60 protein-coding genes and 3 tRNA genes (2 of these 63 running past the window's edge) are annotated in these 53,486 nt (G+C 60.6%); 29 read left to right on the top strand and 34 right to left on the bottom strand.

Annotation, left to right across the window (positions count from 1 at the left end; genetic code table 11):
• The 3 genes from AC1D1J_RS08040 to AC1D1J_RS08030 form a co-directional block, all read left to right on the top strand.
• A protein-coding gene (locus AC1D1J_RS08040) for a cytochrome c oxidase assembly protein (protein ID WP_477687355.1) crosses the window boundary here: on the top strand, window positions 1–64 show its 3' end. It extends 548 nt beyond the left edge of the window; the window shows 64 of its 612 coding nt (coding positions 549–612); its start codon lies off the left edge, out of view; it ends in the stop codon at window positions 62–64.
• The gene (locus AC1D1J_RS08035) at window positions 61–270 is read left to right on the top strand and encodes a DUF2970 domain-containing protein (RefSeq protein ID WP_477687356.1); all 210 of its coding nucleotides are present in this window, start codon (window positions 61–63) and stop codon (window positions 268–270) included. The genes AC1D1J_RS08040 and AC1D1J_RS08035 overlap by 4 nt, the downstream gene beginning before the upstream one ends.
• A gap of 77 nt (window positions 271–347) precedes the next feature.
• Window positions 348–1,265: a cytochrome c oxidase subunit 3 gene (locus AC1D1J_RS08030; protein ID WP_477694365.1), complete on the top strand. Its 918-nt coding sequence runs from the start codon at window positions 348–350 to the stop codon at window positions 1,263–1,265.
• A gap of 85 nt (window positions 1,266–1,350) precedes the next feature.
• On the opposite strand, the gene AC1D1J_RS08025 is transcribed toward AC1D1J_RS08030, so the two are convergent.
• Window positions 1,351–1,590, bottom strand: coding sequence for a twin transmembrane helix small protein (locus tag AC1D1J_RS08025; RefSeq protein WP_457282216.1), 240 nt, complete (start codon window positions 1,588–1,590; stop codon window positions 1,351–1,353).
• Between the two features lie 18 nt (window positions 1,591–1,608).
• On the opposite strand from AC1D1J_RS08025, the gene AC1D1J_RS08020 reads away from it, so the two are divergent.
• From AC1D1J_RS08020 to AC1D1J_RS08000, 5 genes are all read left to right on the top strand, one after another.
• Window positions 1,609–2,361, top strand: a complete 753-nt coding sequence (locus AC1D1J_RS08020) for an SURF1 family protein (RefSeq protein WP_477687358.1) — start codon at window positions 1,609–1,611, stop codon at window positions 2,359–2,361.
• A gap of 101 nt (window positions 2,362–2,462) precedes the next feature.
• The gene (locus tag AC1D1J_RS08015) at window positions 2,463–3,095 is read left to right on the top strand and encodes a hypothetical protein (RefSeq protein ID WP_477694493.1); all 633 of its coding nucleotides are present in this window, start codon (window positions 2,463–2,465) and stop codon (window positions 3,093–3,095) included.
• Window positions 3,096–3,238: 143 nt separating this feature from the next.
• Window positions 3,239–4,363 carry a COX15/CtaA family protein gene (locus AC1D1J_RS08010; RefSeq protein ID WP_477694364.1) on the top strand — a complete coding sequence of 375 codons (1,125 nt, stop codon included), beginning with the start codon at window positions 3,239–3,241 and terminating at the stop codon, window positions 4,361–4,363.
• 17 nt (window positions 4,364–4,380) lie between these two features.
• On the top strand, window positions 4,381–5,298 hold the full coding sequence (gene cyoE / locus AC1D1J_RS08005; protein ID WP_477687360.1) for a heme o synthase: 918 nt from the start codon (window positions 4,381–4,383) through the stop codon (window positions 5,296–5,298).
• A 9-nt stretch (window positions 5,299–5,307) separates the two neighbouring features.
• Window positions 5,308–5,946 carry an SCO family protein gene (locus tag AC1D1J_RS08000; protein ID WP_477694363.1) on the top strand — a complete coding sequence of 213 codons (639 nt, stop codon included), beginning with the start codon at window positions 5,308–5,310 and terminating at the stop codon, window positions 5,944–5,946.
• Between the two features lie 90 nt (window positions 5,947–6,036).
• Here AC1D1J_RS08000 and rpoH read toward each other — a convergent pair whose 3' ends face one another.
• From rpoH to AC1D1J_RS07960, 8 genes are all read right to left on the bottom strand, one after another.
• Window positions 6,037–6,966 (bottom strand): RNA polymerase sigma factor RpoH, encoded by a 930-nt coding sequence (rpoH, locus tag AC1D1J_RS07995; RefSeq protein ID WP_477666772.1) that lies wholly within the window; start codon window positions 6,964–6,966, stop codon window positions 6,037–6,039.
• Window positions 6,967–7,422: 456 nt separating this feature from the next.
• On the bottom strand, window positions 7,423–7,716 hold the full coding sequence (locus AC1D1J_RS07990; RefSeq protein ID WP_477694362.1) for a hypothetical protein: 294 nt from the start codon (window positions 7,714–7,716) through the stop codon (window positions 7,423–7,425).
• A gap of 69 nt (window positions 7,717–7,785) precedes the next feature.
• Window positions 7,786–8,262, bottom strand: a complete 477-nt coding sequence (locus AC1D1J_RS07985) for an Mpo1 family 2-hydroxy fatty acid dioxygenase (RefSeq protein ID WP_477687363.1) — start codon at window positions 8,260–8,262, stop codon at window positions 7,786–7,788.
• Between the two features lie 134 nt (window positions 8,263–8,396).
• Window positions 8,397–9,371, bottom strand: coding sequence for a Bug family tripartite tricarboxylate transporter substrate binding protein (locus tag AC1D1J_RS07980; protein WP_477694361.1), 975 nt, complete (start codon window positions 9,369–9,371; stop codon window positions 8,397–8,399).
• Between the two features lie 26 nt (window positions 9,372–9,397).
• Window positions 9,398–10,408 (bottom strand): Ldh family oxidoreductase, encoded by a 1,011-nt coding sequence (locus AC1D1J_RS07975; protein WP_477687365.1) that lies wholly within the window; start codon window positions 10,406–10,408, stop codon window positions 9,398–9,400.
• Window positions 10,409–11,335 (bottom strand): hydroxyacid dehydrogenase, encoded by a 927-nt coding sequence (locus tag AC1D1J_RS07970; RefSeq protein ID WP_477694360.1) that lies wholly within the window; start codon window positions 11,333–11,335, stop codon window positions 10,409–10,411. It lies immediately after the preceding gene.
• A gap of 11 nt (window positions 11,336–11,346) precedes the next feature.
• Complete coding sequence (locus AC1D1J_RS07965; protein ID WP_477666665.1) at window positions 11,347–12,522, bottom strand: UxaA family hydrolase; 1,176 nt, start codon at window positions 12,520–12,522, stop codon at window positions 11,347–11,349.
• Between the two features lie 148 nt (window positions 12,523–12,670).
• Window positions 12,671–12,952, bottom strand: a complete 282-nt coding sequence (locus AC1D1J_RS07960) for a UxaA family hydrolase (RefSeq protein ID WP_007862870.1) — start codon at window positions 12,950–12,952, stop codon at window positions 12,671–12,673.
• 83 nt (window positions 12,953–13,035) lie between these two features.
• On the opposite strand from AC1D1J_RS07960, the gene AC1D1J_RS07955 reads away from it, so the two are divergent.
• The 3 genes from AC1D1J_RS07955 to AC1D1J_RS07945 are packed head-to-tail and all read left to right on the top strand — an operon-like array spanning window position 13,036 to window position 15,710.
• Window positions 13,036–13,863, top strand: a complete 828-nt coding sequence (locus AC1D1J_RS07955; protein ID WP_477687367.1) for a GntR family transcriptional regulator — start codon at window positions 13,036–13,038, stop codon at window positions 13,861–13,863.
• Window positions 13,860–14,690, top strand: coding sequence for an inositol monophosphatase family protein (locus tag AC1D1J_RS07950; protein WP_477694359.1), 831 nt, complete (start codon window positions 13,860–13,862; stop codon window positions 14,688–14,690). The genes AC1D1J_RS07955 and AC1D1J_RS07950 overlap by 4 nt, the downstream gene beginning before the upstream one ends.
• Window positions 14,691–14,696: 6 nt before the next feature.
• The gene (locus AC1D1J_RS07945) at window positions 14,697–15,710 is read left to right on the top strand and encodes a YeiH family protein (protein WP_477694358.1); all 1,014 of its coding nucleotides are present in this window, start codon (window positions 14,697–14,699) and stop codon (window positions 15,708–15,710) included.
• 23 nt (window positions 15,711–15,733) lie between these two features.
• Here the strand turns inward: AC1D1J_RS07945 and ftsY are convergent, their stop codons facing one another.
• The gene (gene ftsY, locus AC1D1J_RS07940; protein ID WP_477687370.1) at window positions 15,734–16,861 is read right to left on the bottom strand and encodes a signal recognition particle-docking protein FtsY; all 1,128 of its coding nucleotides are present in this window, start codon (window positions 16,859–16,861) and stop codon (window positions 15,734–15,736) included.
• 335 nt (window positions 16,862–17,196) lie between these two features.
• Here ftsY and AC1D1J_RS07935 point away from each other — a divergent pair, with 335 nt between their 5' ends.
• The 5 genes from AC1D1J_RS07935 to AC1D1J_RS07915 all read left to right on the top strand — a co-directional run bounded on the left by AC1D1J_RS07935 (window position 17,197) and on the right by AC1D1J_RS07915 (window position 21,629).
• The gene (locus AC1D1J_RS07935; protein ID WP_477694357.1) at window positions 17,197–18,675 is read left to right on the top strand and encodes a M16 family metallopeptidase; all 1,479 of its coding nucleotides are present in this window, start codon (window positions 17,197–17,199) and stop codon (window positions 18,673–18,675) included.
• A 37-nt stretch (window positions 18,676–18,712) separates the two neighbouring features.
• Window positions 18,713–20,113: a M16 family metallopeptidase gene (locus AC1D1J_RS07930; protein WP_477694356.1), complete on the top strand. Its 1,401-nt coding sequence runs from the start codon at window positions 18,713–18,715 to the stop codon at window positions 20,111–20,113.
• Window positions 20,110–20,766: a 16S rRNA (guanine(966)-N(2))-methyltransferase RsmD gene (gene rsmD / locus AC1D1J_RS07925; RefSeq protein ID WP_477694355.1), complete on the top strand. Its 657-nt coding sequence runs from the start codon at window positions 20,110–20,112 to the stop codon at window positions 20,764–20,766. The genes AC1D1J_RS07930 and rsmD overlap by 4 nt, the downstream gene beginning before the upstream one ends.
• Before the next feature lie 82 nt (window positions 20,767–20,848).
• A complete protein-coding gene (coaD, locus tag AC1D1J_RS07920; RefSeq protein ID WP_477687373.1) occupies window positions 20,849–21,358 on the top strand; it encodes a pantetheine-phosphate adenylyltransferase in 510 nt (169 codons plus the stop codon).
• A gap of 1 nt (window position 21,359) precedes the next feature.
• Window positions 21,360–21,629, top strand: a complete 270-nt coding sequence (locus AC1D1J_RS07915; RefSeq protein WP_477649594.1) for a YfhL family 4Fe-4S dicluster ferredoxin — start codon at window positions 21,360–21,362, stop codon at window positions 21,627–21,629.
• A 158-nt stretch (window positions 21,630–21,787) separates the two neighbouring features.
• On the opposite strand, the gene pth is transcribed toward AC1D1J_RS07915, so the two are convergent.
• From pth to AC1D1J_RS07880, 7 genes are all read right to left on the bottom strand, one after another.
• Window positions 21,788–22,402 carry an aminoacyl-tRNA hydrolase gene (gene pth, locus AC1D1J_RS07910; RefSeq protein WP_477690314.1) on the bottom strand — a complete coding sequence of 205 codons (615 nt, stop codon included), beginning with the start codon at window positions 22,400–22,402 and terminating at the stop codon, window positions 21,788–21,790.
• 154 nt (window positions 22,403–22,556) lie between these two features.
• Window positions 22,557–23,252, bottom strand: coding sequence for a 50S ribosomal protein L25/general stress protein Ctc (locus AC1D1J_RS07905; protein ID WP_431098044.1), 696 nt, complete (start codon window positions 23,250–23,252; stop codon window positions 22,557–22,559).
• A gap of 111 nt (window positions 23,253–23,363) precedes the next feature.
• Entirely contained in the window at window positions 23,364–24,338 is a 975-nt protein-coding gene (locus AC1D1J_RS07900; protein WP_477687374.1) for a ribose-phosphate pyrophosphokinase, read from the bottom strand.
• A 226-nt stretch (window positions 24,339–24,564) separates the two neighbouring features.
• Window positions 24,565–24,641: transfer RNA gene (locus AC1D1J_RS07895), tRNA-Gln, on the bottom strand.
• A gap of 87 nt (window positions 24,642–24,728) precedes the next feature.
• Entirely contained in the window at window positions 24,729–25,664 is a 936-nt protein-coding gene (gene ispE, locus AC1D1J_RS07890; protein WP_477694354.1) for a 4-(cytidine 5'-diphospho)-2-C-methyl-D-erythritol kinase, read from the bottom strand.
• A gap of 87 nt (window positions 25,665–25,751) precedes the next feature.
• Window positions 25,752–26,255: an outer membrane lipoprotein LolB gene (locus AC1D1J_RS07885; protein WP_477694492.1), complete on the bottom strand. Its 504-nt coding sequence runs from the start codon at window positions 26,253–26,255 to the stop codon at window positions 25,752–25,754.
• A 32-nt stretch (window positions 26,256–26,287) separates the two neighbouring features.
• The gene (locus tag AC1D1J_RS07880; RefSeq protein ID WP_477687377.1) at window positions 26,288–28,060 is read right to left on the bottom strand and encodes a tetratricopeptide repeat protein; all 1,773 of its coding nucleotides are present in this window, start codon (window positions 28,058–28,060) and stop codon (window positions 26,288–26,290) included.
• Window positions 28,061–28,179: 119 nt separating this feature from the next.
• On the opposite strand from AC1D1J_RS07880, the gene mutM reads away from it, so the two are divergent.
• From mutM to mutY, 3 genes are all read left to right on the top strand, one after another.
• Window positions 28,180–28,995 carry a bifunctional DNA-formamidopyrimidine glycosylase/DNA-(apurinic or apyrimidinic site) lyase gene (gene mutM, locus AC1D1J_RS07875; protein ID WP_477694353.1) on the top strand — a complete coding sequence of 272 codons (816 nt, stop codon included), beginning with the start codon at window positions 28,180–28,182 and terminating at the stop codon, window positions 28,993–28,995.
• A gap of 71 nt (window positions 28,996–29,066) precedes the next feature.
• Window positions 29,067–31,043 (top strand): dynamin family protein, encoded by a 1,977-nt coding sequence (locus AC1D1J_RS07870; protein ID WP_477687379.1) that lies wholly within the window; start codon window positions 29,067–29,069, stop codon window positions 31,041–31,043.
• A 54-nt stretch (window positions 31,044–31,097) separates the two neighbouring features.
• Entirely contained in the window at window positions 31,098–32,177 is a 1,080-nt protein-coding gene (gene mutY / locus AC1D1J_RS07865; protein ID WP_477694352.1) for an A/G-specific adenine glycosylase, read from the top strand.
• A 54-nt stretch (window positions 32,178–32,231) separates the two neighbouring features.
• On the opposite strand, the gene rapZ is transcribed toward mutY, so the two are convergent.
• Genes rapZ through AC1D1J_RS07850 form a run of 3 tightly spaced genes read right to left on the bottom strand, consistent with a single transcriptional unit; the run spans window position 32,232 to window position 35,635 of the window.
• Complete coding sequence (gene rapZ / locus AC1D1J_RS07860; protein ID WP_477687381.1) at window positions 32,232–33,098, bottom strand: RNase adapter RapZ; 867 nt, start codon at window positions 33,096–33,098, stop codon at window positions 32,232–32,234.
• Entirely contained in the window at window positions 33,098–34,741 is a 1,644-nt protein-coding gene (gene recN / locus AC1D1J_RS07855; protein WP_477694351.1) for a DNA repair protein RecN, read from the bottom strand. The genes rapZ and recN overlap by 1 nt, the downstream gene beginning before the upstream one ends.
• 18 nt (window positions 34,742–34,759) lie before the next feature.
• The gene (locus AC1D1J_RS07850) at window positions 34,760–35,635 is read right to left on the bottom strand and encodes an NAD kinase (protein ID WP_477687383.1); all 876 of its coding nucleotides are present in this window, start codon (window positions 35,633–35,635) and stop codon (window positions 34,760–34,762) included.
• Window positions 35,636–35,684: 49 nt separating this feature from the next.
• Between AC1D1J_RS07850 and hrcA the strand changes: the two genes are divergently transcribed.
• From hrcA to greB, 5 genes are all read left to right on the top strand, one after another.
• Window positions 35,685–36,704 (top strand): heat-inducible transcriptional repressor HrcA, encoded by a 1,020-nt coding sequence (gene hrcA / locus AC1D1J_RS07845; protein ID WP_477649605.1) that lies wholly within the window; start codon window positions 35,685–35,687, stop codon window positions 36,702–36,704.
• Between the two features lie 24 nt (window positions 36,705–36,728).
• Window positions 36,729–36,805, top strand: a tRNA-Ile gene (locus AC1D1J_RS07840).
• Between the two features lie 27 nt (window positions 36,806–36,832).
• Window positions 36,833–36,909 (top strand) — tRNA-Arg (locus tag AC1D1J_RS07835).
• Window positions 36,910–37,102: 193 nt separating this feature from the next.
• The gene (locus tag AC1D1J_RS07830) at window positions 37,103–37,357 is read left to right on the top strand and encodes a hypothetical protein (RefSeq protein WP_477688570.1); all 255 of its coding nucleotides are present in this window, start codon (window positions 37,103–37,105) and stop codon (window positions 37,355–37,357) included.
• Window positions 37,358–37,401: 44 nt separating this feature from the next.
• On the top strand, window positions 37,402–37,968 hold the full coding sequence (greB, locus tag AC1D1J_RS07825; protein ID WP_477694350.1) for a transcription elongation factor GreB: 567 nt from the start codon (window positions 37,402–37,404) through the stop codon (window positions 37,966–37,968).
• On the opposite strand, the gene AC1D1J_RS07820 is transcribed toward greB, so the two are convergent.
• From AC1D1J_RS07820 to AC1D1J_RS07805, 4 genes are all read right to left on the bottom strand, one after another.
• Window positions 37,965–40,211 carry a RelA/SpoT family protein gene (locus tag AC1D1J_RS07820; RefSeq protein ID WP_477688572.1) on the bottom strand — a complete coding sequence of 749 codons (2,247 nt, stop codon included), beginning with the start codon at window positions 40,209–40,211 and terminating at the stop codon, window positions 37,965–37,967. The genes greB and AC1D1J_RS07820 overlap by 4 nt on opposite strands.
• 109 nt (window positions 40,212–40,320) lie before the next feature.
• Complete coding sequence (rpoZ, locus tag AC1D1J_RS07815; RefSeq protein ID WP_011482283.1) at window positions 40,321–40,524, bottom strand: DNA-directed RNA polymerase subunit omega; 204 nt, start codon at window positions 40,522–40,524, stop codon at window positions 40,321–40,323.
• Between the two features lie 42 nt (window positions 40,525–40,566).
• On the bottom strand, window positions 40,567–41,187 hold the full coding sequence (gene gmk, locus AC1D1J_RS07810; protein ID WP_477651217.1) for a guanylate kinase: 621 nt from the start codon (window positions 41,185–41,187) through the stop codon (window positions 40,567–40,569).
• Window positions 41,188–41,228: 41 nt separating this feature from the next.
• Window positions 41,229–42,146, bottom strand: coding sequence for a YicC/YloC family endoribonuclease (locus AC1D1J_RS07805; RefSeq protein ID WP_457282181.1), 918 nt, complete (start codon window positions 42,144–42,146; stop codon window positions 41,229–41,231).
• A 70-nt stretch (window positions 42,147–42,216) separates the two neighbouring features.
• Here AC1D1J_RS07805 and AC1D1J_RS07800 point away from each other — a divergent pair, with 70 nt between their 5' ends.
• From AC1D1J_RS07800 to hemW, 5 genes are all read left to right on the top strand, one after another.
• Complete coding sequence (locus AC1D1J_RS07800) at window positions 42,217–43,224, top strand: serine/threonine protein kinase (RefSeq protein ID WP_457282180.1); 1,008 nt, start codon at window positions 42,217–42,219, stop codon at window positions 43,222–43,224.
• Window positions 43,221–44,123, top strand: coding sequence for a PP2C family protein-serine/threonine phosphatase (locus AC1D1J_RS07795; RefSeq protein ID WP_457282179.1), 903 nt, complete (start codon window positions 43,221–43,223; stop codon window positions 44,121–44,123). The genes AC1D1J_RS07800 and AC1D1J_RS07795 overlap by 4 nt, the downstream gene beginning before the upstream one ends.
• 135 nt (window positions 44,124–44,258) lie before the next feature.
• On the top strand, window positions 44,259–44,987 hold the full coding sequence (gene rph / locus AC1D1J_RS07790; protein WP_477694349.1) for a ribonuclease PH: 729 nt from the start codon (window positions 44,259–44,261) through the stop codon (window positions 44,985–44,987).
• 46 nt (window positions 44,988–45,033) lie between these two features.
• The gene (rdgB, locus tag AC1D1J_RS07785; protein WP_477694348.1) at window positions 45,034–45,642 is read left to right on the top strand and encodes an RdgB/HAM1 family non-canonical purine NTP pyrophosphatase; all 609 of its coding nucleotides are present in this window, start codon (window positions 45,034–45,036) and stop codon (window positions 45,640–45,642) included.
• Window positions 45,643–45,656: 14 nt separating this feature from the next.
• Window positions 45,657–46,847 carry a radical SAM family heme chaperone HemW gene (gene hemW / locus AC1D1J_RS07780; RefSeq protein WP_477694347.1) on the top strand — a complete coding sequence of 397 codons (1,191 nt, stop codon included), beginning with the start codon at window positions 45,657–45,659 and terminating at the stop codon, window positions 46,845–46,847.
• Window positions 46,848–46,909: 62 nt separating this feature from the next.
• Here hemW and AC1D1J_RS07775 read toward each other — a convergent pair whose 3' ends face one another.
• The 10 genes from AC1D1J_RS07775 to AC1D1J_RS07730 all read right to left on the bottom strand — a co-directional run.
• Entirely contained in the window at window positions 46,910–47,158 is a 249-nt protein-coding gene (locus AC1D1J_RS07775) for a hypothetical protein (RefSeq protein WP_477694346.1), read from the bottom strand.
• A gap of 39 nt (window positions 47,159–47,197) precedes the next feature.
• Complete coding sequence (locus AC1D1J_RS07770; protein WP_477694345.1) at window positions 47,198–48,280, bottom strand: DUF4034 domain-containing protein; 1,083 nt, start codon at window positions 48,278–48,280, stop codon at window positions 47,198–47,200.
• 12 nt (window positions 48,281–48,292) lie between these two features.
• Window positions 48,293–49,399 carry a DUF4034 domain-containing protein gene (locus AC1D1J_RS07765; protein ID WP_477694344.1) on the bottom strand — a complete coding sequence of 369 codons (1,107 nt, stop codon included), beginning with the start codon at window positions 49,397–49,399 and terminating at the stop codon, window positions 48,293–48,295.
• Between the two features lie 269 nt (window positions 49,400–49,668).
• Window positions 49,669–49,971, bottom strand: coding sequence for an I78 family peptidase inhibitor (locus AC1D1J_RS07760; protein WP_477694491.1), 303 nt, complete (start codon window positions 49,969–49,971; stop codon window positions 49,669–49,671).
• Window positions 49,972–50,079: 108 nt separating this feature from the next.
• The gene (locus AC1D1J_RS07755; RefSeq protein ID WP_477694343.1) at window positions 50,080–50,784 is read right to left on the bottom strand and encodes a DUF8168 domain-containing protein; all 705 of its coding nucleotides are present in this window, start codon (window positions 50,782–50,784) and stop codon (window positions 50,080–50,082) included.
• A gap of 7 nt (window positions 50,785–50,791) precedes the next feature.
• Window positions 50,792–51,346: a nucleotidyl transferase AbiEii/AbiGii toxin family protein gene (locus AC1D1J_RS07750; RefSeq protein WP_477694342.1), complete on the bottom strand. Its 555-nt coding sequence runs from the start codon at window positions 51,344–51,346 to the stop codon at window positions 50,792–50,794.
• 101 nt (window positions 51,347–51,447) lie between these two features.
• Window positions 51,448–51,876: a hypothetical protein gene (locus tag AC1D1J_RS07745; protein WP_477694341.1), complete on the bottom strand. Its 429-nt coding sequence runs from the start codon at window positions 51,874–51,876 to the stop codon at window positions 51,448–51,450.
• Between the two features lie 94 nt (window positions 51,877–51,970).
• Window positions 51,971–52,222 carry a hypothetical protein gene (locus tag AC1D1J_RS07740; RefSeq protein WP_477694340.1) on the bottom strand — a complete coding sequence of 84 codons (252 nt, stop codon included), beginning with the start codon at window positions 52,220–52,222 and terminating at the stop codon, window positions 51,971–51,973.
• 339 nt (window positions 52,223–52,561) lie between these two features.
• Window positions 52,562–53,359 (bottom strand): hypothetical protein, encoded by a 798-nt coding sequence (locus tag AC1D1J_RS07735; protein WP_477694339.1) that lies wholly within the window; start codon window positions 53,357–53,359, stop codon window positions 52,562–52,564.
• A gap of 79 nt (window positions 53,360–53,438) precedes the next feature.
• A protein-coding gene (locus tag AC1D1J_RS07730; RefSeq protein WP_477694338.1) for a hypothetical protein crosses the window boundary here: on the bottom strand, window positions 53,439–53,486 show its 3' portion. It continues 618 nt past the right edge of the window; the window shows 48 of its 666 coding nt (coding positions 619–666); its start codon lies beyond the right edge, outside the window — the gene reads right to left on this strand; it ends in the stop codon at window positions 53,439–53,441.

Below are 53,486 nucleotides of genomic sequence, written 5' to 3'. Positions count from 1 at the left end.
CGCGCCCGTCACGCCCAAGGCGACGACTGCCGCCGCCCCCCCTGAAAGACAGGCAGGCGCATGAGCATGGCCGCAACCCCCGCAAAACCCTCCTTCTGGCGTACGGTCAAGGCCGTGGCCTGGTCTTTTGTGGGACTGCGTGCGCGTGGCGACTACGAAGAAGACGTGAAAAATTTGAATCCCCTCCACATCATTGTGGTCGGGTTGATTGCTGTGGTGGTGTTTGTCGCGGTCCTGGTGCTGCTGGCGAAATGGATGGTCGCGCACTAGCGCGGCATTCGCACAAATGCCTCACGGCGCAAATTAAAAGATTATTGAAAATTCGAGAGAAAAACAGGAGTCGAGCGATGTCATCAGCAACCCACGGGTCAACCCCCCACTACTTTGTTCCCAGCCCATCGAGCCATCCGGTGATGGCGTCTATCGGCCTGTTTTTTGTCATCCTCGGCGCCGGCCAATGGATCAATGGTGCGCACTGGGGCATGTGGTCGTTGGCCTTCGGTATGGTGTGGTGGTTGGTCACGTTGTTCCGCTGGTTCAGCCAGTCCATCGCCGAAAGCGAAGGCGGCATGTACGGCCGCAAGATCGACATGTCCTTCCGTTGGAGCATGAGCTGGTTCATTTTCTCGGAAGTGATGTTCTTCGGCGCGTTCTTCACTGCGTTGTGGTGGGCCCGCTCGCACTCGTTGCCCGCACTGGGTAGTTTGGAAAATGCGCTGCTCTGGCCTGATTTCAGGGCGGCCTGGCCGTCTATCGTGGCTGGTGCCACGACATCGCCTGCCGACATCGTTGAGCCCTTCACGGCCATGAAGCCGCTGATGATTGGTGGCGGTATCTGGGCCAGCATCATGGGCTCCTTGCCCACCGTCAACACGGCGCTGCTGCTGAGCTCTGGCGTCACTATCACCATCGCCCACCATGCCTTGATCGAAGGCAAGCGCGCACGAACCATTGCCTTTATGTGGGCGACGGTGCTGCTCGGCCTGGTCTTCCTGTTCGTACAAGGCTACGAGTATTTCCATGCCTATCATGAGATGAATCTGAAGCTGTCGTCCGGCGTGTACGGCTCGACTTTCTTCCTGCTCACAGGCTTTCACGGTTTTCACGTGTTCGTCGGTATGCTGATGCTGTTCTTCATCACGCTGCGCCTGCAAAAAGGCCATTTCACCCCTGAAAAGCATTTCGGCTTTGAAGGCGCCGCCTGGTACTGGCACTTTGTGGATGTGGTGTGGCTGGGCCTCTACATCCTGGTTTACTGGCTGTAAGGCGGAACCAATCGCGGCCTGGGCCGCTCAACCAAAGGCCGCTTGATGCGGCCTTTGTTATTTATTTCGCCACTCAGAGTGGCGGTTATTTACCAGCAGGGATGCCGGTGGGCTGGATATAACCAAGCTTCCACGCAATCAGAATGCAAACAAACAGCAACACAGAAAACCCGATACGGAACGCCAGTGCGCGCGCCATGTTGCTGTTTTTGCGTTTGCTGCTTTCGGCGCCTTCACTGCCCTTGCCGCCCCTGAGCATGAAAAACAGTGCGGAGGCCAGGCTGGCAAAAATGGCGATAAACGCCAGTGCGATCAGGTAAGTCATGAACAGGATTATCGGCTCATGACACGTGCTTTGCACTCCCCGCGCTTCTGGATTCTCACGGTGGCCGCACTGGCGGTGGCCGGCACGACCTTTTCGCTGGGGCAATGGCAGCTGCGCCGCGCCGCACAAAAAGAAGCGCTGCAGGCCGCCGTCGATTCCAAAGGCCGGCTTCCAGCGCTGGATGTGCATTCGCTGCTTACGAGCCAGAGCCTTGCTGATGACATTCACCGGCCAGCCATCCTCAAGGGCAGCTGGCGCGCCGAGCACACGGTGTATCTCGACAACAGGCCCATGGGCGGCAAGACGGGTTTTTTGGTGGTAACACCACTGGTGCTGGAAGGCAGTCCGCAGGCCATCCTGGTGCAGCGTGGCTGGGTACCGCGCAACTTTGCCGACCGCATACGCCTGCCGGATGTTTCAACGCCGCCGGGCATCGTGACGGTTGAGGGCCGTATGGCCCCGCCGCCTTCCAGGCTCTATGAGTTCCAGGGTACCGAGAGTGGGCGCATACGGCAAAATCTCGACTTGCCTGCTTTCCGGGCGCAAACCGGCCTGCCGCTGCTGGATGTTTCATTGCTGCAGACCGGTGCGCCCAGCGAAGGCCTGCTGCGCGAGTGGGCCGCGCCCAATCTGGGCGTGGACAAGCACTACGGCTATGCCTTCCAGTGGTTCGGTCTTTGCGGCCTGGTGGTTCTTTTGTATGGCTGGTTTCAGCTGGTCCTTCCTTTTCGTACCCACATGCGCGGTAAACGCCGCGATCAATTGCCGTGACAAACGATACGCCTGCTACCCCTCATACCCCTGATACTCCTCCCGTCCACGCTGCCGCAGCCGGACTGCAAGACCAGCCCCTGGGCCTGACCGTGCATGCCATGCCTGTGCTGGATCAGTCCAGTACGCGCGCACCCAGCACCGTGGCAGGCCGCTGGAAAATGCTGGCCGTGCTGCTGGTGTGCGCCGCACCGGTCATCGCGTCTTACGTCACCTACTACCTGATCCGGCCCGAAGGCCGCCGCAATTTCGGCGATCTGATTGACCCGCAGCGTCCGCTGCCGCCGCTGGCCACGCGCTCGCTGGACGGCCGCGCCGGCACGCTGACGGCACTGAAGGACCAGTGGCTGCTCATCAGTGTGGCCGGCGGCGCCTGCGGTGCGCGGTGCGAGCAGAACCTGTATTTCCAGCGACAGCTGCGCGAGTCCCTCGGCAAGGAAAAAGAGCGCCTGGATCGTGTCTGGCTGGTGGTGGATGAAGCGCCGGTGCGTGACGCCTTGCTCCCCGCGCTGGCTTCGTCGGCGGTGCTGCGTGTGGCGCCAGCTGAACTCGCCAAGTGGCTGGAGCCCGCTGCGGGCCAGCGTCTGGAGGATCATCTCTATCTGGTCGACCCCATCGGCAACTGGATGATGCGTTTCCCGGCCGACATGGACGTCGCCGCCGCCGCCAAGGCCAAGCGCGACCTGGAGCGCCTGCTGCGCGCCTCCAGCAGCTGGGACAAAGAGGGCAGGTAGATGAAGCCCCCACGGTCGCTCACTGCGTGTAGCTCCCTGCCCCCCGAGGGGGCCGCTGCGCCTGCGGACCGGCAAAGCCGGTTCCGCGGCCCCTGCTGGCCTGGAGCTTCAGCACGCGTGGCAATGGTTGATTCTTTTTAGTCATGGCAGCACAAAACCTTTACGACCTGAGTCCTGCCCTGCGCCTGATGATCATGGGGCTGGTGGTGGCGATGGGGCCGTTGGCCTGGGTGTGGATGCACAACAAGAATGCGCCGGTAGCGCAGCGTTTGCGGGTGCTGACGTTGGTGACCTTGTTCCTCACGTTTGACCTTGTGATCTTCGGTGCGTTTACCCGGCTCACTGATTCGGGCCTGGGTTGCCCTGACTGGCCTGGTTGCTATGGAAGCGTCAGCCCAGTAGGTGCGCAGATCCACATTGAGGCCGCGCAGACTGCCATGCCGACCGGCCCCGTGACGCATTCCAAGGCGTGGATCGAGATGATCCACCGCTATCTGGCGACCGGCGTTGGTGTGCTTATTCTTACGCTCGCGGTGACAAGCTGGCTGGAGCGCAAGCGCACACCGGTCTCATTCTGGTGGCCTGCTGTCACGCTGATCTGGGTGTGCCTGCAGGGCGCTTTCGGCGCGCTCACCGTGACCATGAAGTTGTTTCCGGCCATCGTCACGTTGCATCTGTTGGGCGGCCTGGTTCTGCTGGCCCTGTTGCGCGCGCAGGCGGTGCGTTATGCGCAAGCGCAGGGCGTCAGCGCCACGGATCTTTCTGCCGGCCTGCGCCTCGCCGTCATCGCGGCCTTCGCCTTGCTCTGGGTGCAGATTGCTCTCGGCGGCTGGGTCAGCACCAACTACGCCGTGCTGGCCTGCACCAACTTTCCGGGTTGCCAAGGGTCGCTCTGGCCGGCCATGGACTTCCGCCAGGGCTTCACGCTGTGGCGCGAACTCGGTGCGGGCCATGACGGCGCCAATATCGGCTTTGAGGCGCTCACCGCCATTCACTATGTGCACCGCCTGGTGGCCTATCTCGTGTTTGCCGTATTTCTGGTCCTCGCCTTTTGCCTGCACCGCGTGCCCGCATTTCGCACATCGGCGCGCTGGCTGGCCGGGCTCATACTGCTGCAGGCCATCACTGGCATCAGCAACGCCGTGCTGGGCTGGCCCTTGCTCGCCGCGGTCATGCATACCGGCGGTGCCGCGGCCCTTGTCATTGTGCTCAGCGGCATGGTCTTTTCCAGCCGCAGCGGCCCCCTGCGCCATATGCGTCAAAATTGAATGCCTAGCGACTTTCCATGAACCCCAGTACTCCCTCCGCCGCACCGGCTCCGGCCTTGCCCCGCGCGCCCTCCCGTTTCGCGCAGTTTTATGCGCTGACCAAGCCGCGCGTGGTGCAACTCATCGTGTTTTGCGCCTTGATCGGCATGGTGCTGGCCGTCCCCGGTGTTCCGTCGTGGCCGGATGTCCGGCTCGCGCTGATCGCCTGTGCCGGCATCTGGCTGGTGGCTGGGGCTGCCGCCGCCTTCAACTGCCTGGTCGAGCAGCAAATCGACTCGCGCATGCGGCGCACCGCCTGGCGGCCCACCGCCAAGGGCGAGCTCAGCAATCCGCTCACGCTGTCTTTTTCGGCCGCATTGTGCGCCCTTGGTTCGTGGATTCTTTATGTATGGGTGAACCCGCTCACCATGTGGCTGACTTTTGCCACCTTCATCGGTTATGCGGTGGTCTACACCGTGATCTTGAAGCCGATGACGCCACAGAACATCGTGATCGGCGGCGCTTCAGGCGCCATGCCGCCGGTGCTGGGCTGGGCTGCCATGACGGGTTCGGTCGGCCCTGAGGCGCTGATCCTCTTTTTGATCATCTTCCTCTGGACACCGCCGCACTTCTGGGCGCTGGCGCTTTACCGCGTGGAAGACTACCGCAAATCCGGCCTGCCCATGCTGCCCGTCACCCATGGCAATGAGTTCACTCGGCTGCAGGTGTTTCTCTACACGCTGGTACTGTTTCCCGCCTGCCTGATGCCGTTTATCTTCAAGATGAGCGGCTGGCCCTACCTCGTTGCCGCTGTCGCGCTCAGCATCGGCTTCAGCTGGTATGGCTTTCGCCTGTGGCGCAACTACTCCGACGCGCTGGCACGCAAGACCTTCCGGTTTTCACTGATTCACCTTTCGGTGCTGTTCGCAGCGCTGCTGCTTGACCACTATCTCTAGGCTCCCATCATGAAGTCCCACAGCACGCCTCTGGCTGCCTCACCCGTTCGCCGATCTGCTATCAAAAAAATAGCTGCCTGCGCTCTTGCAGTGGGCGCTGCAGGCATTTTTTCTGCATGCGCGCCGGACAAACCTCAGTTCAAGAGCATTGACCTCACCGGCGCCGACTACGCGCAGGGCTTCACGCTGGCCGACCACAATGGACAGGTGCGCACACTGAAAGACTTTGCCGGCAAGGTGGTCGTGGTGTTCTTCGGTTTTACGCAATGCCCCGACGTTTGCCCGACCTCCATGGCGGAGCTGGCGCAGGTCAAGAAACTGCTAGGCACCGATGGCGACAAGCTGCAGGCCGTCTTCATCACGGTCGACCCGGAACGCGATACGCCCGAACTGCTCAAGGCCTACATGGGCAATTTTGACCCGACCTTTGTGGCGCTGCGGCCCACACTGGACCAGCTGCCCCAGGTCGCCAAGGACTTCAAGGTGTATTACAAAAAAGTTGACGGCAAAACGCCGGGCAGCTACACCATGGACCATTCCGCCGGCAGCTATATTTTCGACAGCCAGGGGCGCATTCGCCTGTACAACCGCTACGGCAGCGGCGCTGAGGCACTGGCGTCCGACATCCGCCTGTTGCTCAAGTCCTGAGCGAGTCCGTTTCGTACAGCTGTCGCCGGAAAAGAAAAAAGCCCGCACATTGCCGCGCGGGCTTTTTGAATGAGCGTAAGCCTGCGGGTTTTACGCGTAGGCGGCCAGCACCTTCTTCATCTTCTTCATGGCCGCCACCTCAATCTGGCGGATCCGCTCGGCGCTTACCTTGTACTCGTCGGCCAGGTCGTGCAGCGTCATGCCGCCTGAACCGTCGTCGTTCACCTTGAGCCAGCGCTCTTCCACGATGCGGCGCGACCGCGGGTCGAGGTCTTCCAGCGCGGCGGTGATGCCGTCTGAAGCCAGGTTGTCGCGCTGTCGCGACTCCATCAGTGCCGTCGGCTCTTGCGTGGCGTCGGCCAGGTAAGCGATCGGGCCAAAGGCGTCTTCGCCGTCGTCACTCGGGCTTGGGTCCAGCAGCACGTCGCCGCCCGACATGCGCTGCTCCATCTCGATGACTTCCTCGCGCTTGACGTTCAACGTCTTGGCCATCGAATCAATCTGGCCTTCAGTCAACGTGTCGCGGTGCGTCGCCACGTCGGCGTCGTCCTTGAAGCCTTGCTTCATCGAGCGCAGGTTGAAAAACAGCTTGCGCTGGGCCTTGGTCGTCGCGACCTTGACCATGCGCCAGTTTTTCAGGATGTACTCATGGATCTCGGCCTTGATCCAGTGCATGGCGTAGCTCACCAGGCGCACGTTCTGGTCCGGGTCGAAGCGCTTGACCGCCTTCATCAGGCCGATGTTGCCTTCCTGGATCAGGTCGCCGTGGGGCAGGCCGTAGCCCAGGTATTTGCGCGAAATCGAGACCACCAGGCGCAAGTGAGAGAGCACTAACTTACCGGCAGAATCGAGATCGTTGTTTTCCTTGAGATTTTTGGCAAATTCCTGCTCCTGCTCCAGGGTGAGCATGGGGAGACGGTTCACGGCGGAAATATAAGCGTCCAGGTTGCCCAGCGGGGGCACCAGCGACCAGGGGTTGACGGCTGTGGACGCGCCCGATTTCGGCACGACAGCGGTCAGGGAAGCGGGGGAAAGAGCATAAGACACAGCAAGACTCCTTTCGTCTGGTGCTAAATATTAGCACTCTGTTGGAGAGAGTGCTAAGCAATAGGTTCAATGACTCGGATAGCGCAAGGCTAATCAGTGGAAACCCTTGGTATGAGCCGCATTGTGGGCCATTGGTTCAGGGGGATTGGTTTCTGCCTTGTAAATGCGCGGTATCGATTTGTACGGGGGCTGTTGCCCTTCCAAGGGCGGGTTTGCTATCTATTTGATAGCTACCTGCGCAAGTTCTTGTTGGGTTGAAGCCATATTTGACGCCAAATCCAGATGGGCGGCGCATCGGCTTCATTGCCAATCTTATGGAATGAAATTGGCCTTTCATCCAGGTAGGACGGGCGCGAGCAGCTACGAATTTAATAGCAATTTCATGCTTTTCGCTCCCAGCCACCTGAGCCGGCGCTTGCAGGTATGGATTTACGGCAGGCGCTTGTCGTCACGCACTTCGCGGACTTCCACGTCCACCACGTCGCCGGTACGGGAGCTGGCCGGGTTGCCTTGGGCGGCCCCGCCCGGCCACATGCCCTGGGGCGAATAGCGCTGAAAGCGGCCAAACACCATCGCAGGCGCCGGCTTGCGGCCGGTGAGGAGCGCCTTCAGGAGGCTCAGCGCCACGACGATCAGGGCTGCGACCAGCAGGCTGACGGCAAACACCGCTGCGAAGATGCCAAAGAGGAGCTTGAGGAAAAAACGCAGAATTTTGCTGATCAAGCGAGGTACCTGTGAAAAGGTTTAAACCTCCAAGGTGGAGGCCGCCCGGGTGTTTTCAAGCTGGATGGATCACCAGCGTATACCCAGCTTGCCAAACAGCTTGCTCAGCACAAACAGCGGCCCGACCCAGAGGTACTGGATGTCTTCAAAGAAAGAAGGCTTTTTGCCCTCGATCTTGTGGCCGATGAATTGCAGGATCCAGGCGCCCACAAAAATGCCGGCACAGATCGGCAATACCAGCGGCCCCATGGCGAACACCAGGCCCAGAAACAGCACCGACCAGACCGCCATGGTCATAAAGAACATCGCCGACAGGCGCGCGTAGTAGACCATGCTGGCCGCGACGAACACATACGCGATATAGGGGTGAAGCGCAAACAGCATGCCCACCAGGCTCAGCATGATGAGCGGGATGGCGATGAAATGAATCAATTCGTTGCGCGGGTTCTGGTGGCTTTCACCGTAGTGCGCCAGCAGCTGGTCAACCTTGCGCAGCCCGGTAACGGTAACGGTAACGGTATCGGGAATATCCGCTATGTCGTTCATGTATGTCTCCATTGGCGGGGATCGCCTCTGGGCAGATTTTCCGTCAGGCCATCAGAACCGAAGCGGTGTTTTACAAAACGTAACGCAGGCCGCGAGCGGCCTGCGGACTTTGTGCTTACTGGTGTGCTTGCCGATCAGGTCGGCGTGATTTTCGCAGTCTTGATAATCCGGCTCCAGCGGTCTATTTCGCTTTTCAGGAAGCGACCGAACTCTTCTGAACCCTTTTGTGAGACACGAAAGCCTTGCTGCTTGGCGCGCTCTTCCACGTCAGCGCTGTACATGATCTTGATGATCTCGCGCGAGTATCTGTCGACAATGTCATCCGGCGTCTTGGCCGGGAGCATGGCCCCTGTCCAGTTCTCGACAAAGAGGCCAGTCATACCGGCCTCGAAAGCAGTCGGGACATCAGGCACCCCCGGGTGCCGGCCCAGGCTGCAGATCGCGATCGCGCGCAGTTTTCCACCTTTGACGTGAGCGATCGATTCCGGATAGTTGGAAAAAATCACGTCCAGCTGGCCACCGATCAGGTCGACCATCGAGGGCGCGCCGCCGCGGTAGGGCACATGGATCATCTTCGTTTTGTTCAACTCGCAGAACAAAGCCATGGTCAGGTGTGCTGGGGTGCCGTTGCCGCTCGAGCCCGCGCTCAGCTGCTTGGTTTTGGACACGGCCATCAGGTCCTTGAAGTCCTTGATGGGACTGGCGGCAGGAACCACGACCAGCATCGGCGAATTGGCCATCAGGGCGACCGGGCGCAGGTCTTTGGTGAAGCTGTAAGCCGCATTCGGATACAGGGATACGTTCGCGGCATGTGTCAACGTGATGGCCAGCAGCGTATTGCCGTCAGGCGTTGATTTGGCGACCTGCTCGGCGCCGATCTGCGCGTTTCCGCCAGCCTTGTTTTCGACAATCACGGGAGTCTTCCACGCCTCGGACAGCTTTTGGGCAACCGTGCGGGCCATCATGTCGGTCAGGCCGCCGGGCGTGAACGGGACCACATACTTGATGGTGCTGCCTGGTTTGGGAAAAGTCTGCTGGGCCAGCCCCAGACCCGGAATGCCCGTCAGGGCTGCACCTGTTGATGCCAATACGATGTCACGACGTTTCATGCCTACTCCTCTTGATTGAATAACTGTTAACCCACTAACTGATCCAACTGCGATTTGAGTGCGTCGGGAATGCTGACTCCCGTCTGTAGTGCTTTCGTTTCGAGTGCGATGCGCCGCGCACCTGCCAGACGTACACCTTCGTCCAACAGCATCTCGGCGATCACGGTTTCCATGCGTTCAAAGTATGTGTCTGTGCCTGCAAGCGCGCCCGGGTCAATCAGGATGAAAGCCTGGCCGATTCGCGGCTGATTTCCTTCATCGACAAAGAATGATGATGCCTCAAAAGCAAACTGCGCGCCAATCACGGCTGTCACCAGCAGCTCAACCATCAATGCCAGCATGGAACCTTTGGGGCTGCTCACGGCGCCCAGCGGCAGCATGGAACCTTCCAGCGCCGCCTGTGCGTCCGTTGTGGGCCGGCCTTGCGTGTCCAGCGCCCAGCCCAGCGGAATGGATTTGCCTTCCTTGGCCGCAACCATCACCTTGCCGCGCGCAACTTCGCTCAGAGACAGGTCAATCAACAGTGGATCGGCGTTTCTGCGGGGAAACGCGGCAGCAATCGGGTTGGTTCCAAAGATCGGGTGCTTGCCGCCTGCCGCTGGCATGGCCGCCGGTGCGTTGGCAAAACCAAGGCCTACCAGGCCCGCATCGGTTGCGGCGCGCAGATGGTCCACCAATACCCCGCAATGGTGACTGTTAATCACGCCGACAAAACACACGCCCAGCTCCCGGGCAGTTGCAATCGCTGTGGAGATCGCCAGGTCGCAGGCGGGAAAAGCCAGGCCCTGTTTTGCATCCACCAGCACCGCCGCACCTTTTTTGTGCGCCACGACGGCGACGGCATGGCCATCGGCCCGGCCATTGCGAAGATGGGTGGCATATTGGGGCACGCGGCTCAGGCCATGCGAAGCGAGTCCTTGCGCTTCGGCGCGAACCAGTGCTCTCGCGGTGGTGGCCGCCATGGCTTCTGCCGCGCCCGCCTTGCGCAGCGCCTGCGTGGCAAGACGTGTTGCTTCTTCAATAGACAGTTGGACCATTTACTTCAGGCTCTCCAGCACCTTGTCGGCAATCATGAACGATACACGTTCATTTGACTGCATGCTGAGACCTGAAATGTGTGGTGTAAGCAACAGGTTGGGGCAGCCTTGCAACGCCGCACTCACGGGCAGGGGCTCGACGTCGAATACATCGATGGCCGCACCACCCAGTTGCCCCGACCGCAGTGCCGCACTGACTGCCGCGATGTCCACGATGTGGCCCCGCGAGGTATTGATCAGGACTGCGCCTTTTTTCATCTGGCCAATGCGTGCCGCGCTGAACAGCCCGCGCGTCGCATCCACCAGGGGCACATGCAATGTGACGGCATCTGCGCTGCTGATGAGGTCGTCAAGGCCGGCGTACTGCACACCGGTCTGCGCGAAAACCGGGGCATCGGGTGCAAGCGCGGGGTCATAGGCAATCACGTGCATGCCCAGGCCACGTGCCAGGCGGGCGGTGGTCTGGCCTATGGAGCCAAAACCGATGATGCCCAACGTTTGTCCGGCAGCTTCACGGCCGTTGCTCAACGCAGCGCGCGGCCACTGGCCGGCTGCCACGGCTTCGGTGGATGCAAACGCACCGCGCAGCAGCAGCAGGGTGCTGGCAACGACGTATTCCGCCACGCTGAGTGCATTGGCGCCCGAGGCGGGAATGACCTTGATGCCCCGGGCTTCGCAGGCCGGCACGTCAATGTTGTCCAGCCCCACGCCCAGCCGGCCCACCACCTTGCAGCGGGCCATTGCGGCGAGCAGTTCCCCGCGCACCTGCGTCAGGTTGCGCACGATCAACACATCGGCTTGGCCCGCCTCGGCCCGCAGGCGGGCGGCATCGCCCACCAGCTGCGGGTCATAGAGCACGTCGTGTGCCGCTTCAAGCAGCGCCACTGCGCGCTCGTCCATGAATTCACAGATGACAATGCGCGCCATGCTTGCCTATCTCAAGCGGATTCGAACAGGCGCGTCAAGACGAACTCACGGTGGCCCAGCGCTTCGGCTGCCGTCAGGCGGCCGTTGGCGGTGCGCAGCATGTTCTCCAGCAGCTTGTCGCCGGCCTGGTCGAGCGTGATATCGCGCTGCAGCAGCCCGGAGGTGTCCACGTCGATGTGTTCGCTCATCAGGCGCACGGTGCGCGGGTTCGAGCAGATCTTGATCACGGGAACAATCGCATTGCCGATCACGTTGCCCTGGCCGGTGGGGAAGAAGTGCACGGCGTAACCGGAGGCGGCGCACAGGGTCACCATTTCGGCCGCGGCACTGGACGAGTCCATGAACCAGAGGCCCGGGTGCGTGGGCATCTCGGCCTTGTCGATGACGCCGTCCACCGTGCAGACCTTGCCGATCTTCTGGATATTGCCCAGCGCTTTTTCCTCGATGGTCGTGAGGCCGCCCGCGATATTGCCCTTGGTGGGCTGCGAGTCCGACAGGTCGCTGGTCTTGTGGCGGTTGATCATGTCCTGGTAACGGTTGAACATGAACATGAACTGGTCGCGCACGGCATCGGTGGCACAACGGTCGGCGACGATCTTTTCACCACCGGTGATCTCGGAGGTTTCACCAAAGCACAGGTAGTTGCCGAGCGGGTGCAGCTTGTCGAAGGCGTTGCCGACGGTGGGGTTGGCGCCGCAGCCGGACGTGGTGTCCGATTCGCCGCACTTGGTGGAGACCCAGAGTTCGGAGATCCCGCAAACCTCGCGCTGCTTTTCGCTGGCCCATTGCACGTATTCACGCGCGGCTTTGGAGGCCTTCATGATGGTTTCATGGTCGCCGTGGCCTTCAATGCCGAAGCCCACCACCGGTTTGCCGGTCTTGGCGATGCCGTCCACCACTTTTTTGGTCCAGCTGTCTTCAATGCCGATCACCACGACGGCGGCGACATTGGGGTTGCAGCCGGCACCGATCAGGGTGCGAAAGTGCAGCTCCAGGTCGGCGCCGAATTGCAGCCGCCCATAGGGGTGCGGAATCGCCATGCAGCCCTTGATGTTGTGGGCCACCGCCTCGGCGGCTGCATTGGAGAGGTCGTCCAGCGGCAGGATGATGACGTGGTTGCGCACGCCGACGCGGCCGTTTTCGCGGCGGTAGCCCAGAAATGTGGTGTTTTTATCGATGACTGACATGGGGGATCCTTTTAAAGTTTTTTGAGTTGATGGTTTGGATGGCGTAGCGAGCGGGCGGCAGGCAAGGCGCAAACCGCAGACGGGCTCCTGCCCGGCGAGGATTTGCAACGCTGCATCCCGCCCGCGCAGTAGCCAGGCAAGCCATCAACTACCAGCGTTTGGTTTTGATGTTGTGCACATGGGCGTGCTGGCCGGCCTTGATGTTGGCAACAACCTTGCCCATGTCAATGCCGTACTTCAGCACGGTGTCGCCGACAGCCATGTCCTTGAGGGCCACCTTGTGGCCGATGGGAATGTCCTGCTGGGCCTGCACATTGATCATGCGGTCTTCGTCCATGATCCAGCCGGTCATGGCGGTTCCTGCCTTCACACCTTCCACCACCACAACGGCCACGGTGTCTTTGGCGTCATGCAATACAAAATGAATCATGGGGTCTCCGAATGGCCTGAGTTGAATCGAGTTGCCAGTTTTATGGGGCGGCAGCAGCTTGTCAATTCACTCATATATATGACTTGTACGACTCGCCCATCGGTGTTTCAATGGCGGCCGTGAATGTCAAAAACACATCGGCTCCATTGCGTCCGTTGATGAGCGAAGAGGCCATGCCGCTCTACCGCCAGGTCAAGCGCGAGCTGCAAAAACTCATCGAGGCCGGGCATTACGGCCCGGGTAAACCCTTGCCCAGCGAGGCGAATATTGCCGCGAGCCTGCAGGTGAGCATTGGCACCCTGCGCCATGCCGTTGACGAGCTGGTACACGAGCATGTGCTGGTGCGGCGGCAGGGCAAGGGAACTTTTGTGGCGCCGCACAACAATGCCCGCTTCATGTTCCAGTTTTTTCACGTGGAGCCGCGCTGGAACTTCGGTGACGACGACGCAGCGCGGGACCGCGACTACCCTGAAATTGACTGCATCGCATTTGGGCGCGAGCGGGCTACGGAGCAGGAAGCCGCCGCGTTGCGCATCAAGCCGGGCGAGCCCGTGTTCAGGGCGGAAAACCGCCTCGCCCTGCAGGGCAGGGTGGTCATGCATGACCGGCTGACTATCGCGGCGGCGCTGTTCCGCAACCTCACCGAAAAACGTTTTGTCGAAAGGCCCGGCACGATCTATGCCCTCTACCAGACGGACTTCGGCATCACCGTGCTGCGGGCACAGGAACGTGCACGCGCCGCGGCGGCCGACCGGACCCAGGCGCGCCTGCTGGGGCTGGCGGTGGGCTCTCCGGTGATGGAGGTGCACCGGCTGGCCCTGACATTCGGCGACAAGCCCGTGGAATACCGGGTCTCCACCATCAATACCCAGGCGCATGACTATGTCAGTGTGCTGTCCAAGAAAGCATGAACATGGACCTTGTTGTGGTGCTGGAGAAAACCCGGCTCGCGGGCATGGAGGCTGCCGCCCGCATCCGGAAAGCCCGGGCTGAACTGCAGCCGGTGGATGTCCACCAGAAGGCACCCGGTGACTGGGTCACGCGTTTTGACCGCGAAGTGGAAGAGGGCTTGCGCAGCGCGCTGCTGCAAGCCTTGCCGCAGAGTGGTTTTGTCGGCGAGGAAAGCGGCGGCGAATTGACGGAGCAGCCCACCTGGCTGGTCGACCCGATTGATGGCACGGCGAACTTTGCCCGCGGCTACCCCCAGTACGCGGTATCGATTGCACTGTGTGTGGACCGGCAGCCGGTGCTGGGCGTGATCGTGGATCCGTCCCGCCACGAAATTTTTACCGCGGCATCGGGCCTGGGTGCATATCTGAATGGGGAGCGCATGGCCTGCGCTGCCACACGCCCTGCGGGGCAATGCCTGGTTTCGACGGTGTTTCCGAAACCGGGCGCGCTTTTCATGGATGACTACCTGCGTGAATTTGGTGATGTGCTGAGAACGGTTGGGCAGGTTCGGCGAAGCGGCTCCATGGCGCTGGAACTGGCTTATGTGGCGGCCGGCCGGGCCGATGCCTTCTGGGAACGCGGCATGGGCGCTTGGGACGCTGCGGCCGGGTTGGTGCTGCTGCGCGAGGCTGGCGCCACGATGCGATCCCTGGACGGCTTGCCCCTGCTGCAAAGCCGGATGCTGGTGGCGGGAAGCCCCTCCGGTGCGGCGTTGCTGGAGGAAGTTCTCAGGCATCACTTCGGCGGTCAAAATTCTTCACCTCAATCCCCAAATATTTCTGTCTGATACCCCATGATTTTCAAATGGCGCATGGCGCTGGCTTCCCACTTTCCCGGCGTGCTGGTGTGCATGGTGATTGCACTGGCCGCGACGTTTATTTCCGAGCACTATGGCGGTCCCCAACTGCTCTATGCCTTGCTGATCGGCCTGGCGTTCCACTTTCTCAACAGCCACCCCAAGGCGGCCAAGGGCATCGGTTTTTGCGGCCGCGTGGTGCTGCGCGTGGGGGTCGCGCTGCTGGGCGCCCGCATCACGTTTGCACAAGTGGCCCAGCTGGGCGCGGGAACCGCCGTGGTCATCGTGCTGGCGGTGGTGTTGACGATTTTGCTGGGCGTGCTGCTGGCGCGCTGGCTGAAGTGTTCGCGTGATGAAGGCCTGCTGTCGGGCAGCGCGGTGGCCATCTGCGGTGCGTCGGCGGCACTGGCCGTGTCTTCCGTGCTGCCCCAGACGAAAGAAAACGAACGCTTCACCTTGCTGGCTGTTGTCGGTGTCACGGTGCTGTCGACGCTGGCGATGGTGGTCTACCCTTTCAGCCTGCAGGCCATCGGGCTCTTGCCGGGGCAGGCCGGTATTGTGCTGGGAGGCTCGATCCACGACGTCGCGCAGGTGGTGGCGGCCGGCATGATGCTCGGCCCGCAGGCGGGCGACACGGCCACCGTAGTCAAGCTGTTTCGCGTCATGATGCTGATGCCCATCGTGCTGTTCATTGCGGTGCTGTACCGCAACCATCCGGCCGTCAAGGTGCCGGAAACAGAGGTGCCGCTGGTACCGGGCTTCCTGATTGCTTTTGTCGTGCTGGTCATGCTGGCCAGTGCAGGGCTGATCGCAGCACCCGTGGTTCAGCTGGCCAGCGATACATCGCGCTGGATGCTGGTGACGGCCATTGCCGCTGCGGGTGTGAAGACCAGTTTTGAAGACTTGCTCAAGCTGGGCTGGAAGCCCGTGGCGCTGTTGCTGGCCGAGACTTTCTTTATCGTGGCCTTTGTGGTGATCTCGGTACTGCTGCTGAAACTCGGGATACCGTAACCGCAGGCGGCAACTTCGCTGGTTTAACCCAGCAAAGCCTGCGCAAATTCACGTGCGTTGAAGGTTTCCAGGTCTTCCAGCTGCTCACCCACACCGATGAAGTACACCGACACCGGGCGCAGTGTGGGTGAGGCAATGGCACGTTCACGGGCCCACAGCGCAATGGCCGCGAGAACGCCGCCCTTGGCCGTGCCGTCCAGCTTGGTCACGATGAGGCCGGTCAACTGCAGCGTGTCGTCGAAAGCCTTGACCTGGGCCAGTGCGTTTTGCCCGGTGTTGCCGTCAATGACCAACAAGACTTCATGTGGCGCGGTGGCATCCGCCTTCTGCACTACGCGCTTGATCTTGCGCAGCTCTTCCATCAGGTGCAACTGCGTCGGCAGGCGGCCGGCCGTGTCGACCAGCACCACGTCCTTGCCGCGCGCTTTGCCTGCGCTCACGGCGTCAAAGCTCACGGCGGCCGGGTCGCCGCCTTCCTGGCTGACGATCTCGACCGTGTTGCGGTCGGCCCAGACACTGAGCTGCTCACGTGCCGCGGCGCGAAAGGTGTCGGCCGCTGCCAGCAGCACCGAGGCGCCCTCAGTGGCCAGATGCCGCGTGAGCTTGCCGATGGACGTGGTTTTGCCCGCACCATTGACGCCGGTCACCATGATCACGGTGGGCTGGTACTGACCGATCACCAGTGGTTGTTCCAGCGGCTTGAGCAACTGCGCGATCGAGTCCACCAGCGCGTTCTTGACGGCCACCGGGTGCGTCATGCCGCCTTCCTTGACGCGGCGTTTGACATCGGCCAGCAGGTGTTCTGTGGCCTTGCTGCCGGCATCGGCCATCAATAACGCGGTCTCCAGGTCTTCGTAGAGCGCATCGTCGATGCGGCTACCGGTGAACACGGTCGAGATGCTGGAGCCGGTCTTGCGCAGCCCGGCCTGCAGCTTGCCGAGCCAGCGTTCCCGCTCCGGGGCCACGGCACCGGGAACCGGAATGGTGATGGGGGTGACCAGCGCACTGCCGATCAGGCCGCCGCCTGCAGGGGCCGGCGAGGGTACGGGTGTCGCCGGTTCAGGGGCCGGTCCGGCCGGGACGGCTGCATCGGGCGCAGAAGACGCCGGTGCGGCAGGAGGGGGGGATTTTTTCTTGAAAAAACTGAACATTGGGTATGCTTTGGAGTCTAGGGGTCTGTGAATACTATTTTTGCAAATGCGAATGGGGTGAGAAAGCCGCCAATCAAGGCGCGTGACGACGCCCAGACTTTCGTCTGGGCTAGGAGCGCAACGCCGAGTGGCGGTTTTCTCACTCCATTCCCTCCGGGTTGCGATCAAAAAGGCCCTGCGCGGCGTTGCAAAGCCTTGACGGGGTTCACCCCGCCTGCGTTTTGCGCCTTGCTCATGGCCTTTTTGACTCGCAACGCATCTGCAAAAATAGTATTCACAGACCCCAAGGCTGTTGCACCGTTGCGGGGCAACGTACAGCGCCACACAGCTATTCTATGAAACACCCTAGGCAATCCCTTTTGACCTGTCCAGTACCCCTTCCCCGCCCCGTTTTTCGCCTTTTCCATGTCCCGGCAGCCTTGCTGGCACTGTGCCTGGCCGGTGCGGCCCTTGCGCAGGCGCCCGCGACCGCGCCCGCACCGGCGGTGGAGCAGTTCACGCTGGCCAACGGCCTCACGGTCATCGTCAAGCCCGACCACCGCGCGCCCACCGTGGCCCACATGCTGTGGGTGCGCGTGGGCTCCATGGACGAGGTCGACGGCACGTCGGGCGTGGCCCATGTGCTGGAACACATGATGTTCAAGGGAACGGCGAAGGTCAAACCGGGTGAGTTTTCAAAACGCATAGCCGCCCTGGGCGGACGCGACAACGCTTTCACCAGCCGGGACAACACGGCCTATCACCAGCAGATTCCGGCCAGCAAGCTGGAAGACGTCATGCGCCTGGAGGCCGACCGTTTCACGGGCAACCAGTGGGCAGACGACGAGTTCAGGCGCGAGATCGAGGTTGTCAAGGAAGAGCGGCGCCTGCGCACCGAAGATTCGCCACGCGCCATGCTGTATGAGCAGATGACCGCCATGACGTTCATCGCCTCGCCTTACCGGCGCCCGGTGGTTGGCTGGATGAGCGATATCGAGGCCATGACGCCCGACGACGCGCGCGATTTTTACCGCCGCTGGTATGTGCCTGCCAATGCCGCCGTGGTCATTGCCGGTGATGTGGAGGTGGCGCAGGTCAAGAAGCTGGCTGAGAAATACTACGGCGGGATTCCGGTGCGCGCCGTCCCGGTGCGCAAGCCGCGCGTTGAGCCCGTGCAGGCCGGCGTGCGCCGCATGGACTTCAAGGCGCCGGCCAGCCAGGCCTATGTCAGCATGGTTTTCAAGGTGCCCAAGCTGGAACCGGCAGACCTGGCCGCGCCGGCCGCGGGCGCCAGCCGCGACGCGCTGGCGCTGACGGTGCTGGCCGCCGTGCTGGACGGCTACACCGGCGCCAGGCTTGACCGCGCGCTGGTGCAGCAGTCCCGTGTGGCCGACAGCGCCGGTGCGTCCAATGGCCTGATGGGCCGCGGGCCGCAGGTTTTTTCGCTCGACGGCGTGCCCGCAGCCGGCAAAACGGCCCAGCAGGTGGCCGACGCGCTGCGCGAGCAGGTGGCCAAGGTGGCGCGCGAGGGCGTGAGCGAGGCCGAGCTCAACCGCGTCAAGACGCAGTGGGTGGCCAGCGAGACCTACAAGCTCGACTCGGTGTTCAACCAGGCGCGCGAGCTAGGCTCCCACTGGGTGCAAGGCTTGCCGCTGGATGCCAGCGAACGCATCATTGCCGCCCTGCGCAGCATCACCGGCGCCGAGGTGCAGGCCGTGGCCGCGAAATATTTTGGTGACGACCAGATGACGATGGCAACGCTGTTGCCGCAGCCGCTGGACCCGAACCGCAAGCCGCGACTGGGCAACGCGCCCGCCGGTGACCTGCAGCGTTGAGCTGCACCCACGCATCCGAAAATTGTTGCCCAACATCATGATTGCTATAAAAACAATAGCTGCTAGCGCACGGTTCGTGAGCGCTGCGGGCCTTTTTGGCTTGTTTTTTCACTCGCTGGCCCTGGCCGCCCTGCCGATCCAGCACTGGACGCAGCCGAACGGCGCCAAGGTGTACCTGGTCGAAAGCCCGGCGATTGCCATGCTGGACGTGCAGATCGACCTGGACGCCGGCAACCGGCGTGACCCTGCCGACAAAGCCGGCCTGGCCAGCATGATGGCGGGCCTGCTGGAAAAAGGGGTGCGTGCCAGCAATGGCTTGGGGCCTGAAGTTATTTGTGGAGGACTGTGTGTTCCCGAACCGGCGCTCGACGAAAACGCACTCAGCGAAGCTTGGGCTGATCTGGGTGCGCAGTTTGGCGCCGGCACCACGTCTGACCGCCTGAGCTTTTCGCTGCGCACCCTGACCGACCCGGCGCTGCTGGACAAAGCCGCGGCGCTGGCCGCACGCGAGATCGCCGAGCCGGCTTTTCCCGAAGCTGTGTGGCAACGCGAACGCGCACGCTTGCAGGCCTCGATCCGCGAGTCCTATACCCGCCCGGCCAGTGTTGCCGGCCGCGCTTACACACCGGCGGTGTACGGCACGCATCCCTATGGTTATGAAGTCACGGAAGAAAGCCTGGCGCGCATCAGCGTGAATGACATGCGCGCAGCGCACGCCACCGGCGTGACGGCTTGCCGCGCGCGCATCAGCATGGTGGGCGCCGTGACGCGCGCGCAGGCTGATGCCATCGCTGCAAAATTGCTCTCGCGCCTGCCGCAAACGGCATGCGCCAGCCTGCCGCCATTGCCGGCCGTGGCCGAGGTCGCGCCGCTGGCCGCACCGGTGGAAAAACGCATCCCTTTTGCCTCGGCGCAGGCGCAGGTACTGATCGGCCAACCGGGTTACAAACGCTCGGACCCGGACTACTTTGCCCTGACGGTGGGCAATTACATCCTGGGCGGCGGCGGTTTTGTCTCGCGCCTGGCCAGTGAAGTGCGTGAAAAGCGCGGCCTGACGTATGGCGTGTCGAGTTATTTCTCCCCCGCCTTGCATGCGGGCGCCTTCACCATCAGCATGCAGACCCGGCCTGACCAGGCGGCGCAGGCCGTGGACCTGGTGCGCAAAGTGGTGGCCGACTTTGTCGCCAACGGCCCGCTGGAGACAGAGCTCAAGGCCGCGAAGGACAACCTGGTCGGCGGCTTTGCCTTGCGCATCGACAGCAACCGCAAGCTCCTTGACAACGTATCGAGCATTGCCTGGAACGACCTGCCCCTGAACTACCTCGATACCTGGACGCAGCAGGTCGACAAGGTCACGGTGGCCGATGTCAAGGCGGCTTTTGCACGCAAGCTGCAGCCTGAAAAAATGGTCACTGTTATCCTTGGCGCTGCACCATGAAGTACACGCCCGCTCCCACCCCAGCTCCCGCCMCCCCCAAGAACCCGCGCGCCAAAAGCGGCAAGGTCGTGGGCCGCAAAACCGTGCCGCCGGGTGAGATCCGCATCATCGGCGGCTTGTACAAACGCACCAAATTGCCGGTGCCCAGCAAGCCGGGCCTGCGTCCCACGCCCGATCGCGTGCGTGAAACCCTTTTCAACTGGCTGGGCCAGGACCTGACGGGCTGGCGCTGTATCGACGTGTTTGCCGGCACCGGCGCGCTGGGCTTTGAGGCCGCGTCGCGCGGCGCGGCCGACGTGCTGCTGTGCGAGCAGGATCCGGCGCTGGCGCAACAGCTCAAGACGGTGCAGGCCAGGCTCAAGGCCGACATGTGCCGTATCGAGCGTGGCGACGGACTGAGCGCCTTGAAACGCGTTGCGCCGGGCAGCCTGCAACTGGTGCTGCTCGACCCGCCTTTTGAGTCCACCCTGTACGAATCCACGCTCAAAGCCGCAGCGCAGGCCATCGGCCCGACCGGCGTGGTTTATCTGGAGGCGCCCAAACCCTGGACGGATGAGGAACTGCTGCCGCTGGGTTTGCAGGTACACCGCAGCGGTAAGGCCGGCGCCGTGCATTTCCACCTGCTGGCCGCTCTGGGTACGCCAGCGGGCTGAATCGCCGGCCCAGCCTTGCCTGCCTCGTGGTTACAGGGCGGCAATTGGCGGGTAAAAGGGTGGGGCGGGCATAATTCCTCCTATGGCCACCTCCCGCACTGCTGTTTATTCCGGCACGTTTGACCCGTTCACGCTGGGCCATGACGACGTCGTGCGCCGCGCGGCAGGGCTCTTTGACCAGGTCGTCATCGCAGTGGCGACGGCCCATCACAAGAAAACCCTGTTCACGCTGGACGAGCGCGTGGCGCAGGTGCAGGCCGCAACCCAGGGCATCGCCGGCGTCAAGGTGCTGCCGTTTGACGGCCTGATCATGGATTTTTGCGCAGCGCAAAAGGCCTCAGCCGTGGTGCGCGGAATCCGCAACATCACCGACTTTGACTACGAAGCGCAGATGGCGGCCATGAACCGCAAACTGCGCCCCGAGGTGGAAACCGTGTTTCTGTTGCCCGACGCACCGCTGCAATGCATCAGCAGCACGCTGGTGCGCGAGATCAGCAAGCTGGGCGGCGATGTCGGCCAGATGGTGAGCCCGGCGGTGGCGGCTGCCCTGGCGGTGGCGCACCAAGCGGTCAAAGCGGGTAAGGGGAACTGACATGGCCCTGATGATCACCGACGAGTGCATCAACTGCGACGTCTGCGAACCCGAATGCCCCAACCAGGCGATTTACCTGGGCAAGGAGATCTACGAGATCGACCCGCACAAATGCACCGAATGCGTGGGCCATTTCGATGAGCCGCAGTGCGTGCAGGTTTGCCCTGTGGCTTGCATTCCCATCAACCCGCAGCACATTGAAACGCGGGAAACCCTGTGGGAAAAATACCAGCGGCTGCAGACCATCATTCCGGTGGTCACAGCCCGGTGACCTGATCCCATCGGGGGATGTGGGTTTTCGGGTCTGGAAGGGTCCTGGAAGCCGAAATTCAGAGCCAAATTGGCATCAGGCCCAATGGGAACAGGCGCGAGCAGCTATAAAAATAGTAGCGCTCTCCTTCCGTATGGCGCGCCCGAAATCGCGGAATCTTAATCTTCGATATCCACCTTGCGCGGCGGTTTCGGCCGCGGTGGCGTGCTGGTGTGGATCATCATCGTGGCTTTTTCCATCTCGCCCTTGAGCAGTTCCGGCACGGCCTTGATGCAGCGGGCAATGCAGTCTTCAATCGCCACGCGGTGCTCTTGCGAAGGTTTTTTCAGCACCCAGTTGACCACCTCGGCCTTCACACCCGGGTGGCCCACGCCGATGCGCAGGCGCCAGTAGTCGGCCGTGCCCAGCTGCGCATGGATGTCGCGCAGGCCATTGTGGCCGGCATGGCTGCCGCTGAACTTGAGCTTGACCTGGCCGGGCACGATGTCCATCTCGTCGTGCGCCACCAGCACTTCCTCGGGTGCGACCTTGAAGAACCGCGCCAGCGCCGCCACCGACTTGCCGGACACATTCATGAAGGTGAGTGGTTTGAGCAGCCAGACGTTCTGGCCGTTCACCGTGATGCGGGCCACCTGGCCGTGGTAACTCTTGTCCAGGCTCAGCGGGGCTTTCAGCTCCTGCGAGAGGGCGTCGATAAACCAGAAACCGGCGTTGTGGCGGGTGGCTTCGTATTCAGGGCCAGGGTTGCCTAACCCGACAAACAATTTGATCATTTGGAGATTTCCATCCGCCCAATTCTAGGGGCGTGTCTGTCGTGCTTCGCATCCCTGGGGTTGAAGGGATAAGGCTGGTCAAGAAAAACGGCCCTTGTCCTGCGGGAGGACAAGGGCCGCGAGCCTTTTCAGGCCTGAGCGTGAAGTGGGTTAATTACTTCTTGGCGGCAGGCTTGGCAGCGTCGGCCTTGGCGCCGGCTTTGGCTTCCTTGGCGGCCGCAGCTTTAGCGGCTTTCGGATCCACCGGTGCGGCTGCTGCAGCGGCTGCTGCGGCATCGGCCTCGGCTTCTTCGGAAACGGCAGACACCGACACCAGAACCGGGTTGTCCTGGCCCTTGGCCACGAACTTCACGCCCTTTGGCAGGGTGATGTCCTTGATGTGCAGCGGCGAGCCCTTCTTCAGGCCCTTCAGGTCGACGGCGATGAATTCGGGGATGTCTGCAGGGAAGCAGGACACGGTCAGCTCGGTGATCACGTGGTTGACCAGGCAGTTTTCGGTCTTGACGGCCGGAGACTCTTCTTCACCGCTGTAGTGCACAGGCACTTTCACGGTCATCTTGGTCTTGGCTTCCACGCGCTGGAAGTCGATGTGCAGGATCTGCTGTTTGTACGGGTGCATTTGCAAGTCGCGCAGCAGAACCTTGTGTTCTTTGCCTGCCAGTTCCATCTGGAGGATGGAAGCATGGAACGCTTCTTTTTTGATGGCGTGGAACAACGCGTTGTGATCGATTTCGATCAGCGTGGGTTCACCGGTGCCACCGTAAACAATACCGGGCGTACGGCCGGTGATGCGGAGACGGCGGCTCGCACCCGTGCCCTGCTTTGCGCGCTCAAAAGCGACGAATTTCATAATCAACTCCAATAAAGAACGGACCGCGACCAGTCTCGTTCTGGTTTAAAAAGCTGCTTTTTCCTGACGATGAACATCGTGAGGCGAGGGCAGCTACCTTTTTGTTTCAGATCAGAACAGGTTGTCCTGGTCCGAAAACAAACTCATGACCGACTCTCCCTTGGCGATGCGCTGAATGGTTTCAGCGATCAGCGGCGCCACGGAGAGCTGGCGAATCTTCTTGCAGCTTGCTGCATGGGCGCTCAGCGGAATGGTGTTGGTGATCACCACTTCATCGAGTGCGTCGCCCTGGGCGATGCGGTCAATGGCCGGGCCCGAAAAAATCGGGTGCGTGCAATACGCATAAACTTTCTTGGCGCCGCGCTCTTTCAGCACTTCAGCTGCCTTGACCAGCGTTCCGGCCGTATCGATCATGTCGTCCATGATCACGCAGTTGCGGCCTTCGATGTCGCCGATTACGTGCATCACTTCGGACACGTTCGCCTTGGGGCGGCGCTTGTCGATGATGGCCATGTCGCAGCCCAGCTGCTTGGCCAGCGCCCGGGCGCGCACCACGCCGCCCACATCGGGCGACACGACCATCAGGTCGGTGTAATTCTTCTGCCGCAAATCACCCAGCAGCACCGGCGACGCATAAATGTTGTCGACCGGTATATCAAAAAAACCCTGGATCTGGTCGGCATGCAGATCCATCGTCAAAACACGCGACACGCCCACGGCCTGCAGCATGTTGGCCACCACTTTGGCCGTGATCGGCACCCGCGCCGAACGCGGGCGGCGGTCTTGCCGGGCATAGCCGAAATACGGAATCACCGCGGCGATGCGTTCGGCCGAAGCCCGTTTCAGCGCATCGACCATGATGAGCAGTTCCATCAGGTTGTCGTTGGTCGGTGCGCAGGTCGACTGCACCACAAACACATCACGGGCCCGAACGTTTTGCTGGATCTCGACGGTGACTTCGCCATCCGAAAAGCGGCCGACATGGGCTGCACCCAGTGAAATGCCCAGGTGCTGGGCGATGTCGGAGGCCATGCTCGGATTGGCATTGCCGGTGAAAACCATGAAGTCGGGATGGTGCGTTTGCATGTGGGGCCCAGCTGCTACAAGGACTTGAACGTGGCTGAAATTTCTGATCGAGGCAAAATACGCACGGGGACAACACGCTGCAACGGGGCTTGGCAGTGAGCGCCGCTTGCCTGTTTCCAAAAACACACAGACCCGCTGATACACATCACGCGGGTCTGTCAGGAGTCACACGGGCCCGCTCCGGGCGGGCCCGCAACACCGGGGCTACGGCCCACGGCGAGTAATTTGGCAGGGGTGGAAGGATTCGAACCTGCGAATGCCGGAATCAAAATCCGGTGCCTTAACCAGCTTGGCGACACCCCTACACAGGACAGTTGTTGTTGCCAACAACAGACCTATAAACTTTTTCATTTATGGTCGCTTGAAAGCGCACTTCAAAGAGCGGTTATTTTACCAACCGGCCAGAGGATGCACCTCCAAATTGCTGCATACCCGGACTATCCAGTCATCAGGCAAACCTGAAAGATCCGTCAAATCCGTGCCATGCGGCAGTTGCGCAAATACAGCACTTCCGGAGCCGGTCATGCGCCCTTGAAGATGTTTCGTTTTCAGCCAGTCGATCGACTGGCCAATCTGCGGGCACATCTCCTGCGCTACCGGCTGCAAGTCGTTGCGGCCGAATCCGAAATCAACCGATCTCAAAGGGCCTTCAGCATTTGCAGCAAAGCCTTGGATTGTAGCAGTTTCTGTGTCGCGTTTGAGCCCCGGCGCACCGAAAATTCCCGGTGTGGAGACACCGGCAGGGGGCTTAACCACCACAAAACGGGCTGGCGGCAAGGCCAGCGGCGTGATTTTTTCACCAATGCCTTCCACCCAGGCGTGGCCACCGGACAGGAAAAAGGGGACATCGGCGCCCAGCGACAGGGCGATGGCTTGCAGTGTTGGGGTCGGCAGGCGCACACCCCAAAGCCGCTGCAGCGCCAGCAGGCAGCTGGCTGCGTCGGATGAACCCCCACCCATGCCGGCTTCTGAAGGGACGCTTTTTTGCAGGCCGATGTGAACGCCCAAAGATGTGCCGCAAGCCGCCTGCAGCGCCTTGGCTGCCTGTACACACAAGTCCTCGGCGGGCAGGGCTCGGGATTCGCCGGGGTTGCCCTCGTTGAGTTGGCGAAGGTCTTCCCGGGTGATCTGGCCATCGGCGCGCAGTTCAAAGTGCAGGGTGTCGCACCAGTCGATCAGCATGAACGCGGATTGCAGCAGGTGATAGCCGTCGGGCCTGCGCCCGGTGATGTGCAGGAAAAGGTTCAGCTTGGCGGGCGCCGGCACGTCATACAGGGTTTTGAGCGGCTGCGCGGCGTGTGGGACGGGGGCGGTATGGGTCGTCATGAACTGGTGTCGCCAAGGCAATAACAGGAACCGGGAGCGTGAAAGTACGGGAGGCCTTGCGGCGAAGCCGGGGCATTCACCCCGGAATTATTGGTCAAGGACCACACGCAGGTCGGCTGGGGGCGCTGGCTGCACCCGCCTGGCCGTGATGCGGCCTTCGGCGTAACGGGAAAGGTCTGCCGACCAGCCGCTGACGCTGGCATTGTCGCCCTGCAGCCAGGCAAAGAGCGCGGTCACCGGGACGGCCGCACCTGTCGCCTGGGCCATCAGCTCATCCACCGAAGAAAATCGCTGGATCTTGCCATTGCCTGAGTCGAGTACGGCTTCACCGGGCGACCAGCGGAGCACACCCAGCACGCTGCCCAAAGGACTGATCAGCGAGAGTTCGCCGCGCTCGGGTTGGCCCTTGAGCTCGAAGCTCGCCGAAAAAGACTGCACAGGTTCGCTTTGGACCTGCAGGCTGATACGGCCTGTCCGAAGCTCATTTTTTGAATCATTTGTGCCAGCAAGCCTTTGTGGCTGGGCGCAACCAGCTATTAAAAAAGGAGCAATAGCACAGGCGCACGCCAGGCCCAGACGGGCCAGGTACACACGCAGTGCAGGCGGCAGGATATGTATTCCCGTCACAGCTTCACGCGCAGGCGCTTGAGCGTCTCTAGCAGGGTCTCGTTTTCCGGACTCAGCAGCCGGCCTTCTTTCCAGATGGCCACGGCGCGGTCACGCTGGCCTGTGGTCCAGAGCACTTCGCCGAAGTGGGCCGCGATTTCGGCGTCGGGTTTGGCTTTGTAAGCAGCTTCAAAGATCTTGATGGCCTCCGAAGTGTTACCCATGCGGAATTCGACCCAGCCCAGGCTGTCCTTGATGAATGGATCGGAGGGCGCATATTCAAGCGCTTTGCGAATCAGATCACGCGCTTCCGGCAGGCGCACGCTGCGATCCGCAAATGAATAGCCCAGGGCGTTGTAGGCGTGGTGGTAGTCGGGCTTGAGCTGGATGACACGCCGCAGCAGACGTTCCATTTCATCCATCGAACCCAGCTTTTCAGCCATCATGGCCTGGTCGTACAGCAGTTCGGTTTCGTCGGGGTTCCTGGCCAGGGCTTGCGCCAGCACATCATGGGCCAGCTGGTACTGCTTGAACTCACGGAGCAGGCCTACTTCCGCGTTCAATTTCAGCCTTGCGTCTGCAGCGTTGCGTTCGGGGAGCTTGCGGATCAGCTGGCGTCCTTCTTCCAGTTTGCCCTGGCTGGCCAGGATAGAGGCGCGCCGGGTTTGGGCCTGGGTCAGGTCAGCGGAATTTTCAATCCTGGCCAGCCAGCTTTCTGCCGCCGCATAGTCCTTGCGTTTTTCGGCCAGTTGGGACAGCGAGAGGTAGGCCTGGGCCAGGCCGCGGTTGCGCTCGCCTTCGGCTGTTTGCTGCTGGGCGAGGGTGACGTAGCGCTCCAGCGAGGTTTGTGCCTGTGCCAGCTGGTTGTCCTGCAATTGCAGGGAGCCCAGTACCAGCCAGCCTTCGGGAAGCTCGGGTTTTTCGCGGGTCACCACTTGCAGCTGGGCGGCGGCTTCGGCGTAGCGCTGGGCATCCAGCAGCGCGCGGGCATAGGCCATCCGCACTTCGGGCAGGGCTTTGGCGTTGCCTTCAAAGTATTTGCGGACCAGATTTTCTGCTTCAGGCTGTTTCGGGTCCATCAGTTCCAGCCCGACCAGGGCCGGGCCTTCGGAGAGCGGGCCTGCAGCCTGTGCGCGCCTGGCTGCCGCAAGCGCGCCGTTGCTGTCGCCGGCGGCCAGCCGCATGCGCCCCACCGTGGTCCAGGCTGCACTGGCGGTGGCGGGACTGTTCAGGTAGGTGGCCAACGCTTCTTCGGTCACCGTGCTGGCCAGCTTTTTGTCGGGCACACGCGCGTAAATCCGAGGTACCGCAGTCAATGCCGCAGCGCGTTCCATTTCCGGAGCAAGCCGGATTTCGGTTTGCAGCGGTTCGGTCGTGTCGGCAATCCGGTTCAATGCCACCAGAATCTGCAGGACATAACGGTTTGCCTCGCGCGAGGCGGGCTGCTCTGCCTTCCAGGCCTGGGCTGCCTGCAGTGCGGCATCGCCAGAGCGCGACTGCAGTGCGATGTCCGTGGCGCGCTGGTAGAGCTGCGCATCGCCGGTTTTGCGGGCGGCGTCCAGCATGAGCGCAAATCCTGCGGCGGGCTCGCCCTCCTGCAGGGTCATTTCACCCACCAGCAGCTGGTAAAAAAGGGCGCTATCCAGCTGCGATGATGGAGTCGCTTCCTGTGCGGCTTTGGCCTCGACAAGCGTTGAGGGCGCAGCCAGGAGCGGTTCTTCGGTCTGCGCCAGGACCAGGGGAACAGCCAGCCACAGGCCGCTGATGGCAAGGCCAATTTTTTTCTTCATCGAACCATGATAATTGAAGCTTCCCGGCTGCGCTGCCGCTTTACGCCGCGGCCCTGAATCTTCGGCTGGCCCACCGCTGTCTTCTTGCGCCATGCAGCCGCACCCTTATTTACAAAACCATGCCTGAGCTGCCAGAAGTTGAAGTCACCCGGTTGAGCTTTGCGGACCGTATCGCCGGCGCCGTCATTGAGCGCGTCCAGATGGGCAAGCCCCTGCGCTGGCCGCTGGGCTGCGCGCCGCACAAGCTTGCCGGCCAGAAGGTGCTGGCGGTTCGCCGCCGCGGCAAATACCTTTTGGTGGACCTGAGCAACGGGCTGCTGCTGATCCACCTCGGAATGTCCGGCAGTGTGGCTTTTGGCGACGGTTTCCCCGCCTTGGGCAAGCACGACCACTTTGAAATGGCCACCAGCCAGGGCACTTTACGTTTGAACGACCCGCGCCGGTTCGGGGCTGTGGTGTATGCCAGCGATGAAGGTGCGCCTGCCGCCCAAAAGCTGCTTGGCCGGCTCGGCGTTGAGCCGCTGACTGACGCTTTTGACGCGGAAAGCTTTCACCAGGCGCTAAAACTGCGGCAAACGGCGATCAAGCAGGTATTGCTGGGCGGTGAGGCCGTGGTCGGTGTCGGCAATATTTATGCGTCGGAAGCCCTGTTCCTGGCCGGAATCCGGCCGACCACCCGGGCAAACCGGATCAGCAAGCCCCGCGCGGCCCTGCTCCATGGGGCGATCCGCCAGGTACTGGCCCAAGCTGTTACAAAGGGGGGGAGCACCCTGAGGGACTTCTCGAATGCGCAGGGTGAATCGGGCTATTTCCAGCTCGAAGCCATGGTTTATGACCGCGCTGGCTTGCCCTGCCGGGTGTGTAGCTCACCGGTGAAGACCCTCAGGCAAGGGCAAAGGTCCACTTTTTACTGTCCGAATTGCCAGAAACCTTGAGTCCGTAGACGCGCCAATGGTTCTTTCGGGTTGGCGATGCTATATTGACCGACACACTTTACGGTAGACCGATGTCTTTTAACGAACAATTTGACCAGCACGGCACGTGGCGGCGCGAATTTGCATTACGCCTGAAACTGCTTGCAGAGTGGATGAAGGACCATGACCTGCTGGATGCAGCGGTTGAGGAGCGCCTGCAGCGGCTCGAGTCACAGGTACGTTCCGACAAGGTCATGGTCGCCTTTGTGGCCGAATTCTCGCGCGGCAAGTCCGAGCTGATCAATGCAATCTTTTTTGCCGGTTATGGCCGCCGCATCATGCCGGCAAGCGCTGGCCGTACCACCATGTGCCCGACCGAGCTGGGCTACGACGCGGATGTGCCCCCCTGCCTGCGCCTGCTTCCCATCGAAACGCGCCTGCAGAAGCAAGCCCTCATGGAGTGGCGCGCGGTACCTGAAAAATGGACACGGATCGACCTCGACGTGAATGACCCGGCGCAACTGGCGCAGGCGCTCGAAAAAGTGGCCGAAGTCCGCCATGTCACCCAGGACGAAGCCCGCTCTCTTGGTTTCTGGCATGACAGCAGCCCGGAAGACAACCCGCGTGTAGGCGCTGACGGCCTGATAGAGGTGCCCAAGTGGCGCCACGCGCTGATCAATATCGCGCATCCGCTTCTCAAACAGGGCCTGGTCATCCTGGATACGCCGGGGCTTAATGCCATCGGCGCAGAACCCGAATTGACGGTGAGCCTGATCCCCCAGGCCCATGCTGTGGTGTTCATCCTGGCGGCCGATACCGGTGTCACCAAGTCCGACCTGGCCATCTGGCGCGAGCATTTGATCACCGACGGTGATGGCACCGATGCACGCCTGGTGGTGCTCAACAAGATCGACACCCTTTGGGACGCGTTAAGCACGCCCGAACAAGTACAGGCGCAGATCGACAAGCAGCGTGCAACATCTGCCGAAATCCTGGGCCTGCCTGAATCCCAGGTCATTCCCGTATCGGCCCAAAAAGGGCTGGTGGCCAAGGTCACGCGAGACAAAGCCTTGCTGGAGGCCAGCCACCTGCCTGCCCTCGAGCTGGCGCTGGGGCAGGGCGTGATGGGGCAGCGCCAAAAAATCCTGCGCACAGCGGTGTCGGGTGGTATCAGCGAACTCCGGACCGAAGCGGGGCGGGCCATGCACATCCGCCGGCGCGATCTGGCCGAACAGATGATTGAGTTGCGTGGCCTGAGAGGAAAGAACGTCTCGGTCATCAAGCACATGCGCAGCCGCATCGAGCAGGAGCAGGCTGAGTTCGACACCAGCGGCTCGAAAATTCACGCGGTACGTTCTGTCCACCTCAAATTGCTCCGTGACGTATTCAATCTGCTCAGCACTCCGACGCTCAAGGCTGAACTGGCCGAGCTGACGCATGCGCTAAAGCAGCCGGGCATCAAGCTGGGTGTCAAGAAGGCTTATGGCCAGACTTTTTCCCGCCTTCGCGAGGGACTGCAGAAGTCGCAGATCATGAGCAGTGAAATCCAGTCCATGTTGACTGCCTCCTTTCGCCAGCTCAATGCCGAGTTCAGTTTTTCGCTGCAGGCGCCAAAAGAGCCGGAGCTGATCCGCTATGAACACGACCTGGAGCAAATTGAGCGCAGCCATTTGCAATATCTTGGTGTGGGCAATGTTCTGAAACTTTCCCAGCCGGAATTTTCCGAGCGGCTGGTACGTGCCCTCGCCACGCGCCTGCGGGTGGTCTACGAATCCGCCCTTGGCGAAGTGGAGCTCTGGAACAAGTCAGCGGCATCGCAGCTTGATGCGCAGTTGCGCGAGCGGCGGCGCAATTTCGGCCGCAGGCTTGAAGCTATCGAGCGCATCCAGCAAGCGGCGTCTGGTCTGGATGAACGGATCGCTGAAATCGATATCCAGGAGCGCGTACTCGATGAGCTGGACAACAAGCTCACGGAGCTGACTTCCCATCTGATGGGCTCTTCGGCGCAGGCCAGGACGCCGGATGGTGCCGCTACTGCGGAAAATGCCGCGGTGCCCGAGGCTGCCTGAGCGTTGACGCGGTCGCGACCCACCAAGACCCCTTCGGGGCGGAAAGCGGTTGCAGTGAAGCAAACGGCCTCATGCCAGTTGCCCGGATTTTCCGGGGAAATTGTGCGCTGGCAGGCTTCGCACGGACGCAACAGCCTTCCATGGCAGAACACACGTGATCCTTACCGCGTGTGGCTGTCTGAAATCATGTTGCAGCAGACTCAGGTCGCAACGGTTCTGGATTATTACGCGCGATTCCTTTCGCGCTTCCCGACGGTGAAGGAGTTGGCTGCGGCTTCCGAAGACGATGTGCTGGGGCTATGGAGCGGGCTGGGATATTACAGCCGTGCGCGCAATCTGCACCGCTGCGCTCAGGATGTCGTGGCATTGCATGCCGGGCAATTCCCGGAGACAGCCGAGCAGCTCCAGACCCTGCCAGGCATAGGCCGTTCAACCGCCGCGGCCATCGCCTCGTTTTGTTTTGGTGAACGTGTTGCGATTCTGGATGGCAACGTCAAACGGGTGCTCACGCGGGTGCTGGGTTTTTCCGCCGATCTGGCCCAAAGTGCCAATGAGCGTGCGCTATGGGACACGGCTGCAGAGCTGCTGCCTGAGCAGGACCTGCCCGAAACCATGCCGCGCTATACGCAGGGACTGATGGATCTGGGTGCCACGATTTGCGTGGGCCGCCAGCCCCAGTGCCTGTTATGCCCGGTACAAAACCTGTGCCGCGGTTTTGCCGCCGGCGATCCCGGCAGGTATCCCGTGAAGACAAGAAAGCTCAAGCGCAGTGCGCAGGCGCTGAGTCTGTTGTGGGCGCAGAAGCCGGATGGTTCGGTCTGGCTTGAAAAGCGCCCCAGCCGGGGAATCTGGGGTGGGCTTTACTGCCTGCCGGTTTTTGAGAGTGATGAGGCATTGGCTGCGGATTTGCCGGCTTCCTTGCGGGAAAGGCTCGATCCACTGCCAGGTTTTGTCCACGTGCTGACACACAAGGACTTGCACCTGTCGCCGTGGATCGCAGGTTTTCGGGCCGGGCAAACCATGCCCAGGTCTCTGGTTTCGGATGAACGGCCCGGTGCGTGGTTCGGCCCCGCCGAATGGCCTGCACTGGGGCTGCCCGCGCCTATACGCAAACTGCTGGAACGGGACGCCTAGGCCGCTGACCGCGGTGCCCGGGGGATGAAGCCCCCGCGCCAGCTTTGTTTGGGGTCAAGTGGCATCAAGCTCGCGGTGCCGCTTCAGCGTTCGCCATTGCTGGCCGAAAGCTGCGGCCAATTCCTCGACAAGGTAGACGGATCGGTGTTGGCCCCCGGTGCAGCCGATGGCCACGGTCACATAACTTCGGTGGTCACGTACCAGCGCATGCAGCCAATGACTGAGAAATTGCTCGATATGACGGAACATGTCACCCACTTCCGTATGGGTCTTGAGATAGCTTGCCACGGCCTCATCAAGCCCGGTCAGGTGGCGCAGGCCCGACTCATAGTGAGGGTTGGGCAGCATGCGAACGTCAAACACGTAATCCGCGTCCAGCGGCACGCCGCGCTTGAAGGCAAAGGACTCGAACACCAGCGTGAGCTGGGTGCTGGGAGCGGAGATCAGCGACTTCACATAGCCTTGCAGCTGGGATGAGCGGATCATGCTGGTGTCGAGCACGTGGGCCTGCTCGCGCATCTCACCCAGCAACTCCCGCTCCAGCTCTATGGCGTCTACCAACGCCCGGTGCTGGTCGGAGGCGTCGATGCGCGACAGAGGGTGAAGCCTGCGTGTTTCGGAAAAGCGGCGCACCAGGGTCTCGGTGTTGGCATCCAGGAAGAGGGATTGCACTGCTACGCCGGAAGCGCGCAACTGCCGCAGCTGCTGGGGCACCAGGGGAAGCGAGACTGCGCTTCGCACGTCCATGGCAATGGCAACTTTTTGGGCGCCGTGCTGCTGCTCCAGTGCGACGAAGGGCGTCAGCAATTCCGGCGGAAGGTTGTCCACGCAGTAATAACCGGCGTCTTCCAGCGCATGCAGGGCAACCGATTTTCCGGAGCCCGACATACCGGTGATAAGAACCATTTCCAGTGCTGCCATCACTGCCCCAGCATTTCCTTGGCATGGGCCAACGTAGTACCGGAAAGCCGCTCGCCGCCGAGCATGCGGGCGATTTCAGCCACGCGCTGTTCCCCATTCACATGGTCTACGGTACTGAGGGTGGTGCCGTTTTCGGCTCGCTTGGCAACGACAAGGTGCTGGTCGGCACAGGCTGCTACCTGAGGCAGGTGGGTGACGGCCATAACTTGCCGGTCTTTACCCAGTTGTTTCATCAGCCGCCCGACGGTTTCGGCCACGGCTCCCCCCACGCCAGAATCAACCTCGTCAAATATGAGCGTTTGTGCCTGCCCCAACTGGCTGGTGGTGACGGCGATGGCCAGCGCGATGCGCGACAACTCGCCGCCGGAAGCGACCTTGCCCACGGGGCGGGGCGTGCTGCCGGCATGGCCCGCTACCAGGAACTCGGCTTGCTCCAGCCCGTGCTGGGCTGGTTGCTCAAGTTTGTTAAGCGCCACGTCGAATTTTCCGCCCTGCATGCCGAGGCCCTGCATGGCCTGGGTAATGGCTTTGGCGAGTTTTGGGGCAGCTTTGCCGCGCGCCTTCGACACCTGGCCGGCTTCATCCAGGTAGGCTGACCGTGCCTGGTTTTCGTTTTTTTCCAATTGAACCAGATCGGTGGCTTCGTCGAGCTTGTGCAACTCGGCCCGCCAGGAGGCCAGCAATTCAGGCAGTTCGGCTGGAGTGCGTTTGTAGCGCCGCGCCAGGCTGACCCACAGCGAAAGACGTTCGTCGAGTTCGGCCAGCCGTTGGGGTTCCAGCTCGGCATGCCGTGCATAGCCGTTGAGCGAATGCACCGCATCTTCCATTTGGGCCAGAGCGCCATTTAACACTTCGAGGATGCTCTTGAACTCGGGTTCGATGTGTTCCTGGCCTTGCAACGATGCAATGGCCCGTCCCAGGAGTGCAGTGGCGTTCTCGTCGGACTCCTGCAATACGTCGACGGCGGCCTGTACGGCATCGCGCAGAGCCTGCGCGTTGGACAACCGCCCATGCTGGGCATTCAGCTCGTCCCATTCGGCGGCCCCGGGTGCCAGCTTGTCGAGTTCGCCGATTTGCCACGCCAGCCGCTCGCGTTCGCGCTGCAGGCTGTCTTGTGCTTCGCGTGCGTCATTCAATGTTTTCTGGGCGAGCCGCCATTGTTGCCAGAGGCGTGACAACTCGCCGGTAGATACTTCCGCATAGGAGTCGAGCAAGCCGCGTACCGCGTCGGGGCGGGTCAGACTTTGCCACGCATGCTGGCCGTGGATGTCCACCAGCTGGTCGGCGATGTCCTTGAGCTGGGTGGCTGTTGCCGCGCTGCCATTGATCCAGGCGCGGCTTTTACCTTGCGCGTCTATCGTGCGCCTGAGCAGCAGGGTTTCGCTGCTGTCGAAGCCGGCTTGTTCCAGCCAGGGGGCCAGGCCGGCGGGGCTGTCAAACTCTGCGCTGATTTCGCAGCGTGCGGCGCCTTCGCGAACCACGCCGGCATCGGCTCGGGCGCCCAAAGCAAGCTGCAGTGCATCAATCAGGATCGATTTGCCCGCACCGGTTTCACCGGTGAGCACCGAGAAGCCGCCGGACAAATCCAGCTCAAGCTTGTGGACGATGACGAAGTCGCGAAGCGATATGGTTTTGAGGCTCATAACTTGAATCCTGGCCGGTCAGGCCACGCCTTCGTTCCAGTGCAGCTTTCTCCGGAGCGTGTCGAAATAGCTCCAGCCTTTGGGGTGCAGGAAACGCATTTGGTGTTCGGAGCGCCTGACGGTGATGCGGTCGCCATGCAACAGACTTGCCAGCGACTGCATGTCGAAGTTGGCGCTGGCGTCGCGGCCAGAGACGATTTCAATGGTAATTTCGCCCGAGTCCGACAGCACAATGGGCCTGTTGGACAAGGTATGCGGTGCAATCGGCGCCAACACCCAGCCGGCAATCGATGGGTGCAGCAAGGGCCCGCCCGCTGAAAGGGCATAGGCCGTGGAGCCGGTCGGCGAGGCGATGATCAGGCCATCTGCGCGCTGGTTTGCTACAAAGCGGCCATCCACCTCCACACGGAGTTCCACCATGCCGGCGGTCGCTCCGCGGTTCACCACAACGTCGTTCATGGCGGTAGCGCTGAAGACGCACCTGCCGTCACGCACGACCTCTGCCTGCATCATCCAGCGTCGATCTTCTTCATACTCGCCACCCAACATGGGGATGAGTGTGTTCTGGTAGTCCTCAAAGGCGATGTCAGTGATGAACCCCAGCCTGCCCTGGTTGATACCCACCAGGGGGATGCCGAATTGGGCCAGTAGCCGGCCTATGCCCAGCATGGTGCCGTCGCCTCCCACGACGAGGGCGAGGTCGCACTGGGCACCTATGCCAGCTGCGTCAAGGGTCGGGAACCGGGTCAGGCCGGTGTTGCTGGCGGTGTCCTGTTCGATCGCCACCTCGCAACCCTGGGTGCCCAGGAAGTGCGCGATCTCCTCCAGTGCTGACCGGGAACCCTGTGCGTGGTACTTGCCGATCAATGCGACATGGCGAAATTGCGACTTCATCGGCAAATTACATCACAACATGGCAACCGAAGCTTCGTAGAATGGCACCATGCTTGATGATCGTGCCCGATTGCTGCTGAAAGCACTGGTTGAACGCTACATTGCCGATGGACAGCCGGTGGGTTCGCGTACGCTCTCAAAAGCTTCCGGCCTTGAACTGTCTCCGGCCACCATACGCAATGTGATGAGCGACCTGGAGGAGCTTGGCCTGATTGTCAGCCCGCACACCTCGGCAGGGCGCATTCCCACAGCGCGGGGTTACCGGCTCTTTGTCGACACGATGTTGACCACCCAGCGCGACTCCTTGTCGTCGTCGGGCCATATCGGTGCGCCGCGGCTGGCACCTGATCAGCCTCAAAAAGTGCTCAGCAATGCGGCACACATGCTGTCGAGCCTGTCGCAATTCGTGGGCGTCGTCATGGCGCCACGCCGGACGTCGGTATTTCGCCATATTGAGTTTCTGCGCCTGTCCGAAAAACGTTTTCTGGTGATCATCGTCTCGCCCGACGGCGATGTGCAAAACCGGGTCATCTTCACCGAAGCGGACTACACGCAGTCCCAACTGGTCGAGGCGGCCAATTTCCTCAATTCGCATTACGCTGGCATGGCGATCGAAGAGGTACGAGAGCGCCTGAAGAACGAGGTGGAAGCCCTTCGCGGTGAAATTGCCACGTTGATGCAGGCGGCGGTCAAGGTCAGCTCGGAGGCCATCGAGTCGCGCGACGAGGTGGTTATTTCCGGCGAACGCAATCTGCTGGCCGTCAGCGACTTTTCCGGTGACATGGGTAACCTGCGCAAGCTCTTTGATCTCTTCGAGCAAAAGGCGCAACTTATGCGGCTCCTCGATGTTTCGAGCCGCGCCGAGGGAGTCCGGATTTACATCGGCGGCGAAAGTCAGGTGATTCCGTATCAGGAACTGTCTGTGGTGACGGCCCCTTATGAAGTCGACGGACAGGTCGTGGGAACCCTGGGCGTGATAGGGCCCATGCGTATGCCCTACGAAAAAATGATCCAGATTGTCGACATCACCTCCAAGCTGGTGAGCACCGCGCTGAGCCACAGCAAGTAGGCCCTTACAATCGATCTCTTGAGTGGGGCGTTAGCTCAGTTGGTTAGAGCAGAGGACTCATAATCCTTTGGTCGAGTGTTCAAGTCACTCACGCCCTACCATTTAAATAAGCTATAATTTGAGGCTTAGCGGCTGTAGCTCAGTTGGATAGAGTACTTGGCTACGAACCAAGGGGTCGTGGGTTCAATTCCTGCCAGCCGCACCACTTTCTTAAGTGATTTCAATAGCTTAGAGGCTCATCCCTCTAGGCTATTTTTCTTTCCGGAGGCCGCTTTTAGGGGCCTTTTTCATACCGTTGTCAGCGCGATAGTGGTTTTCCTGGGGCTGGGCGGCGCCGGACGGGCTGTACGTGCAACAAGAGCTCCGCTATTCTGGAAGCCTAATTCCGGAGGAGAAACATGGGATCACTGAATGTCGAGGACCACGGCGAGTGGCTCAGTTTTGGCTTGTCGTACGCGGGTAGCACCATTCCCGTCAGGATTTCGCGCGAGGCAATGGAGGAGTTTTTCGGCGCCATGCCTGGGCCGGATTCCCTGAAGAAAGCGTATGAACAGGATGCTGAAATGATTCACGCCCGGGCCGCTGATCTGGTTGTGGCGGGCGTGAGCTACACGCCTGAAAATCCCCTCGTGCTGAAAATGGAAGATTTTTAGAGACATTCACGGCCGGCAGCCATGAATGCTATGGTGGCCGGAGCATGAACAAAGCGTTTACTAAAGAAAGCGAGCCGGAGGACGACGAGCCGACGCTCGCGCCCCTGCCTGCAGGTGGAAAAAACTACATCACGCCGCAGGGCTATGAGCATCTGCGCAGCGAACTTCTGGACCTGATCGACAGCGAACGTCCCAAAATGGTGGAAATCGTTCATTGGGCTGCCAGCAATGGAGACCGCTCCGAAAACGGCGACTACCACTACGGCAAAAAGCGGTTGCGGGAAATTGACCGGCGTATCCGGTTTCTGACGCAACGACTGGAAATTGCGGAAGTCAGCAACCCGTCGGTGCATCACGGTCGCGACCAGGTGTTTTTCGGCGCGACAGTGAGCTATGCCGACGGCGAAGGAGTCGAGCGGGTCGTGACCATTCTTGGCATTGATGAAGCCAACAGTGCCCTCGGGCAAATCAGCTGGATATCTCCCGTCGCCAGGGCATTACTTAAATCGCGTGTCGGCGACGAGGTGAGTCTCGTGACCCCGCAAGGCGTGCAGACGCTTGAAGTGCTGAAAGTGAACTACCCGGCGCCGGACAAATCGGCTGCAGATTAACCGGACGACTTGGCGCGTTGCACCCGCAGCACGGAGGGTGTGCGTTTCACGCTGCGCAAGGCGGAAGCCAGGTGGATGCGGTCGCGCACTGCCACGCCGAAGCGCAGGTCCGTGGCGTCATGCGAAGGCTCTTGCCCCATGTCGACATGGGTAATGTCCGCTTCGGCGCTGGCCAATGCAGCGGCAACACGCGCCAAAACCCCCTTTCCGTTGGAGACGGTGACCAGGAGGTTTGTTTCAAACGTCCGCACAGGCTCGTCGGACCAGTCCACGGCGATAAAACGCTCGCTGTCACGGTGCTGCAGTCGCTTGGCGACAGCGCAGTCATCAGTATGTATCACCAGACCTTCACCGCGGCCCAGGTAGCCCACGATGCCGTCGCCAGGAATCGGGCGGCAACAGGGGGCAAACTGCACGGAGGCGCCTTCACTTCCATCGATTACCAGCGCACCTTGCGACACTGACTCATGGGCGGTGTAGCGCTCACGGCTCATGAGCAGGGCATTGGGTTTTTCACCGGTTTCGGCAAGCAGGGTGACGATGCGTTTGGCCACCATGCTGGCGATCCGTTTGCCCAGTCCGATATCGGTCAGCAGATCGGCACGTGACCGGTTGCCGGTAAAGCGCAGGATCTTTTCCCAAGTGGCGTGGTGGGCTTCATCGTCGTCGGGGAGGCGCTCGCGTTCGATGCCCTCGGCACGCAGCGCCTGTGCGAGCATTTTTTCGCCCAGGTCTTGCGACTCGGACAGCGCCATGGTTTTCAGGTGGTGGCGTATTTTGGAGCGGGCTTTCCCCGTGCGTACAAATCCCAGCCAGCCGGGGTTGGGGCTGGAGACCGAGGCCGTGATGATTTCGATCACGTCGCCGTTATGCAGCTCGGACCGAAGCGGCACCTGTTCGCCGTTGACTTTGGCCGCCACGGCGCGGTGCCCCACGTCACTGTGAATGGCGTAAGCAAAGTCCACGATGGTCGCGCCACGCGGCATGGCCATGATCTGGCTTTTCGGCGTGAACACATAGACCGCCTCGGGAAACAGGTCAATCTTGACGTGGTCCCAGAACTCGGCCGCATCGCGTGTTTCCTGCTGGATGTCGAGCAGCGATTGCAGCCACTGTGTCCCCAGTCGCTGCGAAGCGTCGCCGTCTGGGTCGGTGGCCTTGTAAAGCCAGTGCGCCGCGACCCCGGATTCCGCCACCACGTGCATGGCTTCGGTGCGCATCTGGAACTCGATGTTGGTACCGAAGGGGCCAACCAGTGTGGTGTGCAGTGACTGGTAACCGTTGATCTTCGGGATTGCGATGTAGTCCTTGAACTTTCCGGGCAGGGGTTTGTAGAGCTGGTGCAACACCCCCATGGCTGTGTAGCAGGCCGTCAGGTCTTTCACGATCACCCGAAACCCATAGAGATCGGTCACCTGGGCAAACGAAAGGTGCTTTTCATCCATCTTGCGGTAGATGGAATACAGCGTCTTTTCCCGCCCGGAGATCAACACCGGCACGCGAGCGCTGACAAAGGCCGATTCGACCTCTCCCTGCACCCGCTTGATCACATCGCGCCGGCGGCCGCGGGCCTTCTGCAACGCCTTGGTCAAGGTGGCGTAGCGCCAGGGGTGCAGGTGCTGGAAGGAAAGGTCCTGCAATTCCCGGTAGGTCGTATTCAGGCCCAGGCGGTGGGCGATGGGCGCGTAAATGTCCAGGGTTTCGCGCGAGATTCGGGTCCATTTGGCGCGCGGGACATCGCCCAGCGTGCGCATGTTATGCGTCCGGTCAGCCAGCTTGATCAGGATGACCCGCACGTCGCGTGCCATGGCCAGCAGCATCTTGCGGAAAGACTCAGCCTGGTTTTCCTCCCGGGTGTTGAATTCCAGCTTTTCGAGTTTGGTCAGCCCGTCCACCAGTTCAGCCACCGGCGCGCCGAAACGCTCGATCAGTTCAGGCTTGGTGACGCCGCAGTCTTCAATGGCGTCATGCAGCAGGGCGGCCATGAGCGCCTGTGCATCCAGCTTCCACTCGGCGCATTGTTGTGCGACGGCGATAGGGTGGGTGATATAGGGTTCGCCGCTGTTGCGCAGCTGGCCCAGATGGGCCTCATCGGCAAAGCGATAGGCGCGGCGGACGTTGTCAATGTCGGCAGCGCTCATGTAGTCGAGTTTCGCCGTGAGCGCAGCAAAGCTTGCCGCTGCTGCGTTGGCGGCGGCGGGGGTCGACTTGCTGGAAACAACAGGCGAAAGCATGGCGCTCATGCCTTAAATGTATCGCGGCATGAATAAATCATGAAAAAAATGGCCTTTATGAGGCCATAAATGAAAAAAGCACCGCATTGCGGTGCTTTTTTGCGGTGCCAGATTTGACTCAGGATGGCACTTTTTTCAGCATTTCGAGGCCAATCTTGCCTTCTGCGATCTCGCGCAGAGCGGTGACGCCAGGCTTGTTCTTGCTTTCAATCTTGGCGGCGTGCCCCTGGCTGAGCATGCGTGCACGGTAGGTGGCAGCCAGAACCAGCTGGAAGCGGTTCGGGATTTTTTCGAGGCAGTCTTCAACGGTAATGCGGGCCATGGTGATCTCCGGTGTGATCGATAACGGGGAAAGCGGGTGAAATCAGGGAATTTGAAGGGCCTGGAAGGTTTCGGCGCGGGCTCGCCGCTGGGCCGAAAACTTGAGCCTTTGGGCATGCACAATGGTTTTCAGGTCGAAAACTGCCCGCTCAAATAACTCGTTAATTATAACGAAGTCGAATTCGCGGGCCTGGGCCATCTCGGTGGCTGCGTTTTTGAGCCGCAATTCGATGACTTCGGCACTGTCTTCGCCACGCCGCTGCAGGCGCGAGCGCAACTCTTCCCAGCTTGGCGGGAGTATGAAAATCAGCACCGCATTGGCAAAAATCCGTTTGATGTTGATCGCACCCTGAAAGTCTATTTCCAGAATCACGTCGGCGCCGGTGGCGATTCGCTCCTCAATGGTCTGCCGCGAGGTGCCGTAGCGGTGGCCGTGTACATGTGCCCATTCCAGGAAGGAGTCACGCAGCACCATGCCGTCAAAATCCTCGGGCGAGAGAAAAAAGTACTCCCTGCCGTGCTTTTCCTGGCCGCGTGGAGGGCGTGTGGTGTGCGACACCGCGGGCTGGATGCGTGAATCCAGTTCCAGAAGGGCCTTGACCAGGCTGGATTTGCCGGCCCCGCTGGGGGCGGCTACAACAAAGAGGTTTCCGGGGTAGTCCATGCGTCCTGGGCGGTGATTTCGGTGTTTAGGCTAGGGCGGGGCTATTCGACGTTCTGGACCTGCTCACGGATCTGCTCTATCAGCACTTTCATGTCGACAGAAATGCGTGTCAGCTCGAGGGACGCCGATTTGGAGCCCAGTGTATTGGCTTCGCGGTGCAGCTCCTGGATCAGGAAATCCAGGCGCTTGCCCAGTTCCCCGCCGTTTGCCAGAAGGCGGTCAATTTCATCCAGGTGCGAAGAGAGGCGGGTGATTTCTTCCGCGACGTCAATGCGGATGGCAAAGGCTGTGGCCTCTGTCAGCGCCCGGTCCTGTGCAACTTCCGGCAGCGTGGCGCCGTCCGACAGCGCCATGGCTTCTTTCCAGCGTTCCAGGAAGCGGGTTTTCTGCTGCTCAACCAGTTTGGGCACCATGGGTACCGCCAGCGCTGCCAGCGCGCGCAGCTGTCCCGTGCGGTCAAGCAGCATGTCGGCCAGCCGGGCGCCTTCGCGTTCGCGGGCCGCCATCAGCTCTTTCAAGGCTTTTTTGGCCAGCTTGAGCAGCTCATCGCTGTAGTCATGTGGTTTTTTGTCCTCATTGGTGGCGATCCGCAGAATATCTGCCACGCTGAGTGCGGGTGCCTGCGGCAGCCAGGATTTGATACTGTCCTCCAGCGACCCGAGCCGTTGCAAGGTGGCCGAAGATGGCGCGCGCAGGGTGCTGGCCGAGGTACTTTCCAGCGAAACCCGCACTTCCACCTTGCCGCGCTTGAGCTTGCCGGTGAGCAATTCGCGCAATGCGGGCTCGGCCTGCCTCAATTCGTCGGGCAGGCGAAACGCCAAATCAAGAAACCGGCTGTTGACGGAGCGTATTTCGACGCCCAGACGGGAGCTGGCATCCGCGCCCGATTCAGTTTCCGGGGCGGATTGCGCCATGCTCGATTGCACGGCTGCATAACCCGTCATGCTGTAAACTGACATTTAAAAATACGCTTTACTAGAGAGAGAACAAGACCCAGACTGACCAAGTCATTCTGGTTCATCCCAAATTATGTCAAAGGTCAAGCCCGCACCATTGCCGCCCGACACCGTGATTGGTGGCTATCGTGTTGTGCGAAAGCTTTCAGCCGGTGGCTTTGGCGTAGTTTACTTGGCCGTCGACAACGAGGGCCAGCAGGTCGCCATCAAGGAGTACCTGCCGTCGTCCCTGGCTGGCCGGGCCCCGGGGGAATTGCTTCCGCAGGTCCAGGCCGAAAAGCTCTCGCTATACCGGCTGGGACTCAAAAGTTTCTTCGAAGAAGGCCGTTCGCTGGCCCAGATTTCACACGGCTCCGTGGTCAGTGTGCTGAATTTCTTCCGTGAAAACGAGACCGTTTACATGGTCATGAACTACCTGGAGGGCGGAACCCTGCAGGATTTCATCATCACGGCCCGTGAGCTGAAAAAGCAGAAGGTCTTCCGCGAGTCGACCATCCGTTCGCTTTTCGACGAAATCCTTCGGGGATTGCGCATCGTGCACCAGCACAAGATGCTCCACCTGGACATCAAGCCCGCCAACATCTTCATTACCGACGATAACCGTGCCGTCATGATCGACTTCGGCGCAGCCCGCGAGGTGCTGAGCAAGGAAGGCAACTTCATCCGCCCCATGTACACCCCGGGCTTTGCTGCCCCCGAGATGTACCGCAGGGACTCCTCCATGGGTCCCTGGACCGATATCTACGCGATCGGCGCCTGCATTTACGCCACCATGCAGGGCTATCCCCCCAATGATGCGCCGCAGCGCCTTGAAAAAGATCGTCTGTCGCTTGCCCTGTCCCGTTTGCGAGGCGTGTATTCCGACAACCTGATTGAAGTTGTAGAGTGGTGCATGTCCCTTGACCCCTTGTCACGGCCGCAGTCGGTATTTGCATTACAAAAAGAATTGAGCAGGGAAGGTGAGCGTCGTTACACCAAACTCACCGTCAGCGAAAAGGTTCGCCTTCAGTTTGACAACATGGTGTCTGACACGAAAAAAACCGCGCGCAAGGCCACTGGCTACGCGACTAAATTCAAATGAAATTCTCAGTCTTTCAGGTAAGCCGAAAAGGCGGGCGCGAGAAGAACGAAGACCGGATGGGCTATTGCTACACGCGAGAGTCGGGCCTGTTTGTGCTGGCAGACGGCATGGGAGGCCATCCTGAAGGCGAAGTAGCGGCGCAGCTTGCGCTGCAGACCATTTCCGCGCTGTACCAGAAAGAAGCGCGTCCCGTCATTGAAGACACCACCGAATTTCTTTCCACCGCGCTGATGGCGGCGCACCACCAGATCATTCGCTACGCCAGCGAAAAAGGCATGCTCGACACGCCCCGCACCACGCTGGTCGCGGCGATTTTGCAAGGCACCGGGGCCACTTGGGTCCATTGCGGCGATTCACGCCTGTATGTGGTGCGAGACGGCGAACTGCTGACACGCACCCGCGACCACTCCTACCTGGAGCAGCAGAGCGCCGGCGTCATCAAGCTCGAACGCATCAACCGCAACATCCTGTTCACCTGCCTCGGTTCTCCGACAAAACCTGTTTTTGACGTTGCCGGGCCCGTGACCCTGCAGCAGGGCGACAAGCTGCTGCTCTGCTCCGACGGCCTCTGGGGCAGCCTGAGCGACGAGGAAATTGTCCGCCAGCTGGCCGGCAAAGGCGTTTCCGATGCCGTCCCCGACCTGGTCGAAAATGCCTTGCGTACCGGCGGAGAACACAGCGACAACGTCACCGTGCTGGCCATGGAGTGGGAAACGCCTGACGCCTTCGAATCCACCCGGGGGGTGTCTACCGACAGCATCATGGACGGCGTTTTCGCCTCGACCATCCAGGCCGGCGTGCTGGATACCGTGGTGGACGACCTTGACGAAGCGACCATTGAACGCTCCATCGCTGAAATCAACGAAGCCATTCGCCGCTCGGCCGCAAGAAAAGCCTGATACCCCGGCTTAGCCGTTTCGGTGGCTGCGCCTTCGGCGCCGCTTGCCTCTCCCGTTCCCGCTCCATTCCAGTTCCGTTCCTTTCAATTCCGCCATTCAGTCCCAGTCCGGCGACTTGCCAGAAAGCCATCCACCATGAGTCAGTTTGAACGAAGCGGCGCGCGTGCGGCCGACGCCCTGCGCCCCGTGCGCATCACCCGCCACTACACGGCCTATGCCGAAGGCTCCGTACTGATCGAGTTCGGCGGCACCAAGGTGCTCTGCACCGCCTCCGTTGAAGAAAAAGTACCTGGCCACAAAAAAGGCAGCGGCGAAGGCTGGGTCACGGCCGAATACGGCATGCTGCCCCGCGCCACGCACACCCGCGGAGACCGCGAAGCCGCCCGCGGCAAGCAAAGCGGGCGCACCCAGGAAATCCAGCGCCTCATCGGCCGATCGATGCGGTCGGTGTTTGACTTGAAAAAACTCGGCGAGCGCACCATCCATCTCGATTGCGACGTGATCCAGGCTGACGGCGGCACCCGCACCGCCAGCATCACCGGCGCTTTTGTGGCCGCGCAGGACGCCGTCAATACCCTGCTCGCCAGCGGCAAGCTCCAGCAAACGCCCATCATCGACCACGTCGCGGCAATCTCGGTCGGCATCGTGCAAGGTACGCCCTTGCTGGACCTGGAATACACCGAAGACTTCGCCTGCGACACCGACATGAACGTCGTCATGACCGGCGCCGGCAATTACGTGGAAGTGCAGGGCACCGCTGAAGGTGCGGCGTTCTCGCGCAAGGAAATGGACGCGCTGCTGGTTCTGGCCGAAAAAGGCATCGCCGAACTGGTCGGCATGCAGAAACAGTCGCTATCAAATTAATAGCTGCTTGCGCCCGACCGTATTGGTCTAGAGCCATTTTTCGCTTATGAAAATCGTACTTGCGTCGAACAACCAGGGCAAACTCGCCGAGCTCAAGGCCATGCTCCTTCCCTTGGGCCTGACGCTGGTCAGCCAGGCCGAGCTGGGCCTGCCGGAGGCTGACGAGCCCTTTCGCACCTTTGTGGAAAACGCACTTGCCAAAGCCCGCCAGGCGTCGCGCCTCAGTGGCCTGCCCGCGCTGGCTGACGACGCGGGCTTGTGCGTGGATGCCTTTGGCGGCCTGCCCGGCGTGGACACCGCGTTTTACGCCACGCAGTTTGGCTATGCCAAGGGCGACGACAACAACGTCAAAGCCTTGCTGGAGCAGATGACCGGCCTGACGCAGCCCGCCCAGCGTCGCGCGGCGCTGGTCAGCACCCTGGTGGCGGTCCGGTCTGCTGAAGACCCGGAGCCACTGATCGCCTCGGGCCGCGTGGCCGGAGAAATCGCACCAGCACCCGTCGGCAGCAACGGTTTCGGCTTTGACCCGGTGATGTACATCCCCGAGTTCGGCCAGACCTTCGCGCAGCTGCCCGTTGAAGTGAAAAACGCCAACAGCCACCGCGGCAAAGCCGCACAGCAGATGATCGAACTCCTGCGCGAGCGCTGGCTGTAACCACTCTTCCTTTTATGGCCCAGCAAGACATCCAGCACTACATGCGCAGCGGCACGCTGCAGCTGGCCGCGTTGCCGCCGCTGTCGCTGTACGTGCACCTGCCCTGGTGCCTCAAGAAATGCCCCTATTGCGACTTCAATTCGCATGAAGTCGCGGGCGAAATGCCAGAGCAGCGCTATATCGATGCCGTGGTAGCCGACCTGGAGGCCGCGCTGCCCCTGATCTGGGGCCGCATGGTGCACAGCATTTTTATTGGCGGCGGCACACCCAGCCTGTTTTCACCCCAAGCCATAGACCGTCTGCTTGCCGACATCCGCGCACGCCTCAGACTGGAAGCCGACTGCGAAATCACGCTCGAAGCCAACCCCGGCACCTTTGAGAAAGACCGCTTCAAGGCCTTTCGCAGCGCCGGCGTCACGCGCTTGTCCGTCGGCGTGCAGAGCTTTGACGACAAGCACCTCAAAGCCCTCGGCCGCGTGCATGACCGCGCCCAGGCCATCGCCGCGGTAGAAGAAGCCGCACAAGCCTTCGACACCTTCAACCTCGACATCATGTACGCGCTGCCAGGCCAGACCATGGAAAGCCTGGAGCAAGACATGCGGCAGGCGCTGGCGCTGCAGCCGCCCCACATCTCGATTTACCACCTCACCATCGAGCCCAACACCTACTTCGCCAAATTTCCGCCCGTGGTGCCTGAAGAAGACACCGCCTACGCCATGCTCGACAAAATCACCGAGATCACGCAGGCCGCCGGGTTGCAGCGCTATGAAGTGTCGGCCTACGCCCGGCCCGGCCACCGCTGCTTTCACAACCTCAACTACTGGCAGTTTGGCGACTACCTCGGCATAGGCGCCGGCGCCCACAGCAAGCTCAGCTTTGCGCACCGCGTCGTCCGCCAGGTGCGTTACCGAGAGCCCAAGCTCTATATGGAAAAGGCCCTGGCCGGCGAAGCCGTCACGCAAGAAACCGAAGTCAGCCGCGCCGACCTGCCGTTCGAGTTCATGCTCAACGCCCTGCGCCTGCGCGACGGCTTCAAGCTGCAAGACTTCACCGAAAAGACCGGCCTGCCCTTCACCGCCATCCAGCGCGGCCTGGAAGAAGCCGAACGCAAGGGCCTGATCGAGCGCGACTTCATACGCGTCAAGCCCACCGAGCGCGGCTTTGATTTTTTGAACGACCTGCAGACATTGTTTTTGGCCGACTAGCGCCCACGTCAACGCCAACGTCAACGTCAACGCAACATCTCTCTACAAAATCTATGGAAACATCAGCCGTTGTTTTTCTGGTTATCAGCTGCGCCGTCAGCTTCGGCCTGGGCCGGCTGTTTGTGCACTTCCGCGACAAAAAACGGAAAGAAAAACTGCAGGCCCGCGAAGCCGAAGCATTGCGCAACCGCCCGCCAGAACCCGAGTCCCTCAACAAGGCCAAGCGCAAGCGGCAGCTTCAGCAACAGAGCAAGCTCAGCAAGGGTCGTGATAGCCGTTAAGCCGGTTACGCGAGCCGTATCTTCCGGCACGATTGCGTCAGAAAATCCAGGGTCGTATGAGTGTTCGGCCTATCTGGCCGCCCATTTCGCGCAAGCTTCATGCGATTTTCCGCTCAACCAGTAAATGGCGTTCAATTCTTCTTTCGGCAATTGCTTCATGGCTTTCAGAAACGTGGGCTTGTCTTGCCTGGCGCATGCATAGCTCGGATAGAGGTTCTTGAAATACGGATCCGGATAGCGCGCAATAAGGTCTTCAAAGCTTGCCTTCATTCGCGGCCAGTTCATTTTTGATCCGGGCATTAAAGCCCGACTGCGGTGAATATAGAGCCGCGCATACATAGAGCTCCCTTCAGTGGCCCGTTGTTGCTCGCTCCAGTAATTGATGAAGGCATCGATGGCCTCCCAGTTGCCATCATCCGCCTGCGCGATGCTGTCCAGCGTATTCCGATAAAGATAGAAGTCCCGCGGCCAACGCTTGACCGCATTCCTCAAGGCCGCCTCAATATTGGCGTTGGGTTCTCTTGAGTTCAGCGCGATGTCGAGCGTCAGCATGTCCCACATCGGCGTGGCTTTCAACTCAGCGGGGGCGTTATCAAGTATTTTCTGGGCGGCGGCAAGCCTGCTGTCATAAAGCTCCCAAGCCTCGGGAGATATCGAGTTCTGTCCCCCCGAGCCGCGCGCGTTCCACGCATTGGCGTATTGGTAACGCGCTTCGGCAAAAACCGCAAAGTAAGAATTCGGAACAGCGGCCTTCCAGCGTTTGATTCGGTCTTCTTCCACGGGCAACGTTCCAGGTGCGGGCATTGCCAGCTTGAACGCCATATAAGGAGCGGTAGCCATGGGCTCGCCTGCGGGGAAATTCTTGCCCGATGCGATCAACTCTTTTAGTGCCCGTTCCAGCGCCTTGAAGCTTTCCATTGTGTACAGCAGCTTCAGGTTTGACGCGGCGGTCTGATAGTTGGGCCAATAGTCGTTGTTGCATGGTGGCCCTCCGGGGGGCGTGTAGCAACGCCATGGCATTTCGTCGCCTGAGGCGGCAGATGCCGGGCCGACGAGAGCAGCCGCGAGCGCTGTAAAAATGCAACCCTTTTTCAGATGGCTTATCCAGTTGTAAAGAATCAACGCCTTCTTTAAATCGATGAGTTTCAGCATGCGGTTATGTCCCTATTTGGAAGCCCATAGCGTGCAGACATCGTACGAATGACTCTCAAGCCATATACCGTGAAGAAGCTGCTCTTTTGGCAATTGGCTCATGGCTTTTGTGTATGCCAGTTTGTCCCTTGCGAAACAGGCGTACGCAGCAAAGTAGTTTTTGAATGCAGGGTCGGGGTAGCGTGTGGCCAGGTCTTCAAGGCTTGCCCGCATCCTCTCCCACTTCATTTTTGTGTCGCTCGGAAGAGCTGTTCCTGCCAGGCTAATATACAAACGCGCATACATCGACAACCCTTCGGTGGCCTGTTGTTGCTTGCTCCAGTGATCGATAAAAGCTTCCACAATCTCCCAGCTGCCGCCCCATTTGGGCGTCAACCGTGACACAGCATGTGTGTAGAACTCGAATTGACGGGGCCATTGCGTCACGGCAGCCTTGAACACAGGCGCTACTTTGTTCTTGTTCCTTGAGTCCAGCGCAATACCAAGGGCCAGGCCATGCCAAAGCGGCGTCTTCTTCGCGGCCGCAGGCGCGCTGTCGAGAAGCTTCTGTGCAGCCCGAAGTCTGCTGTCGAACAGCTTCCACGATTCGGGTGAAACGGTGCCGGCATACCCCTCGCCCCGCGCGTTCCATGCATCTGCATACTGGTAAGCAGCTTCCGCAAGGACGACAAAATGCGAATTCGGAAACGCGGCTTTCCATTGCGCCAGTTGCATGCGCTCATGTTCCCCCGCGCCTGGCCCTTTAAAAATCTGGTGGAAAGCAAAGTAAGGCGTACTTGACAAAGGCTCTCCCGTCAAAAAGTTTTTGTCAGAGCCCGACAGGTCTTTGAGCGCATGCTCAAGCAGGCCAAAACTTTTCAGCTGAGGGTTCAGGTAATAAAGCAGTTTCAGGCGGTCTGCACTGGTCGGGAGGTCCGGCCAGTCTTCGCCCTTGCAGACGTCACCTTGAACGCCATAGCAACTCCACGGGTAAATGCCCAGCTTTTTGAATTCCCCGGGTCTTGGCCCACCTGCTGATACCGCTTCAGAAGCAGCCACCGCAGCGGTGAGAAATCCGCTAAACAGCAAGGCAAACGCGCAAGCTTTCTTCAGGAAGGCGTTCCAGTTGTTGATTGACATTCGCAGCCTTTGATAAGTGGAGCAGATGGCCAGCAGAGGCTGCCGAACGAAGGAAGAATATCAGCAAGGGGTCGTTTGCATCCTGCAAACAGAGGGCTTGCGTGGGGAGGCAACAACAACATTCACGTTGGTATGTCGGCCTGCCAAACCTGGCAATCCATCGAACGTAGTCTGCTCAGCAAGGCCGGGCGCAAGCGGCCGCAGAAACTTGAAAACAAAAGAAGTCAAAAACCACGAGCGTTAGCCGGCCTTCGCGCCGGCCTATGTTTTTAACCGCAGCTGACGTGCGTCACGCGCCCGGCCGCATCCACCGTCAAGCTCAGCCGATCAGCATTGAACTCCATCGTCACGACCTGTCCGGGCTTGAGAACCCGGACGGCTTTGGTGCCGGCGCGTGTGCGGGCTTCTTCTTCAAGTGCTGCGTTCGCATTGCGGCCCACGGCAAATTGGGCTGGTGCGGCGTTGCAAGCACCGCTTGGCGGCGCAGATGCTGGCGCTGATGCGGCAGGGCCTCCTGCACAGGCGGAGAGGGCTATTGGTAGGGCAAGTACAAGAGCGTTGGGGAAATGCATGCGCATGGCGAGGTCCTTTCGGCGAAGTTTCTTGAAACATATCTCACGAGACATGACAGGGCCGCAAGTGGGCGAAGCCCGCTTGCGGACGTCCCCTCGATGGAACGGTTAGTCGGTTGGTTGCTCATGCTCCAAGTATTTGAGCAGAATGTCTCGGGTTAATAGCAGCATCTTCCAGCGCGTTGGTCCATCGGTAGGTTTTGCGTTGACCCAGTTTCCGTGGCGAACAGGATCGGCGTATGCCTTGATAGTGTTGTCGATGATTGCGCGCTCCGTGCCCAAGGCGTCATGCAAAGACTGCCAAGTGTCCTTGCCCGTCTTGAAGGCGAATGCGGACTTCAGGCTCTCGACTACGCGGAAGCAGTAGGTCGCGCAATCGGTTGTGTCGTTGATGGCGCGGAGATAGTCTCGCAGTGCCAGACGGAAAAACAGATCGCGATTCGCCTGCACGAACGCTCGGTTGAATACGGGGCCGTACGGATCAAATCCGAGCGTTTCGGTTGATGCAGTGCCCGTTGGCCGAACACCAAATACATGGGGCGTTCCGTCTTCCTCGGTAACTTGAATCAACTCGACCGCGTAGCCCGAGCCCAACGAGAATCCGAGCGCGCCCACAACAATGTGCGCGAAGTGTTCCGCCGCGATGTATGCGGTTATGAAACCGTCAATTGACATGAGGTCCAGGAGCACCGTGACTTGAGAAGAGTCGCACTGTGCAACTACCCGTCCGTGCTCTGGCATCTGCCATTCGACGGGGCCGAAGCGAATGTCGGCTCGCTCAGGGTGGACTCTGCCGGTGGCAACGTATCGCATGGGCCGCCTAACGTCTGAGATGAGAGGCGGCGCCCGACCTGCCGGGCGACGTCCTCTCGATTGAAGGGCTAAGCTGCCGCTTCCAGTGCGCCAAGATTGCCTCGACATCTGCTAGGTCGCGAGCTTGAGCTTCTTGTGCCAAGTTGCTCGATGCTGAAACGACCTTGGTGTACAAGAGCTCTTCGAGCCCTAGTACCCGGAGTTCCAAATTCTCGAAGCTTGCGAGAAGGGCGTTCTGGGTAGCTGCTGCAAAGTCGAGTGCGCCAACTGAGGTTAGGACATCGACTTCTTTACTGGCCTGATCTGGAAGACAGAGAAGTTTCTTTGTCATCTGGAGCGTTTCAGCCGTGAGTTTGTTGCTTTGGACTGGTGTGAAGGCGCTCAGTACCTGATGAAGCTTGTCTGCGTTGACCTCCGCCCGCGAGACAACGAGATCGAGATCCTCCGTTTCTCGGTTCATGCCGTGTGCTTGCATCGCCTTTCCACCAATCACGAGAAACTCTATACCTGCCGCGAGAAACGTCTGGGCGACTGACAGCTGATACGGTGAAAGTGAAGGCATTTGGAATAGCGCTCCAAGCGGCCTAACGTGGAGATGACCGGACCACCAACGAGAGCGGCGAAGCCGCCTCCCGCTGTTGTGGGTCCGCGTCGATTGACCAGTTAAGCACGCAACACCTCCCTCTCGAACTTTTCCATGGCCGGAGTGAGATCCTCCTTCAGTAGCCAGTAGTTGTCAATTGCACGACTGAGCATGTCAATTGATTCATGCTTCAGGTCGAACTTCACGAGCTTGGGGGCGCCCACGTCCCAGTGCTTCAGGCTGTTCCTTGCCATGTTTGCTCGGTCCGCGATGTGCCTCGGTGGGGTGGGTTCGCCATACAGCTTCAAGTGAATTGCCGCCACCGCACGCTTCAGCGCTTCTAGCGAGTTTTCCTTCCCTTCCGCGACCAAAAACTTACCGAAGACCTCGTCAGCCGCTCCGGCGAGCGTGACTACTGAACCGTAGTCTTTTCCTTCCGCAAAAAGAGCTAGCGCGGTTTCCAGATGTTGGCGCGCCAAGTCCTCGCGGTAGTAGGTTTTCACTGGCATGGGATATGTCGCTGTTTAAAGTAAAGATGACCAGACCACCAACATGAGCGGCGAAGCCGCCTCCCGCTGTTGTGGGTCCGGTGTCGATTGCATGTTAAGCAGCAAGATGCCCTCCCACTCTGAGAACAGCGAAAACAAAGAATGCAACTAGAACAGCAACAGTGGGAGCCCATAGCCAAACCGGCATGCGCCAGAAGTTTTTTCGGTCTCTGGAGGCAAAGCGCTGCCACCGCGGAATCTCCCGATGGAAGCTTGCTTGCTCGAAATTGGCATTGAGATTGCGAGAAAGCTCCTCCAACTCGTGTGCATTCTCGAGCGCTTCCTGGCGTGATAGCTCGCGCTTCATTTCTGCTGTTTAACGTTGGAGGTGAGCTGCATACAACGGCAAGGGGTCGCGAGGCGTACGGTCCCCGGCGCGCTTCGCGACCCCTTGCCGTAGTGTGTCGATCTCGACCAACTTGTTAGGTCTCATTCCCATTGCTCCTACGTGTCACCGCTTCGACAGCCACAGCGGCTAGGATAAGTATGTAGCCTACGACGCTCGTCCAGTGGAGCGGCAACGATCGCTCGCGCGGCACTTGACCGAAAGCCCAATTTCGGAGCGCCCGATATAGAACCAGCGTTTGCCATGAGACCTAATGTCGGAGTTGACCGGTGGGTGTCCGCGTCGACGACCTGTTAGACCTCATGGTCCGAAAGGGTCGAACGGCGACCGGTTCTGAAATTCCACCACCAAACGTGTGGCAACGCTTGCACCGGGGGGGGCCATGCGCGACTCCAAGATGTATGCGCCGGTGCATCCTCGAGCGCCGAAGTTCTTTGCGTCGCCAAGACCAATCCACCCGTAAATGTCCAAGCCAAATATACAGAATAGTCCCTTCCCGCCATCTGCTTCAGCCCACACGCATTCGTACCGCATCTTTCCTGTGCAAGAGATCACCGCGTCCATGCGGCCGAGAGCGCGATTGGACTTGAGCGCTTCGACAAACGCGAGATGCTGTTTAGGTACAGGCTCGACGTGAACTGCGCCGTCCTTAACGCTTCCATGCGGGAGCGGCGGGGTCGCCTGAAACCATGTTCCCAGAGGAAGGGGCTCCCGGTACAAAGCAGCATGGAAACCACCGACCCACCGGCGGATCCCTCCTATGACATCAAGATTGTCGAAGTACGCTGCGTGAAGGGAACCATCGGAAGCGGTGAGCAGATTGACTTGGAGCCGTGTGTTTGCGGGATCGAGAGCCTTGCGCCTCTGGGTTGCGATCAGCTCTCCTAGCTTCGCGTCATTCTCCGTGTGTTCGTTGTTGCAGCGGAAATGGGTCTTCAATTTCAGCGGCGGGTTTCGATCCGACGGATCGAAACATGTCTGGGCCGGCACATGGTCGTGATTGGTCTCGTCCGCCGGCGCGAAGGGCTTGCCGCAAACGTGGCAGAACGGAAGGTCCCGCACCGCGCGCAACTGGGCTTGGGTCGAGACGGTGACCATGTTTCTGAGGTCTAACGTAAAGTTGAGTGGACGCCGCAGGCGGTCCGCTCGAACGACAGGTTAAGTGTCACGCCCACGGTTAGTCCCTTTTAGCGTACTTGAACGGGAGTATCAGGACAACTTCGTC

This window comes from Polaromonas sp. P1_F8, assembly GCF_056405635.1.
The sequence above is the reverse complement of the archived record's forward strand: the minus strand, read 5'-3'. Positions and strand labels throughout refer to the sequence as shown.

What these genes read in the sequence shown, in the direction of transcription:
- AC1D1J_RS08035 (WP_477687356.1), top strand. Translation starts at nt 61, where the DNA reads ATGAGCATGGCCGCAACCCCCGCAAAACCCTCCTTCTGGCGTACGGTC.
- AC1D1J_RS08030 (WP_477694365.1), top strand. Translation starts at nt 348, where the DNA reads ATGTCATCAGCAACCCACGGGTCAACCCCCCACTACTTTGTTCCCAGC.
- AC1D1J_RS08025 (WP_457282216.1), bottom strand. Translation starts at nt 1,590, where the DNA reads ATGACTTACCTGATCGCACTGGCGTTTATCGCCATTTTTGCCAGCCTG.
- AC1D1J_RS08020 (WP_477687358.1), top strand. Translation starts at nt 1,609, where the DNA reads ATGACACGTGCTTTGCACTCCCCGCGCTTCTGGATTCTCACGGTGGCC.
- AC1D1J_RS08015 (WP_477694493.1), top strand. Translation starts at nt 2,463, where the DNA reads ATGCCTGTGCTGGATCAGTCCAGTACGCGCGCACCCAGCACCGTGGCA.
- AC1D1J_RS08010 (WP_477694364.1), top strand. Translation starts at nt 3,239, where the DNA reads ATGGCAGCACAAAACCTTTACGACCTGAGTCCTGCCCTGCGCCTGATG.
- cyoE (WP_477687360.1), top strand. Translation starts at nt 4,381, where the DNA reads ATGAACCCCAGTACTCCCTCCGCCGCACCGGCTCCGGCCTTGCCCCGC.
- AC1D1J_RS08000 (WP_477694363.1), top strand. Translation starts at nt 5,308, where the DNA reads ATGAAGTCCCACAGCACGCCTCTGGCTGCCTCACCCGTTCGCCGATCT.
- AC1D1J_RS07985 (WP_477687363.1), bottom strand. Translation starts at nt 8,262, where the DNA reads ATGAACGACATAGCGGATATTCCCGATACCGTTACCGTTACCGTTACC.
- AC1D1J_RS07980 (WP_477694361.1), bottom strand. Translation starts at nt 9,371, where the DNA reads ATGAAACGTCGTGACATCGTATTGGCATCAACAGGTGCAGCCCTGACG.
- AC1D1J_RS07975 (WP_477687365.1), bottom strand. Translation starts at nt 10,408, where the DNA reads ATGGTCCAACTGTCTATTGAAGAAGCAACACGTCTTGCCACGCAGGCG.
- AC1D1J_RS07970 (WP_477694360.1), bottom strand. Translation starts at nt 11,335, where the DNA reads ATGGCGCGCATTGTCATCTGTGAATTCATGGACGAGCGCGCAGTGGCG.
- AC1D1J_RS07965 (WP_477666665.1), bottom strand. Translation starts at nt 12,522, where the DNA reads ATGTCAGTCATCGATAAAAACACCACATTTCTGGGCTACCGCCGCGAA.
- AC1D1J_RS07960 (WP_007862870.1), bottom strand. Translation starts at nt 12,952, where the DNA reads ATGATTCATTTTGTATTGCATGACGCCAAAGACACCGTGGCCGTTGTG.
- AC1D1J_RS07950 (WP_477694359.1), top strand. Translation starts at nt 13,860, where the DNA reads ATGAACATGGACCTTGTTGTGGTGCTGGAGAAAACCCGGCTCGCGGGC.
- AC1D1J_RS07945 (WP_477694358.1), top strand. Translation starts at nt 14,697, where the DNA reads ATGATTTTCAAATGGCGCATGGCGCTGGCTTCCCACTTTCCCGGCGTG.
- ftsY (WP_477687370.1), bottom strand. Translation starts at nt 16,861, where the DNA reads ATGTTCAGTTTTTTCAAGAAAAAATCCCCCCCTCCTGCCGCACCGGCG.
- AC1D1J_RS07935 (WP_477694357.1), top strand. Translation starts at nt 17,197, where the DNA reads ATGAAACACCCTAGGCAATCCCTTTTGACCTGTCCAGTACCCCTTCCC.
- AC1D1J_RS07930 (WP_477694356.1), top strand. Translation starts at nt 18,713, where the DNA reads ATGATTGCTATAAAAACAATAGCTGCTAGCGCACGGTTCGTGAGCGCT.
- coaD (WP_477687373.1), top strand. Translation starts at nt 20,849, where the DNA reads ATGGCCACCTCCCGCACTGCTGTTTATTCCGGCACGTTTGACCCGTTC.
- AC1D1J_RS07915 (WP_477649594.1), top strand. Translation starts at nt 21,360, where the DNA reads ATGGCCCTGATGATCACCGACGAGTGCATCAACTGCGACGTCTGCGAA.
- pth (WP_477690314.1), bottom strand. Translation starts at nt 22,402, where the DNA reads ATGATCAAATTGTTTGTCGGGTTAGGCAACCCTGGCCCTGAATACGAA.
- AC1D1J_RS07905 (WP_431098044.1), bottom strand. Translation starts at nt 23,252, where the DNA reads ATGAAATTCGTCGCTTTTGAGCGCGCAAAGCAGGGCACGGGTGCGAGC.
- AC1D1J_RS07900 (WP_477687374.1), bottom strand. Translation starts at nt 24,338, where the DNA reads ATGCAAACGCACCATCCCGACTTCATGGTTTTCACCGGCAATGCCAAT.
- ispE (WP_477694354.1), bottom strand. Translation starts at nt 25,664, where the DNA reads ATGACGACCCATACCGCCCCCGTCCCACACGCCGCGCAGCCGCTCAAA.
- AC1D1J_RS07880 (WP_477687377.1), bottom strand. Translation starts at nt 28,060, where the DNA reads ATGAAGAAAAAAATTGGCCTTGCCATCAGCGGCCTGTGGCTGGCTGTT.
- mutM (WP_477694353.1), top strand. Translation starts at nt 28,180, where the DNA reads ATGCCTGAGCTGCCAGAAGTTGAAGTCACCCGGTTGAGCTTTGCGGAC.
- AC1D1J_RS07870 (WP_477687379.1), top strand. Translation starts at nt 29,067, where the DNA reads ATGTCTTTTAACGAACAATTTGACCAGCACGGCACGTGGCGGCGCGAA.
- rapZ (WP_477687381.1), bottom strand. Translation starts at nt 33,098, where the DNA reads ATGGCAGCACTGGAAATGGTTCTTATCACCGGTATGTCGGGCTCCGGA.
- recN (WP_477694351.1), bottom strand. Translation starts at nt 34,741, where the DNA reads ATGAGCCTCAAAACCATATCGCTTCGCGACTTCGTCATCGTCCACAAG.
- AC1D1J_RS07850 (WP_477687383.1), bottom strand. Translation starts at nt 35,635, where the DNA reads ATGAAGTCGCAATTTCGCCATGTCGCATTGATCGGCAAGTACCACGCA.
- hrcA (WP_477649605.1), top strand. Translation starts at nt 35,685, where the DNA reads ATGCTTGATGATCGTGCCCGATTGCTGCTGAAAGCACTGGTTGAACGC.
- AC1D1J_RS07830 (WP_477688570.1), top strand. Translation starts at nt 37,103, where the DNA reads ATGGGATCACTGAATGTCGAGGACCACGGCGAGTGGCTCAGTTTTGGC.
- greB (WP_477694350.1), top strand. Translation starts at nt 37,402, where the DNA reads ATGAACAAAGCGTTTACTAAAGAAAGCGAGCCGGAGGACGACGAGCCG.
- AC1D1J_RS07820 (WP_477688572.1), bottom strand. Translation starts at nt 40,211, where the DNA reads ATGAGCGCCATGCTTTCGCCTGTTGTTTCCAGCAAGTCGACCCCCGCC.
- rpoZ (WP_011482283.1), bottom strand. Translation starts at nt 40,524, where the DNA reads ATGGCCCGCATTACCGTTGAAGACTGCCTCGAAAAAATCCCGAACCGC.
- gmk (WP_477651217.1), bottom strand. Translation starts at nt 41,187, where the DNA reads ATGGACTACCCCGGAAACCTCTTTGTTGTAGCCGCCCCCAGCGGGGCC.
- AC1D1J_RS07805 (WP_457282181.1), bottom strand. Translation starts at nt 42,146, where the DNA reads ATGTCAGTTTACAGCATGACGGGTTATGCAGCCGTGCAATCGAGCATG.
- AC1D1J_RS07800 (WP_457282180.1), top strand. Translation starts at nt 42,217, where the DNA reads ATGTCAAAGGTCAAGCCCGCACCATTGCCGCCCGACACCGTGATTGGT.
- AC1D1J_RS07795 (WP_457282179.1), top strand. Translation starts at nt 43,221, where the DNA reads ATGAAATTCTCAGTCTTTCAGGTAAGCCGAAAAGGCGGGCGCGAGAAG.
- rph (WP_477694349.1), top strand. Translation starts at nt 44,259, where the DNA reads ATGAGTCAGTTTGAACGAAGCGGCGCGCGTGCGGCCGACGCCCTGCGC.
- rdgB (WP_477694348.1), top strand. Translation starts at nt 45,034, where the DNA reads ATGAAAATCGTACTTGCGTCGAACAACCAGGGCAAACTCGCCGAGCTC.
- hemW (WP_477694347.1), top strand. Translation starts at nt 45,657, where the DNA reads ATGGCCCAGCAAGACATCCAGCACTACATGCGCAGCGGCACGCTGCAG.
- AC1D1J_RS07770 (WP_477694345.1), bottom strand. Translation starts at nt 48,280, where the DNA reads ATGCTGAAACTCATCGATTTAAAGAAGGCGTTGATTCTTTACAACTGG.
- AC1D1J_RS07765 (WP_477694344.1), bottom strand. Translation starts at nt 49,399, where the DNA reads ATGTCAATCAACAACTGGAACGCCTTCCTGAAGAAAGCTTGCGCGTTT.
- AC1D1J_RS07760 (WP_477694491.1), bottom strand. Translation starts at nt 49,971, where the DNA reads ATGCATTTCCCCAACGCTCTTGTACTTGCCCTACCAATAGCCCTCTCC.
- AC1D1J_RS07755 (WP_477694343.1), bottom strand. Translation starts at nt 50,784, where the DNA reads ATGCGATACGTTGCCACCGGCAGAGTCCACCCTGAGCGAGCCGACATT.
- AC1D1J_RS07750 (WP_477694342.1), bottom strand. Translation starts at nt 51,346, where the DNA reads ATGCCTTCACTTTCACCGTATCAGCTGTCAGTCGCCCAGACGTTTCTC.
- AC1D1J_RS07745 (WP_477694341.1), bottom strand. Translation starts at nt 51,876, where the DNA reads ATGCCAGTGAAAACCTACTACCGCGAGGACTTGGCGCGCCAACATCTG.
- AC1D1J_RS07740 (WP_477694340.1), bottom strand. Translation starts at nt 52,222, where the DNA reads ATGAAGCGCGAGCTATCACGCCAGGAAGCGCTCGAGAATGCACACGAG.
- AC1D1J_RS07735 (WP_477694339.1), bottom strand. Translation starts at nt 53,359, where the DNA reads ATGGTCACCGTCTCGACCCAAGCCCAGTTGCGCGCGGTGCGGGACCTT.